Source organism: Streptomyces sp. NPDC059398, assembly GCF_042751845.1.
GTDB lineage: Bacteria > Actinomycetota > Actinomycetes > Streptomycetales > Streptomycetaceae > Streptomyces.
This window is the reverse complement of record NZ_JBHYWP010000012.1, coordinates 1-55,723: the sequence shown is the minus strand read 5'-3', so window position 1 is coordinate 55,723 and position 55,723 is coordinate 1. Positions and strand designations below refer to the sequence as shown.

General features: G+C 70.5%; 54 protein-coding genes and 1 pseudogene. 27 read left to right on the top strand and 28 right to left on the bottom strand.

All coding sequences use genetic code 11. From position 1 onward, the window contains the following. Positions 1-16 precede the first annotated feature (16 nt). Together ACFXBC_RS07045 and ACFXBC_RS07040 are read right to left on the bottom strand one after the other, a co-directional pair. Positions 17-913 (bottom strand): hypothetical protein, encoded by an 897-nt coding sequence (locus ACFXBC_RS07045; protein WP_385019569.1) that lies wholly within the window; start codon positions 911-913, stop codon positions 17-19. 281 nt (positions 914-1,194) lie between these two features. Then, positions 1,195-2,880 (bottom strand): protein kinase, encoded by a 1,686-nt coding sequence (locus ACFXBC_RS07040; RefSeq protein WP_385019567.1) that lies wholly within the window; start codon positions 2,878-2,880, stop codon positions 1,195-1,197. 447 nt (positions 2,881-3,327) lie between these two features. Here ACFXBC_RS07040 and ACFXBC_RS07035 point away from each other — a divergent pair, with 447 nt between their 5' ends. After that, positions 3,328-5,010 carry a protein kinase gene (locus ACFXBC_RS07035; protein WP_385019565.1) on the top strand — a complete coding sequence of 561 codons (1,683 nt, stop codon included), beginning with the start codon at positions 3,328-3,330 and terminating at the stop codon, positions 5,008-5,010. 147 nt (positions 5,011-5,157) lie between these two features. On the opposite strand, the gene ACFXBC_RS07030 is transcribed toward ACFXBC_RS07035, so the two are convergent. The 3 genes from ACFXBC_RS07030 to ACFXBC_RS07020 all read right to left on the bottom strand — a co-directional run bounded on the left by ACFXBC_RS07030 (position 5,158) and on the right by ACFXBC_RS07020 (position 7,454). After that, positions 5,158-6,162 (bottom strand): phosphotransferase, encoded by a 1,005-nt coding sequence (locus ACFXBC_RS07030; protein ID WP_385019563.1) that lies wholly within the window; start codon positions 6,160-6,162, stop codon positions 5,158-5,160. Between the two features lie 15 nt (positions 6,163-6,177). Then, on the bottom strand, positions 6,178-6,594 hold the full coding sequence (locus ACFXBC_RS07025; protein ID WP_385019561.1) for a pyridoxamine 5'-phosphate oxidase family protein: 417 nt from the start codon (positions 6,592-6,594) through the stop codon (positions 6,178-6,180). Between the two features lie 188 nt (positions 6,595-6,782). Next, positions 6,783-7,454 carry a response regulator gene (locus ACFXBC_RS07020; RefSeq protein ID WP_385019559.1) on the bottom strand — a complete coding sequence of 224 codons (672 nt, stop codon included), beginning with the start codon at positions 7,452-7,454 and terminating at the stop codon, positions 6,783-6,785. A gap of 328 nt (positions 7,455-7,782) precedes the next feature. Here ACFXBC_RS07020 and pdhA point away from each other — a divergent pair, with 328 nt between their 5' ends. From pdhA to ACFXBC_RS07000, 4 genes are all read left to right on the top strand, one after another. Further along, positions 7,783-8,946, top strand: a complete 1,164-nt coding sequence (gene pdhA, locus ACFXBC_RS07015) for a pyruvate dehydrogenase (acetyl-transferring) E1 component subunit alpha (protein WP_385019557.1) — start codon at positions 7,783-7,785, stop codon at positions 8,944-8,946. 2 nt (positions 8,947-8,948) lie between these two features. Then, complete coding sequence (locus ACFXBC_RS07010) at positions 8,949-9,929, top strand: alpha-ketoacid dehydrogenase subunit beta (RefSeq protein ID WP_385019555.1); 981 nt, start codon at positions 8,949-8,951, stop codon at positions 9,927-9,929. A gap of 14 nt (positions 9,930-9,943) precedes the next feature. After that, a complete protein-coding gene (locus ACFXBC_RS07005) occupies positions 9,944-11,398 on the top strand; it encodes a dihydrolipoamide acetyltransferase family protein (RefSeq protein WP_385019553.1) in 1,455 nt (484 codons plus the stop codon). A gap of 137 nt (positions 11,399-11,535) precedes the next feature. After that, positions 11,536-12,030, top strand: a complete 495-nt coding sequence (locus ACFXBC_RS07000) for an SRPBCC family protein (protein ID WP_385019551.1) — start codon at positions 11,536-11,538, stop codon at positions 12,028-12,030. A gap of 48 nt (positions 12,031-12,078) precedes the next feature. Here ACFXBC_RS07000 and ACFXBC_RS06995 read toward each other — a convergent pair whose 3' ends face one another. Then, positions 12,079-12,486: an ATP-binding protein gene (locus ACFXBC_RS06995; RefSeq protein WP_385019549.1), complete on the bottom strand. Its 408-nt coding sequence runs from the start codon at positions 12,484-12,486 to the stop codon at positions 12,079-12,081. A gap of 223 nt (positions 12,487-12,709) precedes the next feature. Here ACFXBC_RS06995 and ACFXBC_RS06990 point away from each other — a divergent pair, with 223 nt between their 5' ends. The 4 genes from ACFXBC_RS06990 (at position 12,710) to ACFXBC_RS06975 (ending at position 14,999) form a co-directional block, all read left to right on the top strand. Continuing rightward, positions 12,710-13,591 (top strand): helix-turn-helix domain-containing protein, encoded by an 882-nt coding sequence (locus ACFXBC_RS06990; RefSeq protein ID WP_385019547.1) that lies wholly within the window; start codon positions 12,710-12,712, stop codon positions 13,589-13,591. 3 nt (positions 13,592-13,594) lie between these two features. After that, on the top strand, positions 13,595-13,789 hold the full coding sequence (locus ACFXBC_RS06985) for a DUF397 domain-containing protein (RefSeq protein WP_385019545.1): 195 nt from the start codon (positions 13,595-13,597) through the stop codon (positions 13,787-13,789). Positions 13,790-13,911: 122 nt separating this feature from the next. Beyond that, positions 13,912-14,082, top strand: a complete 171-nt coding sequence (locus ACFXBC_RS06980) for a DUF397 domain-containing protein (protein ID WP_385019543.1) — start codon at positions 13,912-13,914, stop codon at positions 14,080-14,082. A gap of 179 nt (positions 14,083-14,261) precedes the next feature. Next, complete coding sequence (locus ACFXBC_RS06975) at positions 14,262-14,999, top strand: S1 family peptidase (RefSeq protein ID WP_385019541.1); 738 nt, start codon at positions 14,262-14,264, stop codon at positions 14,997-14,999. A gap of 51 nt (positions 15,000-15,050) precedes the next feature. On the opposite strand, the gene ACFXBC_RS06970 is transcribed toward ACFXBC_RS06975, so the two are convergent. Further along, entirely contained in the window at positions 15,051-15,824 is a 774-nt protein-coding gene (locus tag ACFXBC_RS06970; protein WP_385019539.1) for a hypothetical protein, read from the bottom strand. A 169-nt stretch (positions 15,825-15,993) separates the two neighbouring features. After that, entirely contained in the window at positions 15,994-16,467 is a 474-nt protein-coding gene (locus tag ACFXBC_RS06965) for a carboxymuconolactone decarboxylase family protein (RefSeq protein ID WP_385019537.1), read from the bottom strand. Between the two features lie 187 nt (positions 16,468-16,654). Here ACFXBC_RS06965 and ACFXBC_RS06960 point away from each other — a divergent pair, with 187 nt between their 5' ends. Beyond that, positions 16,655-17,062, top strand: a complete 408-nt coding sequence (locus ACFXBC_RS06960; RefSeq protein WP_385019535.1) for a TIGR03618 family F420-dependent PPOX class oxidoreductase — start codon at positions 16,655-16,657, stop codon at positions 17,060-17,062. A gap of 144 nt (positions 17,063-17,206) precedes the next feature. After that, on the top strand, positions 17,207-17,584 hold the full coding sequence (locus ACFXBC_RS06955; RefSeq protein ID WP_385019533.1) for a hypothetical protein: 378 nt from the start codon (positions 17,207-17,209) through the stop codon (positions 17,582-17,584). A 7-nt stretch (positions 17,585-17,591) separates the two neighbouring features. Here the strand turns inward: ACFXBC_RS06955 and ACFXBC_RS06950 are convergent, their stop codons facing one another. After that, positions 17,592-18,710, bottom strand: a complete 1,119-nt coding sequence (locus ACFXBC_RS06950; protein WP_385019531.1) for an FAD-dependent oxidoreductase — start codon at positions 18,708-18,710, stop codon at positions 17,592-17,594. A gap of 139 nt (positions 18,711-18,849) precedes the next feature. On the opposite strand from ACFXBC_RS06950, the gene ACFXBC_RS06945 reads away from it, so the two are divergent. The 3 genes from ACFXBC_RS06945 (at position 18,850) to ACFXBC_RS06935 (ending at position 21,750) form a co-directional block, all read left to right on the top strand. After that, a complete protein-coding gene (locus ACFXBC_RS06945; protein ID WP_385019529.1) occupies positions 18,850-19,674 on the top strand; it encodes a TetR family transcriptional regulator in 825 nt (274 codons plus the stop codon). Between the two features lie 133 nt (positions 19,675-19,807). Beyond that, positions 19,808-20,461 (top strand): GntR family transcriptional regulator, encoded by a 654-nt coding sequence (locus tag ACFXBC_RS06940; protein WP_385019528.1) that lies wholly within the window; start codon positions 19,808-19,810, stop codon positions 20,459-20,461. Beyond that, a complete protein-coding gene (locus ACFXBC_RS06935; protein ID WP_385019526.1) occupies positions 20,458-21,750 on the top strand; it encodes a nitrate/nitrite transporter in 1,293 nt (430 codons plus the stop codon). The genes ACFXBC_RS06940 and ACFXBC_RS06935 overlap by 4 nt, the downstream gene beginning before the upstream one ends. Before the next feature lie 105 nt (positions 21,751-21,855). Here ACFXBC_RS06935 and ACFXBC_RS06930 read toward each other — a convergent pair whose 3' ends face one another. After that, complete coding sequence (locus ACFXBC_RS06930; RefSeq protein WP_385019524.1) at positions 21,856-22,680, bottom strand: maleylpyruvate isomerase family mycothiol-dependent enzyme; 825 nt, start codon at positions 22,678-22,680, stop codon at positions 21,856-21,858. Between the two features lie 185 nt (positions 22,681-22,865). Here ACFXBC_RS06930 and ACFXBC_RS06925 point away from each other — a divergent pair, with 185 nt between their 5' ends. After that, complete coding sequence (locus ACFXBC_RS06925) at positions 22,866-23,669, top strand: carbon-nitrogen family hydrolase (protein ID WP_385019522.1); 804 nt, start codon at positions 22,866-22,868, stop codon at positions 23,667-23,669. 135 nt (positions 23,670-23,804) lie between these two features. Continuing rightward, entirely contained in the window at positions 23,805-24,470 is a 666-nt protein-coding gene (locus ACFXBC_RS06920; RefSeq protein WP_385019520.1) for a class I SAM-dependent DNA methyltransferase, read from the top strand. A gap of 90 nt (positions 24,471-24,560) precedes the next feature. On the opposite strand, the gene ACFXBC_RS06915 is transcribed toward ACFXBC_RS06920, so the two are convergent. Beyond that, complete coding sequence (locus ACFXBC_RS06915; protein ID WP_385019518.1) at positions 24,561-25,094, bottom strand: VOC family protein; 534 nt, start codon at positions 25,092-25,094, stop codon at positions 24,561-24,563. Positions 25,095-25,507: 413 nt separating this feature from the next. Between ACFXBC_RS06915 and ACFXBC_RS06910 the strand changes: the two genes are divergently transcribed. The 3 genes from ACFXBC_RS06910 (at position 25,508) to ACFXBC_RS06900 (ending at position 27,923) form a co-directional block, all read left to right on the top strand. Beyond that, on the top strand, positions 25,508-25,906 hold the full coding sequence (locus ACFXBC_RS06910) for a GntR family transcriptional regulator (protein ID WP_385019516.1): 399 nt from the start codon (positions 25,508-25,510) through the stop codon (positions 25,904-25,906). Next, positions 25,903-26,859 carry an ABC transporter ATP-binding protein gene (locus ACFXBC_RS06905; RefSeq protein WP_385019514.1) on the top strand — a complete coding sequence of 319 codons (957 nt, stop codon included), beginning with the start codon at positions 25,903-25,905 and terminating at the stop codon, positions 26,857-26,859. The genes ACFXBC_RS06910 and ACFXBC_RS06905 overlap by 4 nt, the downstream gene beginning before the upstream one ends. 101 nt (positions 26,860-26,960) lie before the next feature. Further along, positions 26,961-27,923, top strand: coding sequence for a hypothetical protein (locus ACFXBC_RS06900; RefSeq protein ID WP_385019512.1), 963 nt, complete (start codon positions 26,961-26,963; stop codon positions 27,921-27,923). 6 nt (positions 27,924-27,929) lie between these two features. On the opposite strand, the gene ACFXBC_RS06895 is transcribed toward ACFXBC_RS06900, so the two are convergent. Together ACFXBC_RS06895 and ACFXBC_RS06890 are read right to left on the bottom strand one after the other, a co-directional pair. After that, positions 27,930-29,726, bottom strand: a complete 1,797-nt coding sequence (locus ACFXBC_RS06895; protein ID WP_385019510.1) for a thiamine pyrophosphate-binding protein — start codon at positions 29,724-29,726, stop codon at positions 27,930-27,932. Positions 29,727-29,730: 4 nt separating this feature from the next. Continuing rightward, positions 29,731-31,308, bottom strand: a complete 1,578-nt coding sequence (locus ACFXBC_RS06890) for an FAD-dependent oxidoreductase (RefSeq protein ID WP_385019508.1) — start codon at positions 31,306-31,308, stop codon at positions 29,731-29,733. A 318-nt stretch (positions 31,309-31,626) separates the two neighbouring features. Between ACFXBC_RS06890 and ACFXBC_RS06885 the strand changes: the two genes are divergently transcribed. After that, positions 31,627-32,679: a LacI family DNA-binding transcriptional regulator gene (locus ACFXBC_RS06885; RefSeq protein ID WP_385019506.1), complete on the top strand. Its 1,053-nt coding sequence runs from the start codon at positions 31,627-31,629 to the stop codon at positions 32,677-32,679. 17 nt (positions 32,680-32,696) lie between these two features. Here ACFXBC_RS06885 and hisD read toward each other — a convergent pair whose 3' ends face one another. From hisD to ACFXBC_RS06870, 3 genes are all read right to left on the bottom strand, one after another. Beyond that, entirely contained in the window at positions 32,697-34,025 is a 1,329-nt protein-coding gene (gene hisD / locus ACFXBC_RS06880; protein ID WP_385019504.1) for a histidinol dehydrogenase, read from the bottom strand. Positions 34,026-34,154: 129 nt separating this feature from the next. Then, positions 34,155-35,648, bottom strand: a complete 1,494-nt coding sequence (locus ACFXBC_RS06875; protein WP_385019502.1) for a CoA-acylating methylmalonate-semialdehyde dehydrogenase — start codon at positions 35,646-35,648, stop codon at positions 34,155-34,157. A gap of 47 nt (positions 35,649-35,695) precedes the next feature. Beyond that, positions 35,696-36,796, bottom strand: a complete 1,101-nt coding sequence (locus ACFXBC_RS06870) for a zinc-binding dehydrogenase (RefSeq protein ID WP_385019500.1) — start codon at positions 36,794-36,796, stop codon at positions 35,696-35,698. A gap of 399 nt (positions 36,797-37,195) precedes the next feature. Between ACFXBC_RS06870 and ACFXBC_RS06865 the strand changes: the two genes are divergently transcribed. Next, positions 37,196-38,809, top strand: a complete 1,614-nt coding sequence (locus tag ACFXBC_RS06865; protein WP_385019498.1) for a PucR family transcriptional regulator — start codon at positions 37,196-37,198, stop codon at positions 38,807-38,809. Positions 38,810-38,845: 36 nt separating this feature from the next. On the opposite strand, the gene ACFXBC_RS06860 is transcribed toward ACFXBC_RS06865, so the two are convergent. From ACFXBC_RS06860 to ACFXBC_RS06830, 7 genes are all read right to left on the bottom strand, one after another. After that, a complete protein-coding gene (locus ACFXBC_RS06860; RefSeq protein WP_385019496.1) occupies positions 38,846-39,508 on the bottom strand; it encodes a ThuA domain-containing protein in 663 nt (220 codons plus the stop codon). 77 nt (positions 39,509-39,585) lie between these two features. Beyond that, entirely contained in the window at positions 39,586-41,022 is a 1,437-nt protein-coding gene (locus ACFXBC_RS06855) for an APC family permease (protein WP_385019494.1), read from the bottom strand. Positions 41,023-41,649: 627 nt separating this feature from the next. Then, on the bottom strand, positions 41,650-42,153 hold the full coding sequence (locus ACFXBC_RS06850; RefSeq protein ID WP_385019492.1) for an LURP-one-related/scramblase family protein: 504 nt from the start codon (positions 42,151-42,153) through the stop codon (positions 41,650-41,652). 62 nt (positions 42,154-42,215) lie between these two features. Further along, positions 42,216-42,611, bottom strand: coding sequence for a PIN domain-containing protein (locus ACFXBC_RS06845; RefSeq protein WP_385019490.1), 396 nt, complete (start codon positions 42,609-42,611; stop codon positions 42,216-42,218). Continuing rightward, the gene (locus tag ACFXBC_RS06840; RefSeq protein WP_385019488.1) at positions 42,608-42,901 is read right to left on the bottom strand and encodes a hypothetical protein; all 294 of its coding nucleotides are present in this window, start codon (positions 42,899-42,901) and stop codon (positions 42,608-42,610) included. Before ACFXBC_RS06840 ends, ACFXBC_RS06845 begins: the two co-directional genes overlap by 4 nt. 233 nt (positions 42,902-43,134) lie before the next feature. Then, the gene (locus tag ACFXBC_RS06835) at positions 43,135-43,605 is read right to left on the bottom strand and encodes an NUDIX hydrolase (protein ID WP_385019486.1); all 471 of its coding nucleotides are present in this window, start codon (positions 43,603-43,605) and stop codon (positions 43,135-43,137) included. 4 nt (positions 43,606-43,609) lie between these two features. Then, positions 43,610-44,350 carry a helix-turn-helix domain-containing protein gene (locus tag ACFXBC_RS06830; protein ID WP_385019484.1) on the bottom strand — a complete coding sequence of 247 codons (741 nt, stop codon included), beginning with the start codon at positions 44,348-44,350 and terminating at the stop codon, positions 43,610-43,612. A gap of 597 nt (positions 44,351-44,947) precedes the next feature. On the opposite strand from ACFXBC_RS06830, the gene ACFXBC_RS06825 reads away from it, so the two are divergent. Continuing rightward, entirely contained in the window at positions 44,948-46,756 is a 1,809-nt protein-coding gene (locus ACFXBC_RS06825; protein ID WP_385019482.1) for an NHL domain-containing thioredoxin family protein, read from the top strand. Positions 46,757-46,784: 28 nt separating this feature from the next. Here ACFXBC_RS06825 and ACFXBC_RS06820 read toward each other — a convergent pair whose 3' ends face one another. Together ACFXBC_RS06820 and ACFXBC_RS06815 are read right to left on the bottom strand one after the other, a co-directional pair. After that, a complete protein-coding gene (locus ACFXBC_RS06820; protein WP_385019480.1) occupies positions 46,785-47,006 on the bottom strand; it encodes a DUF6458 family protein in 222 nt (73 codons plus the stop codon). A 146-nt stretch (positions 47,007-47,152) separates the two neighbouring features. Then, a complete protein-coding gene (locus tag ACFXBC_RS06815) occupies positions 47,153-48,475 on the bottom strand; it encodes a M18 family aminopeptidase (protein WP_385019478.1) in 1,323 nt (440 codons plus the stop codon). A gap of 128 nt (positions 48,476-48,603) precedes the next feature. Here ACFXBC_RS06815 and ACFXBC_RS06810 point away from each other — a divergent pair, with 128 nt between their 5' ends. Beyond that, positions 48,604-48,783: a hypothetical protein gene (locus ACFXBC_RS06810; protein WP_385019476.1), complete on the top strand. Its 180-nt coding sequence runs from the start codon at positions 48,604-48,606 to the stop codon at positions 48,781-48,783. Positions 48,784-48,908: 125 nt separating this feature from the next. On the opposite strand, the gene ACFXBC_RS06805 is transcribed toward ACFXBC_RS06810, so the two are convergent. Further along, positions 48,909-50,735 carry an acyl-CoA dehydrogenase gene (locus ACFXBC_RS06805; RefSeq protein ID WP_385019647.1) on the bottom strand — a complete coding sequence of 609 codons (1,827 nt, stop codon included), beginning with the start codon at positions 50,733-50,735 and terminating at the stop codon, positions 48,909-48,911. Positions 50,736-50,887: 152 nt separating this feature from the next. Here ACFXBC_RS06805 and ACFXBC_RS06800 point away from each other — a divergent pair, with 152 nt between their 5' ends. Together ACFXBC_RS06800 and ACFXBC_RS06795 are read left to right on the top strand one after the other, a co-directional pair. Next, on the top strand, positions 50,888-51,337 hold the full coding sequence (locus tag ACFXBC_RS06800; RefSeq protein ID WP_385019474.1) for an SseB family protein: 450 nt from the start codon (positions 50,888-50,890) through the stop codon (positions 51,335-51,337). Positions 51,338-51,545: 208 nt separating this feature from the next. Beyond that, positions 51,546-52,517 carry a pirin family protein gene (locus ACFXBC_RS06795; protein WP_385019472.1) on the top strand — a complete coding sequence of 324 codons (972 nt, stop codon included), beginning with the start codon at positions 51,546-51,548 and terminating at the stop codon, positions 52,515-52,517. Positions 52,518-52,539: 22 nt separating this feature from the next. On the opposite strand, the gene ACFXBC_RS06790 is transcribed toward ACFXBC_RS06795, so the two are convergent. After that, on the bottom strand, positions 52,540-53,193 hold the full coding sequence (locus ACFXBC_RS06790; protein ID WP_385019470.1) for a TetR family transcriptional regulator: 654 nt from the start codon (positions 53,191-53,193) through the stop codon (positions 52,540-52,542). 99 nt (positions 53,194-53,292) lie between these two features. Between ACFXBC_RS06790 and ACFXBC_RS06785 the strand changes: the two genes are divergently transcribed. Together ACFXBC_RS06785 and ACFXBC_RS06780 are read left to right on the top strand one after the other, a co-directional pair. Further along, positions 53,293-54,105 carry an SDR family oxidoreductase gene (locus tag ACFXBC_RS06785; RefSeq protein WP_385019468.1) on the top strand — a complete coding sequence of 271 codons (813 nt, stop codon included), beginning with the start codon at positions 53,293-53,295 and terminating at the stop codon, positions 54,103-54,105. A gap of 91 nt (positions 54,106-54,196) precedes the next feature. After that, positions 54,197-55,357 (top strand): AI-2E family transporter, encoded by a 1,161-nt coding sequence (locus tag ACFXBC_RS06780; RefSeq protein WP_385019466.1) that lies wholly within the window; start codon positions 54,197-54,199, stop codon positions 55,355-55,357. Here ACFXBC_RS06780 and ACFXBC_RS06775 read toward each other — a convergent pair. Next, a pseudogene (locus ACFXBC_RS06775) lies at positions 55,303-55,723 on the bottom strand (hypothetical protein); the annotation flags it as partial. The gene ACFXBC_RS06780 and the pseudogene ACFXBC_RS06775 sit on opposite strands and share 55 nt — an antisense overlap.

Here is a 55,723-nt window from a genome sequence, read left to right as displayed (position 1 = left end):
AGCCGGACGCGGCCTCCTACGGCCGGCGCAGTCGCAGCCCCAGGAAGCCCAGACCGAGGCCGACCAGGGCGAGTCCGGCGCCCAGGGCCCCCACGTGCAGCGCGAGAGCGGAGGTGTCCGAAGCGGTCTGCTGGGTGGCGCGGTCGGCCGCCGCCTCCATGTTCTTGGCGGTGGGATCCGTGGGATCCGTGGTGTCCGTGTGGGCTGTCGGGGCGGTGCTGTCCGCCCGCGCCGTGTGCTCCCGTACCTGCCCGTTGTCGTCGTGGCCCCGCGTCATCGGGTGCCGGCCGGTCGGGCGGTGGACCGGTACGGAGAGGTGGCCGGCCCGTGCCGTGGCGCTCGGGTGGGCGGCGGGGTCCGGTCCGCCGGAAGGGGAGGGTGAGGCGCCCGGTTCCCTGCCGGGCCGTGGACGGCCCTGCCCGGCGGGGGCACCCGCCAGTGAGGGGTGTGCCGAGGGGTCCTTGGGGGCGCCCGCCGCGCCGCTGCCCGAAGTGATGGTGCCCGGGGTGGCGGTGCCGGGCACGGTGCCGGACGGTTCGGGTCCGCCCGTCCCGGGGGGCGTGCCCCAGGGGCCTCCGGGCCCCCTGCCGGTGCCCCCGCCCGCGCCCGGAGCGCTGCCCGCCTGGGCCCCCTTGCCCGGGGAGCCGTCGGTTTCGGTGGGCCCGGTCCCCGCCCCGTCCGCCGCACCCGCGATGCCGGCGGGGTCGGCGGCCGGGTCCCCGGTCGTGTTCCCCGCGATGACCCCCGCGTCGGCACCCGCCGCGGTTCCCGGTGGGGGTGCGAGCGCCGCACCGCTCACGGCGGCCCTGGGGGACGCGCTCTGGGTGACCACCGCGCCGGCTGCCGGTGGCGGCGCCGCCGAGTCCGTGGATACCGGGGACAGCATCACCGCAAGCGCCACCAGACCGATCACCGGGTGCCCCTTCTTTCCTGCCGGAGCGCCCGGCAGCAGAAAGCAAAAGAATGACGAATAGATCGTCACATCTCAGCACGATTCCGGCATCCCGGGCATAGCGAAAGGCCCGGCACACGCCGTACGTGTACCGGGCCTCTGGCCAGATGGGCCTACGCCTGAGAAAGCCTGCGAACAGGTCGGCCCGCACCCGAGGAGCCCGCACCCCCGAGGGGCCCGCACCCGAGGGGCCTTCGACCGAGGGGCCCGCACCCGAGGGCGCCGCCTCAGTTCGCGCCGCCTCAGTTCGCGTCGCCCGTCGAGACCCCGAGCGTGATGGTGAGGTCCTTGGGGCTGACGTTGGTGTGGGCCAGCGGGTACTGGTCCAGGACGACGTCCTGGCCCCACTGACCGCTGGCCTCCTTCTTCGTCGTGATGTGCCAGCCGGCCGCCTGGGCGCACGCCTTCACCGACAGGATGTCCTTGAAGGTGAAGTCGGGCAGCTCGATCTTGTCCGGGTCCGTGACACCCGCCGGCGGGTCGGAGCACTCCGTGGTCTCCATCGTCCGGTCCCGCTCGGGCCCCTTGTGCCCGGCCTTCACCGACGTACTGGAGTCCTTCTTGCCGTCAGCGGCGGCCTTGTCGTCCGAGCCGCCGTAGTGGACCGCCGCGATCACCCCGCCGACCGCCAGCAGCGCCACCACGACGGCGCCCACCAGCATCGGCGTCCGCCGCCCCCCGGAGCCGCCCGGCCCGGCGGGCGACGACGGGGCCGGAACACCGTACGGCGGCGGGGTCTGCATCCCGGCCCCCTGGACCCCGGACCCCTGCATCCCGGACCCCTGCACCCCGTACTGCTGCGCGCCGTACGGAGTGGCGGGCGACTGGTAGCCGTGCTGCGGCGGCGGGGTCTGGTATCCGCCCTGCTGGGGGTAGCCGTACGAGGACGCGGGGGACGGGGTCCCGTACGGTCCGGGCTGGTAGGGCGTCTGGACCTGGCCGCTCTGCGGCAGCGACGAGTCCACCGGCGGGAAGACCGCCGAGCCGACACCCGAGCCGCTGTTCGGCGCGGCGGCGCCTCCGACGACCATCGGGGCGGCGCCGGTGTGGCCCGACGTCATGACCCGTAGACACTCGTCCCGCATGGACTCCGCCGAGGGGAACCGCTCGTTCGGGTTCTTCTTCAGCGCGCGGGCGACCAGCGCGTCGACGGCCGGTGTGAGGGAGCGGTTGAGCGAGGAAGGAGCGACCGGCTCCTCCTGGACGTGTGCGTACGCGATCGCCAGCGGCGAGTCCGCGTCGAACGGCAGCCGTCCCGTCAGCAGCTGGAAGAGCATGATGCCGACCGAGTAGAGGTCGGAGCGCGCGTCGACGCCGCGGCCGAGCGCCTGCTCCGGCGAGAGGTACTGCGGGGTGCCGACGACCATGCCGGTCTGGGTCATCGACGTGACGCCCGACTGCATGGCGCGGGCGATGCCGAAGTCCATGACCTTCACGACGCCGCGCTTGGTCATCATCACGTTGCCCGGCTTGATGTCCCGGTGGACCAGGCCCATCTCATGGCTGGTGTCCAGCGCGGCCAGCACATCGGCGGTGATCTTCAGCGCCTTGTCGGCCGGCATCGCGCCGTACTGGGCGATGTCCGCCTGGAGTACGGAGCCGAGCGGCTGCCCCTCCACGTACTCCATGACGATGTACGGCATCAGCGCTTCGCCGAGGGTGTCCTCGCCGGTGTCGAAGACCGAGACGATGTTGGTGTGCGAGAGCTTGGCGACCGCCTGTGCCTCGCGCCGGAACCGCTCGCGGAACGACTGCTCGCGTCCCAGCTCCGTGTGGAGGGTCTTGATGGCGACCTGCCGGTCGAGCGCCTGGTCGTACGCCAGGTACACCGACGCCATACCGCCCTCGCCGAGCAGGTCACGGAGCTGATAGCGCCCTCCGGCGACCGAATCTCCCGCGTAGCGGCCCTGCGCGCCGTCCTGGCTCATGGCGTGGCTCCCCCTGTGGCGCACCGCTGGGGTGCGCTGCGTACCGATGTGGCGCTCGCCTGCCGTCCGTGTGGACCCGAGCCCCTTGACCTCTTACCCGCGACCTCTGATGACCCGCGACCTCTGCACTGCGGACTGCCTGCGGGTCCCGGCCACACCGGCCCCCGCCCGGGGCCTTCCGGAAAGCCCCGGGGAAAGTCTGCCCGAGGCCACCGACACGTCAAGCCGGGTGCCCGTTCCGTGACCGTACGCGTACCAAGCGTCTCGTAAGCGTTACCGGAAGGACGCAGGATTTGCATGGGTGACGCCCTTCCGGGTTTGATGGCCGGTCATCGCCGGACCGGGCCCTCCTCTGGAGCCTGTAGCGTGGCGAAGCACTGGGCCGCGAGGACCACCGAGCACCCGCGTACCACCGCTGACGCGGACCGAACACGACGGCGAGGACTGATGGCACCCGAATCCGATGCAGGCGGCGGCGGGGTGTCGGACGTGCCGGAGTCGTGGGGCGTCGGCGGACTCGTCGGCGACGGCCGTTACCGGCTGACCCACCGTCTCGGCCGCGGCGGCATGGCCGAGGTGTTCGCGGCCGAGGACGTCCGGCTCGGCCGCACCGTCGCCGTGAAGCTGCTCAGGTCGGATCTGGCCGAGGACCCGGTCTCCAAGGCCCGGTTCACCCGCGAGGCACAGTCCGTCGCGGGCCTCAACCACCACGCCGTGGTCGCCGTGTACGACTCGGGCGAGGACCACTGGGGCGGCAACACCGTCCCCTACATCGTGATGGAGCTGGTCGAGGGCCGCACCATCCGCGATCTGCTGATCAACGCCGAGGCCCCGCCGCCCGAGCAGGCGCTGATCATCGTCTCCGGTGTGCTGGAGGCGCTCGCCTACTCGCACCAGCACGGCATCGTGCACCGGGACATCAAGCCGGCCAACGTGATCATCACGGACGGCGGCGCGGTCAAGGTGATGGACTTCGGCATCGCCCGCGCCCTGCACGGCGCGCAGTCGACGATGACCCAGACCGGCATGGTCATGGGCACGCCCCAGTACCTCTCCCCGGAGCAGGCGCTCGGCAAGGCCGTCGACCACCGCTCCGACCTGTACGCGACCGGGTGTCTGCTGTACGAACTGCTCGCGATGCGGCCGCCGTTCACCGGCGAGACCCCGCTCTCGGTGGTCTACCAGCACGTCCAGGACGCGCCGGTCCCGCCGTCGCAGGTGGCCGGAGCGGTGCCGCCGGAGCTGGACGGGCTGGTGATGCGCTCCCTCGCGAAGGACCCGGACGACCGGTTCCAGAGCGCCGAGGAGATGCGGGCGCTGGTCGCGTACTCGCTGCAGATGCTCCAGCAGCAGGGCGGCCACACGGGTACGTGGAACACCGGCCCGGTCGCGATGCACGAGGGCGGCGCCACCCCCGCGATGGGCATGGCGGCCACCACGGCGATCGGCCACCCGCAGCACGGCGACACCTCGCAGGGCCCGATCCTGCCGCCGATGAACCCGGACGACGGTTCGTACGACGGCGAGGGCCGGAGCCGGGGCGGCCGTGGCTGGATCTGGGTGGTGGCCGTGCTCGCGGTGGTCGCCATCGCGGCGGGCATCGTCTTCGCGAACGGCGGGCTCGGCAGCAAGGGCTCCGGCGGTACGACCACCGACAAGTCGCCCACGTCCACGCACTCCAAGACCGACGAGCCGAGCGACACCCCGACGGACGACTCGTCCCCGGACACCAGCACCGACCCCGGCTCGTCCAGCGGCGGCCAGTACACCGACCAGCCTCCGTACACCCCGTCGGACACCCCGTCGCACAACAGGCCGTCGACGCCTCCGCCGAGCCCGTCGTCCTCGGGCGGCGGTACGTCGTCCAGCGGCGGGTCCTCGTCCTCGGGCGGCAAGACCAACGGCGGCTCCGACAACGGCGGTACGTCGTCGGACGGCGGCTCCTCGTCGACGGGCGGCAAGACGAACGGCGGCGGGTCGTCGGACGGCGGCAGCGGCGGCTCGTCGGACGGCTCGACGACGAACGGCGGCAACCAGGACGGCGGCTCCACCACGGACGGCGCGAGCACGGCCGGCACCGCCGCGGGGAGCACAGCGGGCGACGCGTCGACGGGCGTCACGGGCGGCTGACTCCGGGACGGCGGACGGCTGACTCCGGGACGGCTGACGTCGGGGCGGCCACCGCAGCCCCGGACGGAGCACGGAGCGGGTTTGGAGCCCGCGTGCGGGCAGCACCGCTCGGAGCGGCCCTCGCGGCCCCGCAGTCCGCCCCCCTTCTCACCCCGAGAACGCCTCGCGCACCGCGTCGTACTCGCGGGTCCACCACACCACCAGGGCCGATGCCGCCGGGAACAGCGGGTCGGCCCTGCGGTCGTGCAGCTGGTAGCGCCAGCGCAGCGTCCAGAAGTCGTTGAGCCGCTCCCACCACACCCGGTGGACCGCGGCGGCCAGCTCCGCCGGGGCCGCCGACGCGGCCCGCCGGTAGGCGCGCGCATAGGCCCGTACCTTCGTCAGCTCCAGCTCGCCGGTGGGCTGCACGAAGAAGATCACCGCCGCTCTGACCGCCTCCTCGGCGCGCGGCTTCACGCCCAGCCGGTCCCAGTCGATGATCGCGGCCGGTTCGGCGCCCCGGTAGAGCAGGTTCAGCGGATGGAAGTCGCCGTGCACCCAGCCGCCCGCGGCGCCCGGCGGCGGGCGGCGGTGCGCATGGCGCTCCAGGAGCCCCCGGCGCTCGCGGAGCCGGTGCTCGGCGAGCTCGTCGAAGGCGTCCCGGCCCGAGCGCCTGCGGGCCAGCCGGGAGAGCAGCTCCTCGATGACCGCGAAGGTGTCGGCGGGGTCGGCGCTCTCGTGCGCGGGCGGCGCGGACTCGGCCTCCATCACCCGTTCGAGACCGGTGTGGACCCGTCCGAGCAGGGCGCCGAGCCGCCGGGAGCAGGCCGTGCCGAGCTGGGCGCCCTCCCGGTGCCGCCCGTCGATCCAGGGGTGCAGCGCGTAGCAGCGCCCGCCGATCACCGTGACGGTGTCGCCGTCCGTGTCGGCCAGCGGCGGCGCGACGGGGACCCCGAGCACCTGGAGGCGCTGGGTGGCGCGGTGCTGGCGGCTGATCGCGGCGGGGTCGCCGTCGAGGTGGTGCTTGAGGAAGTAGTCGCCCTGGGTGGTGGCCAGCCGGTAGCCGCGGTTGAGCAGACCCTGGGCGACGGGCTCGCAGGAGAGCGCGTCACCGGGGGACCGGTAGCGGCGCAGTACCTCCCCGACAGGCGGTGTTGCATATGAGCGCGGCACTCGCCAGATGTTAGATCACTGAGAGGCTCCGGCTGTTTCCGGAGCGTTGTACTCCATCCGGTCCAGCGTGGCGAACTGCGGCCTGATGCGCAGATAGACCGCGTCGTACGGTTCGCCGTTGACCTGGACGGGGGCGGTCTCGAACCGGGAGATCTCCTCGGCGTCCGGTGCGGTCAGCTCGGCGGTTCCGGTGAACTGGACCGACCAGATGTGCGCGTCACCGGAGGCCAGGTTGTCGGCCGCGTAGGCGACGACGCTGCCCGCGCACGCCTCGTGGTGCCCGTGGCCCGCGTGCATCCGCAGGACCACGCAGCCGTCCGAGACGATGTGCCGGGCGATGGCCAGGAAGGGGAGCGCGCGCATACTGGCGGCGACTCGGCCGTACGACACGCGGCTGAGCAGGGCGATGGCGCGCTGTTCCTCGATGGGCATGGCTTCCACTGTCCGCGCCGTGGGCCGCCCCGGTAAGAGGACAGCAGCCCCATGATTGAGGACGTAAGTCCCGAATAAGGCCGGACAGGACGATTCAGAAAGATTTCAAACCATTCCGGGCCGACAGAATCCGGTTTCCCGGCCCCGGCCATCGGCCCTGGTCCTCGACCCCGCTCATCGGCCCCGGTTCAGCTGTCGTCCCGCTCCTGTCCCGCCTGGATCCGGGCCACGTATGCCGCCGCCTGCGAGCGCCGCTCCATGCCCAGTTTGGCGAGCAGGCTGGAGACATAGTTCTTGATCGTCTTCTCGGCGAGATGCAGCCGTTCGCCGATGACACGGTTGGTCAGACCCTCGCCGATCAGGTCGAGAATCTTCCGTTCCTGATCGGTGAGGCTCGCCAGCCGGGCGTCGCGTTTGCTGGTGCCACCGTCGCGCAGCCGCTCCAGGACCCGCGCCGTGGCCACCGGGTCGAGCAGTGATTTGCCGGCCGCGACATCCCGTACGGCCGACAGCAGCTCGCTGCCGCGGATCGCCTTCAGTACGTAGCCGGACGCGCCGGCCATGATCGCGTCGAAGAGCGCCTCGTCGTCGGAGAACGAGGTGAGCATGAGGCATTTGATGTTCTCGTCGGCGGAGCGGATCTCCCGGCAGACCTCCACCCCGCTGCCGTCCGGCAGCCGTACGTCCAGGACCGCGACATCGGGCCGGGTGGCGGGGATCCTGGCCAGGGCGTCGGCGGCGGTGCCCGCCTCGCCGACGATCTCGATGTCGTCCTCCATCGCCAGAAGCTCATGAACACCGCGTCGTACTACTTCATGGTCGTCAACAAGAAAAACACTGATTTTTCCATCTTCAGGCACGTTTTCAGTTTCCCACAAGAACTCTTCCCGTGCCCGGGGTGCCCGGTATAACGTGCCTCTGTTCCGGCGGCCTGCAAGGCTGTGACCAGTGATTGTTCGCCCATTTCTCGATTTACTTGGAAATCCAAGCAAAATCGCAGGTCAAGTGGGGTTTCGCAGTTCCGCGAAGCACTGGGTAACGTGCCTTTGAGAGGGTGCTCGCCGGGGCACCTGTCACGCCTGTTCCCGGTTCGCATCGCACCCACCCCGTGCGGGGGATCCGGATTCGGGCGAGCCGCACTGGCCTTACCGGCAACCCCGGGGGCCGGACCGACGGAGGAGCACGCACGTGACCGTGGAGAGCACTGCCGCGCCGCGCAAGCCGCGACGCAGCAGCAAGCGAGCCGGCGCAGCCAAGACGCCGCAGGCGCCTGACGAGCCCCAGCTCGTACAGCTGCTGACGCCCGATGGCGAGCGCATCGAGCACCCCGAGTACGAAGTGGATCTCACGCCCGAAGAGCTGCGCGGCCTGTACCGGGACATGGTCCTGACGCGCCGCTTCGACGCGGAGGCCACCGCACTCCAGCGCCAGGGCGAGCTGGGCCTCTGGGCCTCGCTGCTCGGCCAGGAGGCCGCCCAGATCGGATCGGGCCGGGCCCTGCGGGACGACGACTACGTCTTCCCGACCTACCGGGAGCACGGTGTGGCCTGGTGCCGCGGCGTCGACCCGACCAATCTGCTGGGCATGTTCCGCGGTGTGAACCACGGCGGCTGGGACCCCAACAGCAACAACTTCCACCTGTACACCATCGTCATCGGCTCGCAGACGCTGCACGCGACCGGCTACGCGATGGGCATCGTCAAGGACGGCGCGGACTCCGCGGTCGTCGCCTACTTCGGCGACGGCGCCTCCAGCCAGGGCGACGTGGCCGAGGCGTTCACCTTCTCGGCGGTCTACAACGCCCCGGTGGTCTTCTTCTGCCAGAACAACCAGTGGGCGATCTCCGAGCCCACCGAGAAGCAGATGCGGGTGCCGCTCTACCAGCGCGCCCAGGGCTTCGGCTTCCCCGGCGTCCGGGTCGACGGCAACGACGTACTCGCCTGTCTGGCCGTCACCAGGTCGGCCCTGGAGCGGGCCCGCCGGGGCGAGGGCCCCACGCTGGTCGAGGCGTACACCTACCGGATGGGCGCGCACACCACGTCCGACGACCCCACCAAGTACCGCACGGACGACGAGCGGCAGGCGTGGGAGGCCAAGGACCCGATCCAGCGGCTGAGGGCGTATCTGGAGAAGCAGAAGTTCGCCGACGAGGCGTTCTTCACCGGCCTGGAGAGCGAGAGCGAGGCGCTCGGCAAGCGGGTGCGGGAGGTCGTACGGGCGATGCCCGACCCCGACCCGCTGGCCATGTTCGAGAACACCCACGTCGACGGCCACGCGCTCGTCGACGAGGAGCGCGCGCAGTTCGCCGCCTATCAGGCGTCCTTCGCGGACTCCGCCGAGGAGGGCAACTGATCATGGCTGCGAAAAGCATGAGCATCGCGAAGGCGCTCAACGAGTCGCTGCGTACGGCGCTGGAGACCGATCCGAAGGTCCTCATCATGGGTGAGGACGTCGGGAAGCTGGGTGGTGTCTTCCGTATCACCGACGGGCTGCACAAGGACTTCGGTGAGGACCGGGTCATCGACACCCCGCTCGCCGAGTCCGGCATCGTCGGTACCGCGGTCGGTCTGGCCCTGCGTGGTTACCGGCCGGTCGTGGAGATCCAGTTCGACGGTTTCGTCTTTCCCGCGTACGACCAGATCGTCACGCAGCTGGCGAAGATGTACGCGCGGGCGCTCGGCAAGATCAAGCTGCCGGTCGTCGTCCGTATCCCGTACGGCGGCGGCATCGGCGCGGTCGAGCACCACAGCGAGTCGCCCGAGGCGCTCTTCGCGCATGTGGCGGGGCTGAAGGTCGTCTCGCCGTCCAACGCCTCGGACGCGTACTGGATGATGCAGCAGGCCATCCAGAGCGACGACCCGGTCATCTTCTTCGAGCCGAAGCGGCGGTACTGGGACAAGGGCGAGGTCGACACCGACGCGATCCCGCACCCGCTGCACAAGGCGAAGGTGGCCCGTGAGGGTTCGGACCTGACACTCGCCGCGTACGGGCCGATGGTGAAGGTCTGCTTGGAGGCGGCGGCTGCCGCGGCCGATGAGGGCAAGTCGGTCGAGGTGGTGGATCTGCGGTCGATGTCCCCGATCGACTTCGACACCGTGCAGACCTCGGTGGAGAAGACGCGCAGGCTGGTCGTGGTGCACGAGGCCCCGGTCTTCCTCGGCGCGGGCGCGGAGATCGCCGCCCGGATCACCGAGCGGAGCTTCTACCACCTGGAGGCCCCGGTGCTGCGGGTCGGCGGGTACCACGTGCCGTATCCGCCGGCGCGCCTGGAGGACGAGTACCTGCCGGGCCTGGACCGGGTGCTCGACGCCGTCGACCGCTCGCTTGCGTACTGAGGAGCGCCGTGACCATGACTGATATCGCGACTCCGGTCCGTGAGTTCAAGATGCCCGACGTGGGCGAGGGACTCACCGAGGCGGAGATCCTCAAGTGGTACGTCGCACCCGGCGACACCGTCACCGACGGCCAGGTCGTCTGCGAGGTCGAGACCGCGAAGGCAGCGGTCGAGCTGCCCATCCCCTACGACGGTGTGGTGGGTGAGCTGCGCTTCCCGGAGGGCACCACGGTCGACGTCGGCCAGGTGATCATCACGATCGGCGGGGGCGCCGGGGCCGCCCAGGCCGCCGCCCCGCAGCAGATCGAGCAGCCCGCCGAGCAGGAGCAGTCGGCGGAGCAGGTGGAGTCCGCGCGGGATTCCGGGGAGGCCGCCCAGGAGGCGAAGCCCGCGGCCCGTCAGCCGGTGCTCGTCGGGTACGGGGTCTCCGAGTCGTCCACCAAGCGCCGGGCCCGCAAGAGCGCGGCGCCGGAGCCGGAGGCCGCACCGGAGGGCACGTACGACGCGCCGCCCGCCGCCGCCCCGGTCGCGCCCGCAGCGCCCGCCGCGCCGGTCAACGGGCACACCGTCTCCCGCCCGCTGGCCAAGCCGCCGGTCCGCAAGCTCGCCAAGGACCTCGGCATCGACCTGGCCACGGTCACGCCGTCCGGCCCGGACGGGATCATCACCCGCGACGACGTGCACGCGGCCGCGGCCCCGGCCGCGCAGCAGCCCACGGTTGCCGCAGCCGCTCCGCCCGCTGCCGCCGAGGTGCTCACCGCGCCGGACGCCCGGGAGACCCGTATCCCGGTCAAGGGCGTACGGAAGGCCACCGCGCAGGCGATGGTCGGCAGCGCCTTCACGGCCCCGCACGTCACCGAGTTCGTCACGGTCGACGTCACCCGCACGATGAAGCTCGTCGCCGAGCTGAAGACCGACCGGGCCTTCGAGGGACTGCGGGCCAACCCGCTGCTCCTCATCGCCAAGGCGCTGCTGGTCGCGATCAAGCGGAACCCGGAGGTCAACTCCGCCTGGGACGAGGAGACCCAGGAGATCGTCCAGAAGCACTACGTCAACCTGGGCATCGCCGCGGCCACCCCGCGCGGTCTGCTCGTCCCGAACATCAAGGACGCCCACACCAAGACACTGCCCGAACTGGCCGGCGCACTCGGCGAACTGGTCTCCACCGCCCGCGAGGGCAAGACCTCCCCCGCCGCGATGCAGGGCGGCACGGTGACCATCACCAACGTCGGCGTCTTCGGCGTCGACACCGGCACCCCGATCCTCAACCCGGGCGAGTCCGCGATCCTCGCGGTCGGCGCGATCAAGCTCCAGCCCTGGGTCCACAAGGGCAGGGTCAAGCCCCGCCAGGTCACCACACTGGCGCTCTCCTTCGACCACCGCCTGGTCGACGGCGAACTCGGCTCCAAGGTGCTCGCCGACATCGCGGCGATCCTGGAGCGGCCGAAGCGGCTGATCACCTGGGCTTAGCGGGCGGGCACTGCTGCCTGAACGGCCCCCGGAATCCGCCATCGGCGTCCGGGGGCCTTCCGCTGTCCGCCCCGACTACGCTGACCGGCAACCCAGTTGAGAGAGGTTGAGCGATGCGTCTTGCCGATGGTCCCCATGTGGAGTGTGAGATAGAGATCGCCGTGGCACCGGATCGGGTGTGGGAGTTGGTCTCGGACATCAGCACATCCGCCCGTTACAGCCCCGAGCTCCAGGCGGTGGAGTGGCTCGACGGGGCCGAAGGGCCGGTCGTCGGGGCGTGCTTCGCCGGGCACAACCGCAACGAAGGTCTTGGCGAGTGGAGGACCGTGAGCCGGATCGCGGAGCTGGAACAGCACCGCACCTTCCGGTGGGAGGTCGTCTACGACAAGGAGCGGAGCGGCGCCCCCCTGGCCAGCTGGACCTACACGCTGGAGCCGCTCGCGGACGGCGCCCGCACCCGCGTCCGGCACGGCATGCGGCTCGGCACCGCCGAGGGCCCGCTCCAGGCGTTCATCGCCAAGCACCCCGACCAGGAGGAGCAGATCATCGACGGCCGGCTGGCCCTGCTGCGTACCGGCATCGAGTCGACGCTGGCCGGTGTGAAGGCCGACGCGGAGGGCGCGACGGCCTGAGCGGTCGTACGGAACGGGCCCCGGACGCGGTGTGCGTCCGGGGCCGCGCTATGTCCGTACGAGGGCGGGGGCAACGTCGAGTTCGGCCCAGACCGCCTTTCCCACGGTCAGGGTCTGTACGTCCCAACGGGCCGCGACCGTCTCCACGATGAGCAGCCCGCGCCCGAACTGGTCGTCCGGATCGGCCTTGCGCGGCACGGGCAGCCGCTCCCCGCGCGGATCGGTCACCGCGATCCGTACGGCCCTGCCGTCCAGGCTGACCTCGACCCGGAACAGCCGGTCCCGCAGACAGCCGTGCAGCACGGCGTTGCCGCACAGCTCCCCGGCCACGAGTGCGGCGTCGCCCGCGAGTTCGGGGTGCCCCCACTCGGCGACGAGCGAGGCGACACGTCTGCGGGCCAGGGGCACGCTGCGCGGGTACGGGGGGTAGTTGACCTTGTCGTGCCGTACGGCCATGACACGTGCCTCCTCGTGCGAGTGCGGCGGTGGCAGTACCGCACCGGGCAGGCCGGAGCGGTGCACTTCCGCCAACTGGCGCCGCTGTGCGAGCGGTTGCGTACTGACCGTAGCGGTGTGACTTGCTGGGCAGCAAGTTATTCGGGCAGAAAATTCTCTGCCCTTGTTGTGTTGCGCCTGGGACGACAGCAGACTGAAGCGAATTGCGGGGAAGGGACGGCACATGGCAGGTACGAGTCCGGACCGGGGCAGGGCGGTCTCCACCGTCCTGGGACGGCGTCTGGGGAGCGAACTGCTACGTATGCGTGAGGCGAGTGACCTTCGCCAGTCGCACGCGGCTGAAGCGCTGACAGCGTCCGTCGCCAAGGTCGCGAAGATAGAGCGCGGACTTGTGCCGGTTCGCGATCCGGACGTCCGGGCGTTGTGCCATCTGTACGGCAATGATGATCCCGAGGCCGTCAACCGGCTGCTGGCTCTTGCCAGGGCGGACCGGGAGAGGCGCAAGGCCCACGGGTGGTGGAATCAGTACCCGCAGCTCCAGGCGATGGGCGAGTACGTGGCGCTGGAAGACATCGCGACCCTTGTGCGTACCTGGCAGCTTGCTGTCATCCCGGGCCTGCTCCAGACCGCCGACTACGCCCGCGCCCTGGCGGTGGGCAACGGTTCGTGGTCCGACCTCGACGAGATCGACCCGTTCGTCGAGTCCCGCATGGCGCGCAAGGCGCGGCTGGTGGGAGAACATCCGCTGGAGCTGTGGGCCGTCGTCGGTGAGGGCTGTCTGCGGCAACTCGTCGGAGGCCGGGAAGTCATGCGCGAACAGCTCGGTCATTTGCTGGAAATGACACGACAGCCCCACGTGAAGTTGCAGGTGGTGCCTTACCTCGCCGGTGCTCATCCGGGGATGACCAGCGCGTTCACGATCGTCTCGTTCGCCGAACCGGGTGCGCTCGATGTGGTGCACATGGATACCACGTCGACCACGCTGTGGTTGGAGGGCGATACTGATTCCGCGCATCACGGCCAACTGTTCGAGCGGATTACTCGGTTGGGCCTGGCTCAGCGCAATTCGATCAGGCTGGTAGAGAGCATCCTCAAGGAGCTGTAGCGCGTGACCCCGTTCGAGTTCGCCAAGTCCAGCTTCAGCGGGGGCAACGCCGGACAGGAGTGCGTGGAGGTCGCTGTGAACGTGCCCGGCACGGTGGCCGTGCGGGACTCGAAGGACGCGGCGGGGCCTCTGATCTGCGTCGGTCCCGGTGCGTGGGATTCGTTCCGGCGTCACGTCGTGGAGGGTCCGACCCTCTGACCGTGAAGCCGTGACGGGCTGTCCACACTGGGTTTAGCCGCCGCTATGACCCGGGAATTCCTGGGAGAGTGTCGTCCAGCACTGTCCCAGAAGGGAACGATCCTGTGCGGTCCTTCCGGTTCATGAAGTCCAGTTACAGCGCCGGTTCCGCTGACTGCGTGGAGGTGGCCCGCAATGTCCCCGGAGCGGTGGCCGTACGCGACTCCAAAGACCCGGCGAGTCCGCTGATCCGCGTCCGGCCCGCCGCCTGGGACGCGTTCCGCGTCCACCTGGTCGGCGGCTCGAATCCCTGACCCGGTGAGCCGCGCTCCGCGCCCGTCCTGTCTCGGTTCGGTGTCAGCTTCGAGTGCATCCGGGCGAATCGGCTCCGCGACGCGTCTTACGGGTCAAGGTCGTCCGTCGTGAGACGGCTGGAGCGAGGGCCCGCGTCGCTGGAGCCGTGGGTCCCTCAGAGAGAGGGGAGTTGCTTCGGATGGTGCACCGTCTGCGTGTTCTTCTGCTGGCCGTCTCGCTGCTGATCGCAGGCGGACTGGTGTCAGCCGCACCGGCCTCCGCCGTCATCGGCGGGTCGGTGAGTACCTACGCCCCCTGGGCCGTACGGATGGTGGTCGACGGCAAGCAGGAGTGCACCGGGACCGCGGTCTCGTCGCAGTGGATCATCAGCGCCTCGCACTGCTTCTTCGAGCAGGCGCAGCCGGTCGCCGACTCCCGGATCTCGTTCCGCGTCGGCAACCTGGACGAGCGCAAGGGCGCCACGGTTCATCCCGTACGGGGTAGCCGGGTGGGCAGCGCGAAGGCCGACATGATGCTGATCAAGGTGCAGCCGATGAAGGTCCGGGCGGCGAAGCTCGCCACGGTCGCGGCGCGCCCCGGGCAGCTCGTGCAGCAGTACGGGTGGGGCGCCACCTGCACGGGGGACGAGAACAAATGTCAGTCCCCCGTGGTCAAGCAGTCGAAGCTGCGCGTTCTGCGGTCGGACGACCCGCACTGCGAGGGGTTCGCCGTACCGGGCGGGACGGACTTCTGCGCGCAGAAGGTCTCCGGGATCCCTGCCGGTGGTGACTCCGGAGGCCCGGTGATGACGATCGGCCCGCGCGGCAGCGAGAAGCTCATCGGGGTCTTCTTCGGCTCCGACCGGGCGAAGTACGCGGGGGCCGCCGAGGTCTCCCAGCAGCTCAAGTGGATCCGCTCCGTCATCACCCGGCACTGAGTCCGGCGGGGGAGCTCCAGGGCCGCCCGGACCGGGTCCGGGCGGCTCGCCTCACGGCGAGGTGAAGCCGCTCTCGCCCGGCTTGCGGCAGCTGACGATGTTGGACATCGGGATGTCCCCGAAATAGTCCATCTCCTGGGTCGGGCCGATCGGTCCCATGACCACCACGGTCGCCGACTCCAGCGTCGTGCTGTTGGCGTAGAGGGTCGGCTTGGCCAGGAGCTTGCTCCGCGCGGGCGGTCCGTCGAACCTGTTCAGGCCGGAGACCGAGATCTTGTAGATGTGCCGGTCCGCACTGGCGTAGCCGCCGCACTCCTCGTTGTTCGCCATGGACACCAGCTCCCGCTTGGGGCTCCTGACGTGGGCCTGGGAGTATCCGACCGGGTCGGCGAGGAACGCGCTCAGCTCGCTCTTGGCGTTCGAAGGGCGCCACGCCCGCATGCCGCCCGACTTCCGGAGGGCGTCGGGCGAGCGCGAGTCGGCGCGGAAGAACTCCATGGTGCCCGCCGCCGAGGTGAGCGTGTATCCGTGCGCGGGGGCGGCGGGCTGCGCGGGCCCGGCTTCCTGGTCGTCCCCGGTCCCGGTCCTGTTGCCCGTCAGGCGGGCCGGCTTGGGCGGCACCTCCGGCGCGGGCATCCGCTGCACCGACGGGGCGTGGCCGCAGCCGGCGCCGTGGGTGTGCCGCTCCTCCATGGCGCGGACCACGGCCGCGTTCCCCGCCGAGCGCTGCAGGGCAAGCAGCCCGCCGGGCGCGCCCGGCCTGGTGGTACGCCGCACCGCTCCACGGCTGCTGGCGTTGTCATTCCGTTGTTCCTGCGCGCGCAAGGCGGTTCCTTCCATGGCCGACACCACAGCATTACCGGTACGGACCCTCCCGGAGGAAGGGCCTTGAGGGCACATCCCGGGTCGGTCCGGACCGGACCCGGGGGCATCGCGGGGTGCCCCCGGTCCGGGAGCACCCCGGCCGCACCGCCCCCGGGCCGGGCGTACGTCGTCAGCCGAGCTGTCCTGGACGGTAGTCGCCGCCGGGCTGCCGGATGATGACGTTCCCCCGGTTGAAGGCGTTGATGATGGCGATCAGGCCGACCAGCGCGGCGAGCTGGTCCTCGTCGTAGTGCTTGGCGGCGTTGGCCCAGACTTCGTCCGTGACGCCACCGGCCGCGTCGGCGAGACGGGTGCCCTGCTCGGTCAGCTCCAGCGCCGCCCGCTCGGCCTCGGTGAAGACCGTGGACTCCCGCCAGGCGGCGACGAGATGGAGGCGTACGGCGCTCTCACCGGCCGCGGCGGCGTCCTTGGTGTGCATGTCGAGGCAGCCTCCGCATCCGTTGATCTGGCTCGCGCGGATCTTGACCAGCTCCTGGGTGGCGGCCGGCAGCGACGAGTCCGCGACCGCCTTGTTCGCGGCGATGATGTGCTTCCAGACCTTCGCCGCGACCGGGTTGTCGAACATGTTCATACGGGCCGTCATGGCGCGCTCCTCTGTCGTTGTCTCTGCCGTTGTCGATACCTGCACCGATACGACGGATCAGGCCGGCGCGATGTGACATCGGCGCGGAACACGGGTGCGGGACACCGCAGGACGTACGCCGAAAGTCCGGTTCGACCGGGGCCCCGGACCGAAGCGGGGCGGGGGCTGGGCGGGCTGGGATGGGCGGATGAGCATTCTCACGCGGCATCCGGCCGACCCCGCTGTCCTGGACCGACTGGCCACCGAGCGCACTGTCTGGCTGTGCGGTGTCCGACCCGACGGCTCACCCCATGTGACGCCGGTCTGGTTCGTCTTTCTCCGGGACAGCTGGTGGATCGGCGTGGACAGCGGCTCGGTCAAGGTACGCAATCTCCGGGAGGACCCGCGGGTATCCCTGGCGCTGGAGGACGGCCGGTTCCCCGTCGTGGCGGAGGGCGTTGCCCACCTGCGCCACGACGGGTTCCCCGCCGAGGTGACGGCCGCGTTCGCCGCGAAGTACGCCTGGGACGTCACAGCTCCCCAACGCCCGGACGGGCGACGCGTACTGCTGCATGTCCAGGTCCGGCGCTGGCTGCTGCTCGGCGTCGCGCAGTGATGGCGGAGGCCGAGCGAGGACATCCCAGCACCTGGGGCCTGCGCCGCACGACAGCCTCCCGGGGCCGCCGGTATTGACCGGGCTGGCCAAGTGTGGCGATATTGTGCCCAGTTGAGTGAGACCGGCAGGCATCTGGGGGATTGCGTGAAGACAAATACTGTGTCACGGGGCGCCGCGGTCGCACTCGCGGCGGCGATGGTGCTGTTCGGCGGGGTGGCGGCCCGTGCGGACGACCCCGGCACCGACCCGGCCGGGCCCGGTCCGACCTGCCCGGAGCTGTCCGTCTGCTTCATCAAGGACGGGGCGATCGTGGCCGAGTACCACGAGGTGACGCCCTGGGAGTCGCTGCCGGCCCCGCTGGCCGGCCCCCTCCAGGTGGTCAACAACCGGCCCTGGACGGCCTGGATCGGTGACACCAAGGGCGGCGCGGAGTGCCTTCGGCCCGACTCGGTCAACGACATCTATCTGACCACGATCGACTCCGTACGGGTCACCGAGTCGGACGGGTGCGCAATCGTCTGAGCCGGGGCTACTCGTCCCCGCTGAACATGCTGATCAGGCTCTGCGGTGTCGCGTCACCGAAGAGGATCCCGTGCAGTTCGGTGCCGTCCGCGGCGGCCGCCGCGCTGCGCGGGAACATGGCCTGCTCGTACGAGGTGAGCGCGGCCTCGATGTCGTCGGGGTGCGCGGCGATGGCCTCGCCGAGGTCGGCGCCGTCCAGCATGGCCAGATTGGCGCCCTCGCCGTTCGGCGCCGCGAGGTGGGCGGCGTCGCCGAGCAGGGTCACCCCGGGCACCCGCTCCCACCGGTGCTCCACGGGCAGAGCGTTGAGGGGGCGCAGCACCGGCGCGGACTCGCCGTCGGTGATCAGCGCGGTGATCTCGGGCGCCCAGCCGGTGAACTCCTCGGCGACCCGTGCGGCGGCCGCGGCGGAGTCGGTGAAGTCGATGGCGGCGAACCACTCCTGCGGCTTGGTGAGCGCCACATAGGTGTGGAGGGTCCCGCCGCTCTCGCGGTGCGCCGTGATGCCCTTCCCGGGTGCGAGCACGGACAGCGATCCGGCGCCGACCGTCTTCGCGGTGACCGGGTGGCGGTTGTCGGCGTCGTGGAGATAGGTCTCGACGTACGACATGCCGATGTACTCGGGGGTGGTGGCCGAGAGCAGCGGCCGGACCCGGGACCAGGCGCCGTCCGCGCCGACCAGCAGGTCGGTGACGGTGGTGGTGCCGTCGGCGAACCTCACCTCGTGGCGGCCGTCGCCGAGGGCGCGTACGCCGCTGACCTTGTGGCCCCACCGGACGGTGCCGTCCGGGAGCGATTCGAGCAGGATCCGCCGCAGCTCGCCGCGGAGCACCTCGGGGCGCCCGCGTTCGGTGTCGTCGTCGTACAGGACGGTCCCGTCCGTGGCGAGGATCCGGGTCGCCTCGCGGCCCTCCAGGATGAGGCCCCGGAACTCGTCCGTCAGTTCCGCCGCCCGGAGTGCGGGCTGGCCGTTGTCCTCGTGGATGTCGAGCATGCCGCCCTGGGTGCGTGAGGTGGCGGAGGCCTCCGCCTCGTAGACCGTGGGCCGGATGCCGTGGACGTGCAGGACGCGGGCCAGGGTGAGTCCGCCGAGGCCGGCGCCGATGATCGTGACGTGGCTGGTCATGGGGGTGTCCTTCCGTGGTGCGGGGCGCCGGGCCGGTGTCCCGGTGGCCCTCTGGAATGCTGTTCCACAAATAGCCTGGAACGTCGTTCCAGGGTTGTCAAGCTGGAACGGGGTTCCAGACGTATGTCAGGATGTGTGCATGGCAACGAGGACACGTCGTACGGAGCGACGCGAGGAACCGCTCTCCCGGGAGCGCATCGTCGAGGCCGCGGTCGGGCTCCTCGACTCCGCGGGCGAGGGCGGCCTCACCTTCCGCGCGCTGGCCGAGCACCTGTCCACCGGGCCGGGCGCGATCTACTGGCATGTCACGGGCAAGGGGGAGCTGCTCGACGCGGCCACGGCCGCCGTCCTCGATGCGGCGATGGCCGCTGCGGCGGCCGGTCTCGGTGCCGCGGCTGATCCGGGCGCCGAGGCTGGTCCCGGTGAGGCCGCTGATCCGGGCGCCTCGACTGGTCCCGGTGAGGCCGCCGGCGGTCCCGCTGGGGTCGCCGCCGCTCCCGCCACCGTCGCCGGGGCGACCCCGCAGGAGGCGATCCGCGCCCTCGCCCTCGGTGTGTTCGACGCGATCGATGTCCACCCGTGGGTCGGCACCCAGCTCTCCCGCGCCCCCGGGCAGTCCCCGATGCTGCGGGTCCTGGAGCACATCGGACGCCAGGTCCAGGCGCTGGGCGTGCCGCATGCCGCCCAGTTCACCGCCGCCTCCGCGCTGCTGAACTACATCACCGGAGTGGCCGGGCAGAACGCGGCCAACGCCCGTGCCCACCAGGCGCGTCGGCCGAGTCCGGGCCGTGCCGAGTTCCTCGGTGCGGCGGCGGACGCCTGGGCCGCACTCGACCCCGTCGAGTACCCCTTCACGCGGGGTGTCGCGGACCAGCTGCGCGACCACGACGACCGGGCGGAGTTCCTCGCGGGGATCGACCTGGTCATCGCCGGTATCACCGCGGTGCACCCCCTCCCGGAGTAGCCGCACCCCCACTCGCGGAGTAGCCGCACCCGGAATCCCCCTTCCGTCCGGGCGTCGCCCCCGTACGGGCAGCGGCGTCCCGCCATCCGGACGCCTCTCCCCGACGCATCCCTGTTGTATCTATGCTGTGCGCATGCCCGTCGCCCCGCTGAGACAGCCCCCCGCAGCCGACCGCGTCTACACCCACGTCAAACAGGCCGTGCTCGACCGCCGCTACGAGGGCGGGACGCTCCTCACCGAGGGCGAGCTCGCCGACGCCGTGGGCGTCTCCCGGACGCCCGTACGGGAGGCGCTGCTCAAGCTGGAGGTCGAAGGGCTCATCAAGCTCTACCCCAAGAAGGGCGCCCTGGTCCTCGCCGTCTCCGCGCAGGAGATCCACGACGTGGTCGAGACCCGGCTGCTGGTCGAGGAGTTCGCCGCGCGGAAGGCCGTGCCCGCGCCGCCCCGGCTCATCGAGCGGCTGGCGGAGCTGCTCGACGAGCAGACCGCGCAGGTGGCGGCAGGCGATCTGGCCGCGGCCGCCGTCAGCGACCGCTGCTTCCACGCGGAGATCGTCCGCAGCGCGGGGAACGAGATCCTCTCCCGCCTCTACGACCAGCTGCGCGACCGGCAGCTGCGGATGGGCGTCGCCGTGCTCCACGCGCACCCCGACCGCACCGCCACCACCCTCGCCGAGCACGGCGAGATCCTCGAAGCGCTGCGCGGCGGGAACGCCGACGCCGCCGTCGTGGTCGTCCGCCGGCATGTCACCCGGGTCCGGCACCTGGCCCGGGGGGAGGACCGATGAGCGCGGTGCTGCCCGGCGATCCGCCGGGAGGCAGGCGTGCGGTCACCGTCTGGTGCATCGGCGTCGCCGTCTACTTCGTGGCGATCGTCTTCCGTACCAGCCTGGGCGTGGCCGGTCTGGACGCCGCCGCCCGCTTCCACATCAACGCCTCCGCCCTCTCCACCTTCTCCATCCTCCAACTGCTCGTCTACGCGGGGATGCAGATACCCGTCGGCCTGCTCGTGGACCGGTTCGGCACCAGGAAGGTGCTGACCCTCGGGGTGGTGCTGTTCACGCTGGGCCAGCTCGGCTTCGCGTTCTCGCCCTCGTACTCCACCGCCCTCGCCTCCCGCGCGCTGCTCGGCTGTGGTGACGCCATGACCTTCATCAGCGTGCTGCGGCTCGGCAGCCGCTGGTTCCCCGCCCGGCGCGGCCCGATGATCGCGCAGCTGGCGGGCCTGGTCGGGATGGCCGGGAATCTCGTCTCGACGGTCGTCATCTCCCGTACGCTGCACGGCCTCGGCTGGACCGCCACCTTCGCGGGCAGCTCGCTCGCCGGGGTGCTGGTGCTCGTGGTGATGCTGCTGTTCCTGAAGGACCACCCCGAGGGCTTCGAACCGCCGCCGTCCCCGCACCGGGGAGCCGCGTCCGTGCGCCGGCAGATCGCCGCCGCCTGGCGGGAGCCCGGCACCCGGCTCGGGATGTGGGTGCACTTCACCACGCAGTTCCCGGCGATGTTCTTCCTGCTGCTGTGGGGGATGCCGTTCCTCGTCGAGGCGCAGGGCCTGTCCCGTGCCACCGCGGGCGAGCTGCTCACCCTGATCGTGCTCTCGAACATGGTCGTCGGCCTGGTCTACGGGCAGATCATCGCCCGGCACCAGGGCGCCCGCGCCCCCATCGCGCTCTCCACGGTCGGCGCCACCGCGCTGCTCTGGGCGTCCACCCTCGCCTACCCGGGCTACCACGCGCCGATGTGGCTGCTGCTGACGCTGTGCACGGTGCTCGGCGCCTGCGGCCCGGCCTCGATGATCGGCTTCGACTTCGCACGCCCCGCCAACCCCCCGGAGCGCCAGGGCACCGCGTCCGGCATCGTCAACATGGGCGGATTCATCGCGTCGATGACGACGCTCCTCGCGGTCGGGGTCCTGCTGGACGCGACGGGCGACAACTACCGGATCGCCTTCTGCTCCGTGTTCGTCCTGGAGGCGCTGGGCGCCAGCCAGATCCTCCGGCTGCGGCGGCGGAGCGCACGCCGTGAGAGCGAGCGGCTGGTGACCAGCCGGGTGGAGGCCGTGCACGTCCCGGCGTAACCACGTCGCCGCGTGGCCCCGGGCGTGCGGCCGGTCAGGGCGGGCCGGTCACGGCGGGTCGGCCGCAGCGGGCCGGTCAGGGGGTCACCGGCGCACGACCGCCGGTCAGGGCGTCACCGCGAACGACCCCAGGATCGCCGCGCCCAGCTCCTCGTCGCCCTCGGTCTTGATCTGGTCCATGACCGACGCCGGCCTGACCCGCCCGCAGGCCAGCCGGAAGTACGTCTCCCAGTCCATCGCGATCGTCACGGCGGGCCCCAGCGACGGCGATCCGTCGACCGAGCCCTGCCCTTCGGCGTTCACCCGGACCGTCCGCATGAACTCGACGGCGCCGGTGATGTCGAAGACCACCGCGGTGTTCGGCGGCGCACCCGCCCCTTCCGTGACGACCTTCGGCAGCGCCTCCACGAGGGTGTCCCGCGCCACATAGGCACCCGGCGAGTCCAGATTCCCCGGCCTGCCCAGGGTGGTGCGCAGATCCTGCTCATGCACCCAGACGTCGAACGCACGCATCTGGAGAGCCAGTTCCAGCGTCTGCTCCGCACCGAGCGGCGCGCGGACCAGGGTGTCCGGCTTCCGGGTCTCGTTCCGCAGCTGCCGCGAGCGCCGGATGATCGTGTACTCCAGGTCCGCGAGCATCTCCGGCGATGTGTGGTGGCGCCGCACGTCGACCTGCATCTCCATGTACCGCTCGTGCTCCGTCTTCACATGGAAGAGGTCGCGGGGCAGGGTGTGGATCGGCCGCGGGTCCCCGAGCTGTTCGTTCTCCATGCCGATGATGTGGGAGATGATGTCGCGCACCGACCAGTTGGGGCAGGGCGTCCCGCGGTTCCACTCGCCCTCGACGAGCGGCTTCACCAGCTCGGTTATCGCTTCTGCGGAGTGGGTCCAGGCGTCGGCATAGGTCTGAAGGCTTGGATGGACTGTCACGGGACCCCTCGGAGCGGTGTTCTGCGGTACGGCGGGCGTAGACCTGCTGGTTTTCGAGGCGCTGCTGGGGGTCTGGGGGCATCCCCCGGAAAGGCACAGTACGCTGCCCAGTGGCACCCCGGCAGTGCTTTCGTGTGACGATCGTAGGCCCGCGTTGAAGGCCCGAATGCCAGGACGGTGGTACTGTGCGCGCCTCTCTCCTCCAGATCGCAGTGAATCCTGCGGAATCGCCCGCTTCACGCCGTTTGCGCGTGGCGGATCTCGTACGGGAACAGTCCGGTGCGGACCTCGTCGTCCTGCCCGAACTCTGGTCCGTAGGCGCCTTCGCGTACCAGTCCTTCGAGTCCGAGGCCGAACCGCTGGACGGGCCCACGTACCGGGCAATGGCCCAGGCCGCCCGTGACGCCGGGGTCTGGCTGCACGCGGGCTCGATCGTGGAGCGGGGCCCCGGGGACGCGCTCTACAACACCTCGCTGGTGCTCACCCCCGAGGGCGAACGGGCCGCCGCCTACCGGAAGATCCACCGCTTCGGCTTCGACAAGGGCGAGGCGGTCATGATGGCCGCGGGCGGCGAACTGGTGACGGTGGACCTGCCCGAGACCACGCTCGGCCTGGCCACCTGCTACGACCTCCGCTTCCCCGAACTCTTCCGCGGCCTGACCGACGCGGGCGCCCGCCTCCTGGTCGTCCCCGCGGGCTGGCCGGAGCGCCGCCGCTCGCACTGGACGCTGCTCGCGCAGGCGCGCGCGGTGGAGAACCAGGCGTACGTCCTGGCCTGCGGGTCCGCCGGTACGCACGCGGGCGTGGAGCAGGCGGGCCACAGCATCGTGGTCGACCCCTGGGGCGAGGTGCTCGCCCAGGCGGGCGCGGGCGAGGAGGTCCTCACGGCCGAGATCGACCCGGGACTCGTCGCCACGGTCCGCGAGCAGTTCCCGGCCCTGAAGGACCGGCGGCTGGGGCTCGCCCCGCCTGCGGTCCCGCCGCGCTGACGTCCGGGCCGGGCGGCGGCCTGGGTCCGCCCCCCGGCTGATCCACGGGGCCGGTCCCGCCGTGCGGCCCCGGGCCCCGGCCCCGCCCCGCCCGGGTGGGCAGGGCCCGCCACCCACGACGTACGGAGCGCCGCCATGACCGAACCCGGACCCCGGCCCGAACCCGGCTACCTGCGCACCATCCGCGCGTCCTACGACACCGCCGCGGTCTCCTACGAGGAGATCGTCCGTGACCATCTCGCGAACAGCCCCTACGACCGGGCGATGCTCACCGCCTTCGCCGACCAGGTGCGCACCGACGGCGGTGGCCCGGTGGCCGACATCGGCTGCGGTCCCGGCCGGGTGACGGCGTATCTGGACGCCCTGGGCGTGGACGCGTTCGGTATCGATCTCTCGCCGGGGATGGTCGATGTGGCCCGCCGGGCCTGTCCGGGGCTGCGGTTCGACGTCGGGTCGATGACCGCCCTCGACCTGCCGGACGGCTCGCTCGGCGGCCTGGTCGCCTGGTACTCGATCATCCACCTCCCGCCGGATGTGCTGCCCTCGGTGTTCGCCGGGTTCCACCGGGTGCTCGCGCCTGGCGGCCGGCTGCTGCTCGCCTTCAAGGCCGGTGACGAGGTCCGCCATCTCGGCCGCGGCTACGGCCACGACCTCTCGCTCGACGTCCACTGGCTGCCGCCGGCCCGGGTCGCCGGATGGCTGGCCGATGCCGGGTTCGAGGTCCGCGCCCAGCTGGTACGCGAACCGGACCCGCAGGAGAAGCAGCCGCAGGCGTACCTCCAGGCGACCCGGGGCCGCTGACCGACGAGACGCTCCATGGAGGCCGGGTCCGGTCAAGGCCGCACGGTTGACTCCCTGGGGCCAGGTCCGGCCAAGGCCGCACGGTTGCGGTCAGTGCCAGTTGTTGTTGCTGGTGTGGTCGCCTGCGAGCCAGCGGGCGAGGTCGGCGTGTGCCGTGGCGCGCCGCTCGGCGTCGATCTTCTCCACATCGGGGTGGTCGACCGCGAACTCCAGGATCAGCCCGTTGGGGTCCGTGATGTACAGCGAGACGCAGAAGCCATGGTCGATCACGTGGGCGTTCGCCTCCGGAATCCCGGCCGCGTCGATGCGCTCGCGCATGGCTTCCTGGGTCTCGGCCTCGACCTTGAAGGCGATGTGGCGCAGTGGGGTCGCATTGATGCTGGTCCTGAACTCCTTCTGGTCCTCGGGGTCGGCGAACTGGAAGAAGGCCAGTGCGCTGCCGTCAGCCAGACCGTAGAGGGCATGGCTGTAGACGCGCTCGGCCCCGGACAGCACCTCGCGCTCGGTCCACGTGGCCACCAGGGGCAGGCCGATCACGTCCTCGTAGAAGCGCCGGTTGGCTTCCTGGTCGTCGGTGATCCAGGCGTGGTGGTGGAGGCGGAGGGGCAGGGCGGCCTGTGTCATGTCGGGTCATCTCCGTTGGTCAGGTGGGGTGTCGGGCCGGACCTCCGGGTGGTTGCCGGCTCGTTGACCAGCATGCCGCCAAATCATGTTGAACGTTAAATCAATTTGGGCCATGTTCGTGGACGGGGATGCCGGCTGCCCGATCACCGACCCAACGGGGAGGGATGGGGCGGTCCGCGCCCGCCGAACCGGACCCCCGCCCTTGCCCCCGCCGTGCGGGTCCGCTCCGGGCTGCCGCGCGATCCGTCCGCGCCCGCGCCGGCCGCGTACGCCCTGAGCTGCGCGGGCTGAGCTGCGCGCGTGGGGTCGCCCGGTCCGGGCCCGGGTGGAGCGCCCGGGATATCGCGGACTTGACGTCTCTCCCGTCCCCGTGCGAAGTTTCACTAGTCAATTAGTGAAAGAGGGTGCGCCTGGTGGCCGACCACCATGTCGAATACCGCATCGACCGCCACAGCGGCATCCCCGCCTATCTCCAGATCGTCCAGCAGACCCAGCAGGCGCTGCGCCTGCGCCTCCTCGAACCGGGGGACAAGCTCCCCACGGCGCGTGAGGTCGTCGAGATCACGGCCATCAACCCGAACACCGTGCTCAAGGCCTACCGCGAGCTGGAGCGCTCGGGCCTGGTCGAGGCGCGGCGGGGTGTGGGCACGTTCGTGCGCGGCACGCTCGACGGCACCGGCGCCGACTCGGCCTTCCGCGCGGAGCTGGACGGCTGGGCCCAGCGGGCCCGCGCCGCCGGTGTCGGCCGGGAGAGCGCCGCCGCGCTTCTCACTTCGGTACTGGACGAGCACTTCCCGAAGGGGGATCAGTGAGCACCACCAGCAGTTCCCCGGCCGCGATCGCGGCGACCGGCCTCACGCTGCGCCGCGGGCGCGGCCGACGTGCGGCACTCGCCCTGGAGGACTGCTCCTTCCGGGTCCCCGCGGGCAGCGTCTGCGCGCTGGTAGGTCCCAACGGCGCGGGCAAGTCCACGCTCCTGCACGTACTCGCCGGCCTGATCAGGCCGGACGGCGGCCCCGCAACCGGAACCCTCCCGGACGCCGCCTCCGGAGCGGGCCCCGTCACCGTGCTGGGCGCCGCGCCCGGCGTCCACCGCGACAGGGTCGGCTACCTGGACCAGGAGCAGCCGCTCTACGGCCACCTCTCGGTCGCCGACACCCTCGCGCTGGGCGCCCGTCTCAACGCGGGCCGCTGGGATGCCACTTATGCCGACCGGATCGTCGAACAGGGCAGCATCGACCCGCGGCGCAAGGTCCGCGGACTCTCCGGCGGCCAGCGCACCCGGGTGGCACTCGCCCTCACCCTGGGGAAGCGGCCCGACCTCCTGCTGCTGGACGAACCGATGGCCGAGCTGGACCCGCCGGCCCGTCAGCAGCTGATGGGGCTGCTGCTGGCCGACGCCGCCGAGAACGGCACCAGCATCCTGTTCTCCTCGCACATCGTCTCCGAACTCTCCTACTCCTGCGACCACTTGCTGCTCCTCGACGGCGGACATGTCCGCCTGGGCGGATCCGTCGAAGCGCTGCTCGCCGCACACACCCTGGTCACCGGCCGGGACACCGGCCTGGCCCCGCACACGGTGGTGGAGTCCCGCCCCACCGGCCGCGGCCTCACCGCGCTGATCCGCCCCCGCGGCCCGCTCGCGGGCACCTGGCAGACCCAGAAACCCACCCTGGAAGAGCTGCTGCTGGCCCATCTCCGTACACCGTCGGCCCCGGCGCTCCTCACCCCGGACATGCGGGGGGACACCACGGCCGCCGCCTGACCGCACCGGTCCCGCCGACCGCACGCCTCCGGTACCCCGTCACCCAAGTCAGCTCCCCCCCCCACACACCACCGTCCCACCGCAGCTCACAAGGACTCCTCATGACCACCGCTCCCGTGGACCAACACGCCCCCACGCCCTCGCTCCGACCGTCCGCCCTCGACCTGCTCCGGGCCGAACTGCGGCTGCACCGGGCAGCGCTGTGGTGCTGGGCGGCCTTCGTGGTCGTCACCGCCGGGCTGCTGCTCTGGCTGTGCGGCCCCGGCGCGAACGCCACCCAGAAGATGTTCGACAGGTTCGGCTACGCCGGGGTGCAGGAAGACGCCTGGAAGGGCGCGTTCCACAGCGCCGTCCCGTTCTTCTCGGGCACGTACAACGACCTCTTCTACGATCCGGCCACCCTGATCAGCATCGCCACCTTCTGCGTGGCCGTCTTCGCGGCCGGCCCGCTGATCGGCCGCGAACTGGAGAGCGGCACCACCAGGCTTGCCTGGTCCCAGTCCGTATCCCCGGCCCGCTGGCTCGCCGCCAAGCTCGCCGTCCCCGCTCTGGTGACCACCGTGAGCACCGGTCTGCTGATCCTGCTCTACCGGCTGCTGTGGTCCTCCCACAGCGACCTGCTGCGGGCCGGATACGACCCCCGCCACCTGTACTTCTCCATCGGCCCTTCCACAGTCCTCGCCCCGCTCCTCGCCCTCGCGATCGGCGCGCTCTGCGGGATGCTGCTGCGCCGTATGCTGCCCGCCATGGCTGTCGCGGCCGTCGTCCAGTACGCGGTGACAGCCGTCCGCAGCGGTCTGTGGCCCTTCCAGCGTGCGTGGCAGGTGCCCGACCTCTCCGTGGACAGCCGGGCGATCACCTCCACCGGCGCCCGGATCACCGACCCCGAGTGCTACGACAACGCGCGGTGCCTCGCCCAGCACCACGTGACCGGCTTCACCCGCACCTATCTCCCGTCAGCCGACTTCTGGCCCCGCCAGCTGATGGAGTGCGGCGTCCTCGTCATCCTGGCCGCGCTCGCGGTCGCCGTCGCTTTCCGGGTACTGAAGCGCCGTACGGCCTGAGCCACGTCAGAAGCCGCGCCGGGACACGTAGTCGTCGCGGGTCTCACCGTGGTAGGCGGGCACGGTGATGTCCCACCAGCCGGTGGGGTGCATCTCCGTCCAGGGCAGTTCATGGGCGCTCATCGCCTCGATGACGACCGGGCCCCGAGTCCCGAAGGCACGGCGCACGGCGTCCGCGAGCTCGGCCGGGTCCTCGACGCGCTCGGCCGTACAACCCAGGGACCGCGCGAACTCGGTGATATCGGCGAAGTACGGCTTGCCGTCCTTGGTGGTCCAGCCGCTCACGATCTGGCGCTCCTGGCCGAAGAGGCTGATCTGGAGGTCCTTGATGGCCTCCCAGCCGCCGTTGTTGAGCACGACCACGACGAGCGGCAGATCGAGCATGACAGCGGTGGCCAGTTCGGTGCCGGTCTGCAGGAAGCTGCCGTCACCGACGAGGGCCAGGACGGGCCGGTCGCCCACGGCGACCTGGGCGCCGACCGCGGCGGGCAGGCCGAATCCGATGCCGGACATGCCGCCCGCCACGATGTTGGTGCGCGGCCCGTGGACGGGGAACTCGTTGAAGGCCTGGTTGGCGGGGTTGCTGGAGTCGGTGACCAGGATGCCCTCGCGCGGGAGCGCCTCGCGGATCTCCACCATGGCCCGCGAGTTGGTCATCGGCAGGTGGTCGGTTGTCCGCATCGGCCGCAGGTGCTCCTCCCACTGGGCCTTGAGGTCCCGCAGTTCGGCGAAGTAGGCGGAGGAGCGCCAGTCCGGGGCCTCGCCCAGCTGGTTCAGCTCGCCGAGCAGCGAGGTGAGGCAGGCCCTGGCATCACCCACGATCCCGACCTCGGCGGGATAGTTGCGGCCGATCTCGAAGCCGTCGATGTCGATCTGGACGAGCTTGGTGTCCGGGATGTTGAAGGTGACGCCCGGCTTGTACGAGGAGGTGATGCGGTCGCTGAAGCGGCAGCCGACCGCGAGGATCACGTCGGCGGTGCGTGTGACGCCGTTGCCGGAGATCGACCCCATGTCGCCACAGGGCCAGGCGTACAGGTCGTGGTCGGCGGGGAAAGCGCCCTTGCCCATGAAGGAGTGGGTGACCGGGGCCCCCAGACGTTCGGCGACGGCGAGCAGTTCGGCGGTGGCCTCCGCCGCGATGACACCGCCGCCGGCCAGGATGACCGGGCGCTCGGCGGCGGCCAGGAGCGCGGCGGCCTCGGCGATGCGCTCGGGGTCGCCGGCGGTGCGGCCGTGCGCGCGGCGCATCCGGGGCTGCCCGGGTTCGTAGTCGCCGTACTCGGCCTGCAGGTCCTGGGGGATGTCGAGCAGGACGGGGCCGCGGCGGCCTTCGTACATGGTGTTGAAGGCCTGGGCCAGCACGGTGGGGAGCTGGTCGACGCGGCTGGGCTGCCACCACCGCTTGACGACGGGCTCGGCCATACGGGGAAAGTTGTTGCCGTGCGGGCGGTCGATCTCCTGCAGGACGCCGTGGTTCTCCATGTAGGTGTGCACGGCGCCGGTGATCAGCAGGAACGGCTGCGAGTCGGCGAACGCGGTCGTCAGCCCGGTGAGGGTGTTGGTCGCCCCCGGGCCGATGGACGTACAGCAGGCGGCGATCCTGCCGGTGGCCCGGTAGTGGCCGTCGGCCATGTGGGCGGCGCCCTGTTCGTGCATGGCCGGGATGACTTCGATCTCGTCCTTGCGGTCGACGAAGGCGTCGATGAGGGCGGTGTTGCCGTGCCCGGGGACGGCGAAGACCTTCTCGACGCCTTCGCGGATCAGGTAATCGACGACGATCTGGCCGCCGGTGAGCCTGGACATGTCTCTACCTCTTGGTCGGGTGCTGGGCGGGGGCTGCTTGCTGGGTGGTTCCGGTGATGCGGTCGGCGACGCGCAGTGCGTTCGCGGCGATGGTCAGCGCCGGATTCATCACCGGCAGCGACGGGAAGAAGGACGAGTCGACGACGTAGAGGTTCTCGACGTCGTGGGAACGGCAGTCGGCATCCAGGGCGGAGTCGGCCGCGTCGGCGCCGGAGCGGACGGTGCCCGCCTGGTGCGAGTTCACTTCGATGCCGGTGCCCTGACTGAAGACCAGCGGGTACCCCATGCGGCGCAGGATCTTCTTCGTCTCCCGGACCAGGACCTCGTGCGCGCGGACGTTGTTGGGCTTCCAGGCGACCTGGATGCCGCCCTCGGGCGTCAGGGTGATGCGGTTCCGCGGATCGGGCAGGTCCTCGGTGAACAGCCACCAGTCGAGACTGCGGTGGGCGGCGTAGCCGAGCGCCCACTGGGGGATGCCGGGGCGCTGGCCGGCCAGCATCTCCGCCTGGAGCTTGCCGATGAGCTGGACGTGTCCGAGCGGGTAGGGGTGGTCGTCCGTTCCCCTGGTGTAGAAGTCGTTGAAGTAGAGGGTCTTCTGGAACTCGACGTTGTTCTTCCGGGTGGGGTGGACGGCGACCATGACGGTGTTGTTGTGCACCATGTAGTGGCGTCCGACCGTGCCGGAGGAGTTGGCGAGGCCGTCGGGGTGCCGCTCGTTGGCCGAACGGAGCAGCAGGGCGGCCGAGTTGACAGCGCCGGCGGACACGACGACGGTGTCGGCGCCGACGCTGACCGACGCCCCGTTGTGCGTCAGCTCGACGCCGGTCGCCCGTCGGCCGGAGTCGTCGGTGCGGACGCGGGTGACGTGGGCGTTGGTGACCAGCTCCACGGAGCCGGACGCCAGGGCGGGGCGGACGAAGGTGACGTCGGCGTCGGACTTGGCCAGGACGCGGCAGGGGAAACCGTCGCAGAAGGCGCAGCGGATGCAGCGTCCGCCGTCGCGCAGGTCGATGCCGATCGGGAGGTTCGACGGGGTGAGCCCCATCCGGGTCAGGGCGTCGGCGGCTTCCTGGACCGTGCCCTCGTGCCCGAGCGGCGGGTAGGGGAAGGGCTCGGACCGCTTCAGCGTGGGGTCGTCGTGCTGGTCGCCGTGGACCCGCAGCAGCTCCTCGGCGCGCAGGTAGTAGGGCTGCAGGTCCTCGTACCGGAAGAGCCACTCCGGCGACGTGCCGTCGGCGTGCTCGGTGGCCTTGAAGTCCTCGCGGCGGAAGCGGACCAGTGAGGAGCCGTAGAGCTTGGTGTTTCCGCCGACGTAGTAGTAGTTGCCGGGCGTGAAGGCCCTGCCGTCGACGCCGTACCACTGCTCCGCGTTCTGATAGCGCTTGCGCCGGAAGACGGCTCCGGCGTCCCAGTTCTGCTTCTCCTGCGGCAGGAAGTCGCCGCGTTCGACGAGCAGCACGCTGGCCCCGGTGTCCTTGAGCGCGTACGCCATGGCGCCGCCGCCCATGCCGGAGCCGACGATCACGAAGTCGTAGCGCGTCCTGGTGGGGCCGCCGTCGGGGGGAGTTCGTTTTCCACTCATGGGAGTTCATCCCTCGCTGGAGATCTGGAGTGTGCGGAGGACCTGCTGCAGAACAGGGGGAGGGCGTCGGCCGAGGTGCGGAAGCCGTTGCTCCGACGTCACCGGGAGGGGTGTCCGCCGACCGGAGGGGCGGCGCGACCACCCTTTGGTTATTCGATTAACTACTTTGGTTATTCGATTAACTAGAGGCGAGGTTAACACCGCGACCTGCGCTGTCAACCGCTGCGCGGGCCCGGACCGATGCCCTGTGAACAGGGGTGCCTCGGTAAGGTTGACCGTGCGCCGGGCGAGCGAGGGGAAGCGGGGACCGTGGTCACGATGCGAGATGTCGCCCAGGCGGCAGGCGTCTCCCAGGCGGCGATCTCGTACGCCTACAACCGGCCGGAGAAGCTCTCGGCCGCCCAGCGGGAGCGCATCCTCCAGGTCGCTGACCGGCTCGGCTACGTCGGTCCCCATTCGGCAGGCCGGACCCTGCGCACGGGGCAGGTCGGCGCCATCGGCCTGATGATCACCGACTCGCTGCCGTACGCCTTCGACGACCCCGCCACCAGCGCCCTCCTCAAGGGGATCTCCGAGGCGGGAGAAGTGGCGGAGACCGCGCTCACCCTGCTGCCGTGCCCGCTGGAGTCGGACCAGCCGGCGCAGCGCTCGGGGGTGGTGCTGCGGGGTCTGGTCGACGGCTTCCTGGCCTATGCGATGCCGGAGGGCCACCCCGCGGTGGAGACCGTGCTGCGCAGGAAGCTGCCGGTGGTGGTCATCGACGGGCCGAACCCGGGCGGGCTGGCGTGGATCGGCGTCCGGGACCGGGAGGCCGCCCGCTCGGCCGCCGCCCACGTGCTCGCCCTGGGGCACCGGTCGGTCGGGATTCTCGTCGACCGGCTGGTGCCCGACGGGCACCGCGGTCCGGTGTCCCCCGCCAGGCGCCGCCAGGCACGCGACCGGGTCATGCGGGAGCGGCTGGCGGGTTTCGCCGCAGCCTTCCGTGCGGCCGGTGTGCCCTGGGCGTCGGCCACCGTGATCGAGGCAGGCGGCTTCAACGAAGCCGCCTCCGTTTCGGCCGCCGAAGCCCTGCTCGACGCCGGGCCGGTGACGGCCGTGCTCGCCGCCACGGATGTCCTCGCTCTGGCCACGATGGGCGTGGCGCGCGGCCGCGGCCTGAGCATTCCCGGGGACCTCTCGGTGACCGGCTTCGACGATCTTCCTGCGGCGGCCGGGGCCCGACTGACCACGGTGCGACAGCCGTTGGTCGACAAGGGACGTCAGGCCGCCCGGTTGCTGCTCGATGTCATCGAGGGCGGAGAGCCGCAGGAGATCTTCCTGCCGACCGAACTGGTCGTGCGCGGTACGACAGCTCCGCCCGGACATCGCTGAGACCTCGGCGGACACGGCTACCGCCGGGTTCCGCCGGGACGGACGTCCCGGTCGGTCCACGACAGGGGAGTCCCACCGTGGCGCGCGGCCCGCAGATCGCCCGAGCGGGCGTGCCCCTCGAAGTTCTCCAGCCGCGAGGCGCGGCCGCAGATCTCCCCCAGCAGCGCGCTGCTGGCCTTGTCCCTGACCTCCTGGTAGGTGACGGTCTTGAGGTACTTGCCGACCCACAGGCCGCCGGTGTAGCGGGCGGCGCCCATGGTCGGCAGGACATGGTTGGTGCCGATCACCTTGTCGCCGTAGGGCACGCAGGTGTCCTGGCCCAGGAAGAGCGCACCGTAGTCACGCATGCCGGTGAGGGCGTCGCGGGGCTCGGCGGTGAAGATCTGTACGTGCTCGCTGGCGTAGGTGTCGGCCAGGGCGAAGGCCTCTTCCTGGCTCTCGACGAGGATGACCTCGCCGTGGTCACGCCATGCGGCACCGGCGACCTTTCCGGTGGGCAGTCCCGGCAGCAGTTCCTCGACGTACTCAAGGGTGCGCCGGCCGACCTCGGGGGAAGTGGTGATGAGCACCGCGGGGGAGTCGGGGCCGTGCTCCGCCTGGCTGAGCAGGTCGACGGCGACCGTGAAGGGGTCGGCGGTCTCGTCGGCGACGATGAGGACCTCGGTGGGGCCCGCGAACAGGTCGATGCCGACCTCGCCGTACAACTGCCGCTTCGCCTCGGCGACATAGGCGTTCCCGGGACCGGCCAGCATGTTGACCGGGGCGATCGTCTCGGTGCCCAGGGCGAGCGCGGCCACCGCCTGGACCCCGCCGAGCACGTAGATCTCCTCGGCGCCGGCCAGATGCATCGCGGCAACGCTGACGGGCGGCGGCGTGCCCTGGTTGGGCGGGGTGGTGGCGGCCACGCGCGCCACGCCCGCGACCTTCGCCGTCACGATCGTCATGTGGGCCGAGGCCGTCAGCGGGTAGCGTCCGCCGGGCACATAGGCCCCCGCCGCGGTGACGGGTATGTTGCGCTGCCCCAGGAACACACCGGGCAGGGGCTCGGTCTCGAAGTCGTGGAGCGAGTCACGCTGCGCCTGGGCGAAGTTCTGCACCTGCTGCTGTACGAAACGCAGGTCGTCCAGGACGGAGGTGGGCACTGTGGAGACGATGGAGTGGATCTCCTGCGGGCTGAGCCGATAGGAGTCCCGGGCCCAGGAGTCGAACTTGGCGGAGTACCGGCGGACGGCGTCGTCGCCGTCGGCCCGCACATCGGCGATGACCTCGGCCACGGTGTCGACGACATCCGGGCGGCTGGCGCGGACCGTGTTCTTGGCCGGCGCGGACTTGAGAACGACAGGCACGGCTGCGTCTCCTCGTGTTTCGGAGCGGACAAGCCACAGGGCTCGGCCGGAGGGCGGGAAGGGGGCGGAGTCAGCGCCGTCCACGGATCAGCGGCCGGCGATGCGGCCCGGCTGACGGACGTGCCTGTCTCAGGCGTTCTGCGGGAAGCCGAGGTTGATGCCGCCATGGCTGGGGTCGAGCCAGCGGGACGTGATCACCTTGCCCCGGGTGAAGAAGTGGACGCCGTCGGTGCCGTGAGCGTGGCTGTCGCCGAACAGCGAGTGCTTCCACCCGCCGAAGGAGTAGTAGGCCATCGGGACCGGAATCGGCACGTTGATGCCGACCATGCCGACCTTGATCTCCTGGGAGAACCGCCGTGCGGCGCCACCGTCGTTGGTGAAGACCGCGGTCCCGTTGCCGTACGGGCCGGCGTTGACGAGCCGCACGGCCTCGTCGTACGAGTCGACCCTGACCACCGAGAGCACCGGGCCGAAGATCTCGTCGGTGTAGATGCTCATGCCGGTGGTGACATGGTCGAAGAGCGTGGGGCCGACGAAGAAGCCCTCGCCCTCCGCGTCGGGCCGGACGGTGCGGCCGTCCACGACGACCGAGGCGCCCGCCTTCTCCCCGGCGTCGATGTAGCCGGAGACGCGCTGCCGGGCCTGGGCGGTGATCAGCGGGCCCATGTCGCAGCCGCGGGTGCCGTCGCCGGTGCGCAGCTTCGACGTGCGCTCCTTGATCTTCGCGACCAGTTCGTCGGCGATACCGCCGACCGCGACCACCGCGGAGATGGCCATGCAGCGTTCGCCGGCCGAGCCGAAGCCGGCGTTGATCGCCTGGTCGGCTGCCAGGCCGAGGTCCGCGTCGGGCAGGACGATCATGTGGTTCTTGGCGCCGCCCAGCGCCTGGACACGCTTGCCGTGCGCGGCGGCCGTCCCGTACACGTACCGGGCGATGGGAGTGGACCCCACGAACGAGATGGAGTCCACGTCCGGGTGCGTGAGCAGACCGTCCACGGCGGTCTTGTCACCGTTCAGGACGTTGAACACGCCGTCGGGCAGCCCGGCCTCCTTCCACAGCTCCGCCAGCCACAGGGCGGCGCTCGGCACCCTCTCGCTGGGCTTGAGTACGACGGTGTTCCCGGCCGCGATGGCGATCGGGAAGAACCACAGGGGGACCATGGCCGGGAAGTTGAAGGGCGTGATGATGCCGACGACGCCCAGCGGCTGGCGCACGGAGTGGACGTCGACGCGAGTGGAGGCGTTCTCGGTGAACCCGCCCTTGAGGAGGTGTGCGATGCCGCACGCGAACTCGACGACCTCCTGGCCGCGGCTGACCTCGCCGAGTGCGTCGGAGAGCACCTTGCCGTGCTCCGACGTGATGATCTCGGCGAGCTCGGGCTTGCGCTCGTTCAGCAGTTCGCGGAAGCGGAAGAGGACGCGGGTGCGCGCCGCCAGCGAGGTGTCACGCCAGGCCGGGAAGGCCGCGGCGGCGGCGCCGATGATCTCGTTGACGTCGCTCTCGTCGGCGAGGGCGAGGCGGGCAGTGGTCTCGCCTGTCGCGGGGTTGGTGACGTCGGCGAAACGGTCGGCGGCGCCTTCGTGGACGCTGCCGTTTCGCCAGTGGTGCAGGGTGAGTGCCATGTTCTGAGTCCCTTGCTGGTACGGGTGGGAGCGGGGCCGGACACGGCCTAGACCTGGACCTCGATGAGGGCGCGGCCGACGATCTTTCCTTCGCTGAGCAGGCGGTAGGCCTCGTCGGCGCGTTCCAGCGGGAAGCGCCGGCTGATGAGCGCCCCGGGGTCGAGCCGGCCGTCGGCCACGAGTTGTCCCAGGTGGGCCAGGTCGCTGCGGGGCCTTCCGCCGAAGGAGCCGCAGATCTGGATCTTGCGGCGGACGATCCGCGTGATCTCGACCTCGGCGGTGCGGCCGGCGGGCGCGATCCCGATCACCACGCACCGGCCGCCGTCGGCGGCCATCTCGGTGGCCTGCCGGAAGGTGGCGGGCTGCCCAATGGCCTCAAGGACGAGGCTGGATCCTCCGCCCGTGATGTCGCGGACCGCTTCGACCGCGTCGGTCGTGGAGGCGTTGACCACTTCCGTCGCTCCCAGACGCAGGGCGGCGCCGAGCCGGTCGTCGGCGATGTCGACGGCGACGATCCGGCCGGCTCCCAGCGCCTTGGCCACCGCCACCGCGCTGAGACCGACGCCTCCGGCGCCGATGATCACGACTGGAGCGCCCTGGCGGAGTTCTCCCACGTGGACCAGCGCGCCGTAGGCGGTGAGAAACGCACAGCCGAGGATCGCCGAGTCCTTGAGGTGGCTGCCGGAGGGGAGCGGGGCCGCACCGAGCGCGGGCAGTACGGCGTACTCGGCCAGTCCGGCCATCGAGTACATCCAGACGGGGTCGCCATTCGCGTCGAACAAGCGCGTAGTGCCGTCGTAGAGCGTGCCCTTGAGTCGGTTGTGCGCGAAGAAGGGCTCGCACAGCTCTTCGCGTCCCGACGTACACATGGCGCAGGCTCCGCACGGCATGATGAAGGCGCCGACGACGCTCTGGCCTTCGCCGAGGTGCTCGACGCCGGCTCCCACCTCGGCCACCGTGCCGGAGATCTCATGGCCGAAAACCGCGGGAAAGGGGAAGGCGACAGAGCCGTCCTGGACATGGAGATCCGTGTGGCAGACGCCGCAGGCCGCGACCCGCACCAAGATCTCTCCCGGCCCGGGGCGGGGGGTGCGCAGGTCGGCCATGTCGAATGATCCGGACGGTCGGGAGACAACAGCGGCTCTCATGGGTCCTCCTGGAAGGGGCTCTCACGCTGCGTGTTCGCGTGTGGGGCACCATGTGCGTGACGGCTGCAGGGAGCTGTTGGTCGTCCGCCGGGCGGGTGTCGTCACGTGGTGGCTGCACACCAGCATGGGAGCGCACACAGAGCCACGGCAGACACAGCGTGTGCAAGAATTGCTCGATACGCTGCATCATTCGTGCAAGGGCTGTTCGGTGGCCCTTCGGTGCAGGATGGTGCCGGGTTGGCGTGAATCCGTTGGTTGTGAACATGCTGTCGACGCGCCAGTGGCGCCCCCCCCCCCGCGAGTGGGAGAAGCCCCTCTCGTTCTCCGGTCGTCCTGTCCTCAGGCCCCGGGGGCCCGCCGTTACCCGTCGAACAATCGCCGGTCTGAAGAGGTCCTGTCATGGCTCTGTCTGTTGCGGCTGCCCTGCAGCTGGAGGTCTTCAGCCGTACGACCGTGCAGGTCCACGCCGGTGAGGACCAGCTCCACCGCACCGTCCGCTGGGTGCACCCCGTGGAGATTCCGGACATCGGTCAGTTCCTGACGGGCGGGGAACTCCTCCTGACGGCGGGACTCGGCGTGGGGCGCAGCGCAGGCGATCAGCGGCGTTACCTCCGTGAAGTCAGCGAGTCCGGAGCGGCGGCCCTCATCCTGGAGCTCGGCGGCCGAGTGTTCACCTCCATGCCCCCCGCCCTCATCGACGAAGCGAAGCAACTGGACTTCCCCTTGATCGGCCTGGCGGACGAGCTGCCGTTCGTCGAGGTGTCGGCCCAGGTGCATGAGCTGGTCACCGATGAGAGGAATTCCGATCTCCTCTCGTTCCAGCGGCTCAACGACGACTTCATCCAGCTGCTGCTGGCCAGCCGGAGCCATGTGTCGTTCACCGAAGCGCTGGCCCACCATGTGGGCTCTCCCGTGGTCCTGGAGGACACGGATCACCAGGTCATGGCCTATGCGGGCGGAACGGCAGGCACCGACCGGCTGATGAAGAACTGGGGGCTGCACGCCCGGATGGCACACCGGGGCGACACCCCCGGCGGGCACAGTCGCTCGCACATGGTCCAGTCCCATGACGAGCCCGGCTGCACCCGGCGGATGGTCGTCCTGCGGGGCGAGGCGTGGGGGTGGATCCATGTCTTCCACGGCGACGGTCCGTTGGTGGATGTCCATGCCTACGCACTCGATCGCGCCGCCGACACGATCGCCATCGCCCTGCTCGGTGACCGGGAAAGCGGCGCACGCGCCTCCCACCGGCAGAGTTCGCTGATCAACCGGCTGCTTCTGGGCGACCTCACCGGCGAACAGTTCGTCGACCGCGCGCTCAAGGTGGGGCGGGATCTGCGGGACCGCCCCCTGGCCGTAGCCGTGCTGAGCAAGGACCCCGGCGCCGAGGGCTCGGCCGGTCTGCTCCTGGACTCGGTGCTCAAGGACCTGAAGCTGCCGGCCGTCGTCGCGGACACCGGCGACCATGTCGTTGCGATCACCGGGCTGACGAAGCAGTTGTCCGTACAGCAATTCGCCGCTCGGCTCGACACCTGCGGGGCACGGGGCGGGGTGAGCCGCAGCGGCCCGCCCGCCCTGCTCACCGACGCCGTACGGCAGGCCCGCACGGCCGCCTCGGTCGCCGAGACCCGCTCCAGTCCGGCCACCCTGCACTTCGACCGCCTGGGTGTCCTGCGCCTGCTGGTCGCGTTGGCGGACGGGCCCGAGCTGCGGCGGTACGTCGATGACGAACTCGGCCCGCTGCTCACTCATGACGGATCCGAGACGAATCCGCTCCTGCCCACCTTGAAGGCGTACCTCGCCGCGGACGGCAACAAGTCCCGTGCCGCCGAGGCGCTCTACATCCAGCGGCGCACGCTCTACTACCGCATTGAGCGCCTCAACGGCCTTCTGGGCAGATCCGTCGACGATCCTGAGGTGCGCGCAGGTCTGTCCCTGGCGCTGCGCGCGCTCGACCTTCTCGGCACCTCGTCCCGGATGCCCGCATCCCCGTATCCCGGGGCGAATCCGTAGGCCGTGTCCGGCGGCCGGGCGGCGGGCACGGGCGAGTCAGCGGTTCCTGCTGGCCCAGGCGATCCCCTGGCGCATGAGGCGCTCCACAGGCTCCGCGGTCAGGTCGTCGAGGTAGTGGCCCAACGCGCTGTAGAAGACGCGGCCCGCGCCCCATTCCTTGGTCCAGGCCTGCGGCATGCGCTGTCCTTCGAGCCAGGGCATGTGCTGACCGTCGAACACGGTCTCCAGGAGCACATGATTCCGCGGGTCGACGTTCATGTAGTACTGCTCGCTCGCCGCCCGGAAGTCTTCCACCCCCTGGGTGACCGGGTGGTTCCTGTCGACGACGAGGAGGGGGTACGGGTGGCGTACTCCTTCTCCGGCCGGGTGATGGAAGACATCGGCACCGAGCATCATGTGATACATCACGCTGCCCCGGAACGCGGCTCCCCCGCCGTGCCAGGAGACGAACCCGGTTCCGGCTTCGACAGCTCCGAGCAGAGCGGATTCCTGTGAGGCGGTCAGCGTCTCGCTGAGGAGTGCGTTGTTCCAGTTGTTGAGGATGACGTCATAGCGAGTGAGGTCCTGGTCGAGGACGAAGATGTCGTTCGATTCTTCGACCTCGAATCCGAGTCCGTCGAGCAGAGCGCGTGTCCATTCCGCGACGCCGTAGGGGTTGTGCCCCGGCCATCCTCCGTAGAGATAGAGGGCGCGAGTCATTGGTTCTCCCTGTTCGTGATCGTGGACGTGAGCGTATGCCCGACGCGACGCCGGGCCGACCGAGGCCCTGAGGTTTCTCACGTCCTCCGGCCGGACGTCTTCCGGCCGGACGTCTCCGCTCCGGACGTCTCCGCTTCGCTGCGTCCGATGCTCAGGTATACGTCGGGGCGGGTCTTCCGCCACCGCATCCCGAGGAGAGCACCGACGATGAGGATGGCCACCAGCAGCAACTGCTGGCCATAGGCGAGCCATTGTGGCGCCTCGATCGACATCGCGTAGTGGACCGAGGTCAGGGCCAGGAGCAGCAGAAGGCCGGCCAGGGCCAGTATCGGTGCGAACAACGTGTTCCAGACCTGCTCGCGATGCTCGATGACGCGGAAATACCGCAGTACGGAAAGCGTGGTGAGCGTGAACAGCATCAGCAGCGCGAACGTACCCAGGGCGAACATGGAGGAGTACATCTTCACTGCGTCGATGCCCCCGAGAAGGAAGGGCAGAGTGCAGACGACCGCCAGTAGCGTGGAGATGGCGGAGGCGTTGGCCGGGGACCCGTGCCGGCCGTGTGCGCGTCCGAGAAAGCCCGGAAGGATGCGGTCGCGGCCCAGGGAGTAGAGGTAGCGCGAAAGAGAGTTGTGGGTGGAGAGCGCGCCCGCGAAGACGCTGGTGACGACCAGGGCGGTCATGGCCTGTGCGACGGTGCCGCCCATGTAGTGGCGGAAGCCGCCGTTGAACAGGGACGTCGGATTGTCCGCCCCGGCCGCCGCGACCCGGTCCGGGCTCCAGAACGTCACGAGCGCCCAGGACGTGAGGATGTAGAAGCCCGCGAGTCCGCCGATCGCGAGGTAGGTCGCCCGGGGAATCGTCCGCTCGGGCTGCTTGACCTCGTCCCGGTAGATGGCCGATGACTCGAACCCCATGAAACACGAGATGGCGAAGAGTGTGGCGACCCCGAGATCTCCCCCGAATATGTGGGTCGGTTCGAAGGACTGGATTTGGTAGCCGTGCGGCCCGCCGCTGAAGAGCACGGGCACGTTGAACATCATGACCAGTGCGACTTCGATGACCATGAAAAATGCGAGGACTTTACCCGAGAGTTCCACATTGAAGTGCCCCAGGGCTGTGATGATGCCGCAACATATCGCGCCCCAGATCCACCAGGGGGCGGTGGGGAGATCGAAGGCTTTGAGTACGTTCTCGACCGAGACGCCGAAGAACGCATAGGTCCCCACCATGTACACGAGATAGGTGAAGGCGGCCAGGAATCCCGATCCGAGGCCCACGGTCTTCGAGAGTCCTGCGGTGATGTACGTGTAGAAAGCGCCTGGCTTGGTCAGGTTGCGGGTCATCGTGGTGAATCCGACTGCGAAGAGCAGAAAGATGAGACCGACGAAGGCATAGATCATCGGAGTTCCAATGCCATTACCTCTTGTGATTCCAAGGGGCAGTACTCCGGTGACATTGCCAATGGGCGCCGACATGGCAAGCACGGTCAGTGCCAGCTGCAGCGTTCCCATCGTGCCTCGCAAGGCGCCTCTGCCCTCCGGCAGCGCAGCTCCTTCTCCGGCAAGGGCTTCGTCCCGAGGGCGGGCTTCTATGCTTTCGGCGCTCATGGGGTCCTTTCTGGGCCGCACCCCGTACGTCTGCCTCCAGGAGAGTCGTGCCTGGCGGTGGAGGGGGGCGGGGCCCTGCTGCCATCTGCGTCCTCAGCGGACTGCGCTGCATCCGCGGGAGCGACCTCGCACATGGCGGGAAGTCGGGCGGCGAAGGCAGGCGGAACTCTGCGTTAACGGCAGAATGGGCGATCCCGGCCAATGGCCGAAAGACACACACCGTGCAGCGATAGCCACCACGCTGCACAGTCCGGGAAGTCGCGCGTGGGGGGCGGGGGTGCGGCAGCCCGCTCGCACGGCCTTCGTCGTGGTCCCGTGCACCTCGGCCGGAGCACGGGATCAGACGAAGGCCGCCCCTGCGTCGGTGAATCCCCGGGTGAGCGAATCCCCGGGTGAGCGAATCCCCGGGTGAGCGAATCCCAGGGCGAGCGACCCCCGTTCAAGTCACGCTGCGAAGATGCAGGACAGAAAAGAAAGCTCAGACCGGCAGCTTTCAGACCTCGCGCCCTCCTCGGGCCCAGCCCTCAGTCCTCAGTCCTGGTGCTCCTTCTCGTGTTCCTTCTCGTGCATGTGGATCACGGAGACCGCGATGGCGATCATCAGCGCCGGGTCGGAGTCCTCGCGGACCACGTTCACCGCGTACGCGTCACGGACGCTGAACCACTTCTTCGAGATGTCGGCCAGCAGCTCGTTCTCGTACTCGACCGCGAACTCGCGGTCCAGGATGTTCCCGCTGACCTCCAGCTCGGTGCCGTCGACCAGCTTCACGCGGTAGTGGTCGTGCAGCAGGGTGAGCTTCTTCTTCCTGACGGTGGCCAGCTCCTCGCCGTCCCGCTTCAGGGTCATCGTGTCGCTGATGGCGATCAGCTTCTCCTTGAGCGTGATCAGCACCCGCCCGTCGAGATCCTTCAGCTCAAGGGTGTCGCGGATGCGCATCACCTTGCCGTCGACGAGATACGCCTTGTGGCCGTTCTCGTCCTCGATCCAGTAGTCGTCGCCGATGTCGAAAATACGGTCCCGCACCAGGAATTTCATGCGGATGACGTTACCGCCGGGCGCCGCACCGGGGCAGGGCCGGGCCAACTCGGCGCGGAGAGTCAGACCTTGAGCACGGTGACGCTCCTGCCGCACAGAGGCGCCAGGCCGTCCACATCGGACGTCAGGACGGTGACGGGCCCGGAGGCGGCCCGCGCGGTGGCGGCGACGATCGCGTCCAGCGCGTACTCGTGGCCGCCGCCGAGCCCTGCCTCGCGGAGGAGGCGGACGGCGCCGGCGGCTGTCTCCTTACTCACCGGCTCCACCGTCAGCCGCGACAGCGCCCAGTCCATGCGGCCCCGGTGTGCCCCCTGTGGGTCGGCCTCGACGAGCGTGACCGCGCTGGTCACCACCCGTACGTCGTGGCGCAGGGCCGCCGCCAGCCTCGCCGTCATGGCGCGGTCCGCGCCGAGGTAGAGCGACAGGGCCTGACTGTCCAGCACCCAGGTACCGCTCACGCGGCCCGCTCGGCGCCCGGCCGCGTGGAGCCGAACATCTCCCGCTCGGCCGCCTCGATCTCCTCGGGCGTCAGCGGGCCGTGGAGCTCCTCGTTCGCTGCGATCAGCTCCGCGAGGCTGTCGCGTTCGATCTGGCGCTGGATGGCGGCCTCGACATAGGGGGAGACCCCGCGCTTGCCGACGCGGGCCCGGACGGCCGAGATGGTGCCCTCATGTACGGAGACGGAGACGGACATCGTGGGGCCCTCGCCCGGGGGGTAGACCGTTTCGCTTCCGCTCGCTTCGCCCATACCGGAACTCTAACAAAACTTCTATGAGAGGGGCCGCCGGACGTCGCCGCCCCCGTGCTGCCTGGTCGGCGGGCCATATGCCGCAGGTCACACCGGCCCGGGTGGCACCCTTGACCCCATGAACGATGTGACTCCCCCTCCCGCACCCCGTCGCGCATGCGGGAGGGCGACACCCTGTGCGTGTGGAAGCTGGACCGGTCGGGACGTCCGTACAGATTGACTGCCGACCGCGGCTATCCCAGGTAGGGCGTCGGCCGGTTCTCCAGGAAGTGTTGGATGCGCAGCCGCTGGGTGTGGTGCATGGGCAGTTCACTCACCTCGCCCGGGTCCACGAATCGGAGTTCCGTGCTCTCCTCAGAGATGGCCAACGTCCCACCGACGACGCGGCCGCGAAAGCACACGTTGAACTGCCGCCGTACCTCCCCATCCGTGTACGCGATGATGTGGCGCGGGTCTGTGTAGGTGCCGACGAGCCCCGTGATCTCCACGTCGAGACCCGTCTCTTCCTTGACCTCGCGCACGGCCGCACCGGGCAGGGAGTCGTCCATGTCCATGCCGCCGCCCGGCAGCGCCCACAGATCGTTGTCCCGGCGTCGTTGAAGCAGGATGCGGCCCCGCTCGTCGGTGACGACGGCGGAGGCCGCTACGACCAAGCTGTTGGGGTGGGGGGCGTTGGGATCGTCGTAATACTCGGTGCGTGCCACCGGCTCACCCTTCCACGGTCCGCGCTGTCTCCCACACGGCGTTGAAGCTGTTCGCGTAGGCGTCGAACACGCCCCCGTCGCCACTGCGCCGAAGGTGCCACACGGGCGCACCGTACGCGTTCACGCCCCACACGTGGGCATTGACCAACACCTGATCGTCCGCGCGGTACAGGCTGTTGTAGAGCGTTGTTCCGTGCATCCGCAGTTCAATGCCCGGTACCCGGAGAAGCGGCTGGTAGTGCATCAGTGCCAGACGGCACCGGCTCTCGATCCCGTGACCGAACTGCTCCTCCTGGCCCCGCTGTCGCACGTTCTCCGCGTCCGCGTCCCCAAGGGCGATCCGGATCGCGCATCCCCCGGCGGCCCGCTCCCGGAGAAGGCCGTTCAGGCGCGGGTACGCCTCATGCAGGAACACCCCCGCGTAGACCAGTACGTCAATGTGCTCCCGCGCTTGGGCGAACAGCTCCACGTACGTGGAAACGGGCACGTCCGCCCGCTGGTCGTACAACGCCACAAGTTCCGGGCTGACGGCCCGCGCGGCGCGTGCCTGTCTCAGCATCGGCCAGAGCGCGTGTACGTCCTCACCCAGGGTCTCGGCAGCTTGCAGGGCTGTCGCGCGCCGTGGTGTGCGGCCAAGGTTGACCCACCGTTCCACGGATTTGGGATCTACTCCCACCGACTCGGCCAGGCTCCCGTGCGTCCATCCTCCGGACGCCATGGCGGCCCGGAGACGCTCGTTCGGCATGGCGATCTCCCTTGTACGCGGACGCTCCAGGGACGTTCTACCTGCTGTGGGACGTCCCGAAGTGGGAAACGTACGAGGTTCCCCCGTCTCGGCGACGGCTGGAAGATCGCCTCATGAGCGAGCCCAGGACGTATCCCAGTGCACCGGTAGAACTACCGTTGTGGCCAACGGCCTTGGAGCCGACACCCGTGGACGGATGTGCCGGTTGCATGGAGTTGGCCAACGTGCGTGACCGTGCCCGTGCGGGGGCGACATGACCACGGTGTCCGACTGCAACGTCTACATGCGACGCCACGGAGGGGCACCAATGAGTACACGAACGGTGTACCGGTTCGTATCCCACACGATCCGGAACGCTCCGGAGGGTGGAGTCGTCCACGAGGCGTTCTGTACCGCTGCTGACTGCGGGGCCGACTCCGGTCCCCAGCATGACCAGGAAGCCGCACAGGACTGGGCTCTCCGGCACGCGGGGCGCACCGGTCACGATCTTTTCCGGCGCGTGGTCACCGATCATGGGCGGGTGACCCGCGCCGGGTAGCAGGGGTCAGGGCTGGGTGAGCCGCAGGAGAGAGCACCAGGAGTGGCACCCTTGACCCCATGAACGATGTGACTCCCCCTCCCGCACCCCGTCGTGCCCGTGTCCGCGCCCCCGAGCTGGTCGGCAAGGGTGGCTGGCTCAATACGGGCGGGCAGCAGTACACCCTCGCCGATCTGCGGGGGCGCATCGTCATTCTGGATTTCTGGACCTTCTGCTGCATCAACTGCCTGCACGTCCTCGACGAGCTGCGCGAGCTGGAGCAGCAGCACAGCGACACCGTCGTGATCATCGGGGTGCACTCCCCGAAGTTCGTGCACGAGGCCGAGCACCAGGCCGTGGTCGACGCCGTCGAGCGGTACGGCGTGCACCACCCCGTCCTGGACGATCCCGAGCTGGCCACCTGGAAGCAGTACGCGGTCCGGGCCTGGCCGACGCTCGTGGTGATCGATCCCGAGGGGTATGTCGTCGCCCAGCACGCCGGTGAGGGGCATGCGCACGCCATCGAGACGCTGGTCGGTGAGCTGGAGGCCGAGCACGCGGCCAAGGGGACGCTGCGGCGCGGCGACGGTCCCTATGTGGCGCCGGAGCCGGTCGCCACCGATCTGCGCTTCCCGGGCAAGGCGATCGCGCTGCCGAACGGCCATCTGCTGGTGTCGGACACCACCCGTCACCAGTTGGTCGAGCTGGAGCCGGACGGCGAGACCGTCGTACGGCGGATCGGCGGCGAGGGCGTGTTCAACGAGCCGCAGGGGCTGGCGCTGCTGCCCGGCGGGAAGGTCGCGGTCGCCGACACCGTCCACCACGCGATCCGTACGTACGACCCGGAGAGCGGCGAGATCGCGCTCGTCGCCGGGACCGGCAAGCAGTGGTGGCAGGGTTCGCCGACCAGCGGGCCCGCGCTCGGTGTGGCGCTCTCGTCGCCCTGGGACCTCGCCTGGTTCGACGGGCGGCTGTGGATCGCCATGGCCGGTGTCCACCAGCTGTGGACCTACGACCCGGAGAACGGCACCGTCGAGGTGGCGGCCGGGACCACCAACGAGGGGCTGGTCGACGGGTCTGCCGCCGACGCGTGGTTCGCGCAGCCGTCCGGGCTCGCGGCCGCCGGGGAGCGGCTGTGGATCGCCGACTCCGAGACGTCCGCGCTGCGCTGGATCGACCGGGACGCCACCGGGGGCGCCGTGGTGCACACCGCCGTCGGCACCGGGCTCTTCGACTTCGGCCACCGGGACGGCGACGCGGAACAGGCGCTGCTCCAGCACCCGTTGGGGGTCACCGCGCTACCGGATGGTTCGGTCGCGGTGTCCGACACGTACAACCACGCGCTGCGCCGCTATGACCCGGCGACCGGCGAAGTGACCACGCTGGCAACGGACTTGCGGGAGCCGAGCGACGCGGTGCTGGTCGGGGACGACATCGTCGTGGTGGAGTCCGCGCGCCACCGGCTGACCCGGCTGCGCCTGCCCGACGAGGCGGTACGGGTGGAGAGCGTCGCCCACCGCACCCAGCGGGCCGCGACCGATGTGGCGCCGGGCAGGCTCCGTATCGATGTCGTCTTCCAGGCCCCCGCGGGCCAGAAGCTTGACCTCCGGTACGGGCCCTCCACCCGGCTGCTGGTCTCCGCGACCCCGCCCGAGCTGCTCACCGGCGGGGACGGCTCCGGTACGGATCTCTTCCGGGACGTGGAGCTGAACCCTTCGGTCACCGAGGGCGTGCTCCATGTGTCGGCGATGGCCGCGTCCTGCGACGACGACCCGGCCAACCAGTACCCGGCCTGCCATGTGCACCAGCAGGACTGGGGCGTCCCGGTCCGTGTGACGGACGAGGGGGTGGCCCGGCTGCCGCTGGTGCTGGCGGGGATGGACGGCTGACCGGCGCGATACCGGGGTGGACCGGCCGTCAGCCCAGGTGGTGGTGGTCGTCCTCGACGACCGTGGTCGCGGTGGGCATCGTCGGCCGGCGACGGCGCAGGACGCTGGTGTAGACGGCGATGCCGATGACACCGACGAGCATCATGATGATGCCGACCAGGTCGAGGTTGACCCCGTTCATGTGCCAGTCGGTCGCGAAGGTGAGGATGCCCCCCACCACGAGAAGAATGATGCAGCCGCCAAGGCCCATCGGTGTTCGCCTCCGAAGTCGTTGTGGCTGTTCGGTCCGTACAAGGCGCGTACCCGGGGCCGGAACGGTCAATCAACATGCTTTCGGATCGGTGGAGTTCGGGGCCGGCGGCCCGTGCCGGTCCCCGGCCGGGGACCGGCCCCCGGTCAGCCCTCCAGGAAGGCGGCCAGGGAGTTGGCGAGCAGGTACGGGTCGTCGGCCCCGCACAGTTCACGGGCGCTGTGCATGGAGAGGATCGCGACGCCGATGTCCACGGTGCTGATGCCGTGCCTGGCCGCTGTGATGGGGCCGATGGTGGTGCCGCACGGCATGGAGTTGTTCGACACGAAGTGCTGCAGGGGCACCCCGGCCTTCTCGCACGCGGCGGTGAACACCGCCCGCCCGCTGCCGTCGGTGGCGTACCGCATGTTCACGTTGACCTTGAGGATCGGTCCGCCGTTGGCGCGCGGGTGGTGGGTCGGGTCGTGGCGCTCGCTGTAGTTGGGGTGCACGGCGTGGCCGGTGTCGGACGAGAGGCAGACCGACCCGGCGAAGGCGCGGGCGCGGTCCTCGAAGGTGCCGCCGCGGGAGAGGACGGAGCGCTCCAGGACGGTGCCGAGCAGCGGCCCGTCGGCGCCGGTGTCGGACTGGGAGCCGTTCTCCTCGTGGTCGAAGGCGGCCATCACCGGGATGTGTGACGGCTCGTCATCCGTCGCGGAACCGGAACCGGAGGCGGATTCCGTCGCGACGGCGGCCAGTGCCGCGGTGGCGGCGTGCACCGAGAGGAGGTTGTCCATCCGGGGCCCGGCGAGGAGTTCCCGGTCGCGGCCCAGGTAGGAGGGTGCCTCGACGGGGCTCACCATGAGGTCCCAGCCGGTCACGTCGTCGGCGGCGACCCCGGCCTCGTCGGCGACGAACCGCAGCAGGTCGCCCTCCCGGACCTCGCCGAGGCCCCAGACCGGCTGCATATGGCGCTGCTTGTCGAGCTTGAGTCCGTCGGTGTGGACCGAGCGGTCCAGGTGGATGGCGAGCTGCGGTACGCGCAGCAGCGCCCGGTCCACGTTGACCAGCCGGTGGCTGCCGTCGCGCAGCGTGAGCCGCCCGGCGAGGCCCAGGTCCCGGTCGAGCCAGGTGTTGAGCAGGGTGCCGCCGTAGACCTCGACCGCCACCTGGCGCCAGCCGTCGCTGCCGCTGTCCGGGAGGGGCTTCACCCGCAGGTTGGGGGAGTCGGTGTGGGCGCCGACGATCCGGAACGGGGTGTGCGGCGACGCGTTCTCCGGGACGTACCAGGCGATGACGGCGCCGCCCCGCAGCACGTATTTGCCGCCCGTCGACCCGTCCCAGGCGTCGGTCTCCGACACCTGCCTGAAGCCTGCCTTCTCCAGCCGCCCGGCGGCGTTCGCCACGGCGTGGTACGGCGAGGGGCTGGCCGTGAGGAAGCTCATCAGGTCGTCGGTGTGGCCGCGGTCGAAGCGGACGGAGGTGCTCATGGCAGCCACCATAACGACCGCGGCTGCGGCCCCGCCCGCCGGAAGGGAACGGGGCCGCGGGGCCGGTGGGCGCATGGGACATGTGGGACGGATCGGCCACTGTCAGTGGCGGGTGCCACTATCGGCGCATGGTCGAATACGGTGCCGACACCAGGGAGCCCGTGCTGCTGGGCGAGGTCCTGGCGCATGTGCTCAACGCCGCAACCGCCCGCGCCCGCAGGCCCCCGCGCCCGGAGAGGGCGCCCGTGAGAGCGCACGGCGGCGGTGCGCCCCGGGAGACCGGGGCCGCGCCGCCGCCGTGCGGATGACCGCGGCTCCGCGGAGCCGCTGCGAGGTTCCGCCGGGGTACGGGGTTCCGCCGGGGTACTGCGAGATCCGGCGCCGGCCCCGCGTGACTCCGCGGGGCCGACGTGGACCGGCTGCCGGCTGCCGGCTAGAACGCCGCCTCGTCCAGGTCCATCAGCGAGGTCTCGACGGTCTCGGCGAGGGCGCGCTGCGTGCTCACGCCGGGCAGGATCTCGGTGGCGAAGAACTTCGCGGCCGCGATCTTGCCCTGGTAGAACGCGACATCCTTGGCGGAGGCGTTCGGCAGCTTCTCGGCGGCCACCGACGCACTCCTGAGCAGCAGGTACGCGACGACGACATCGCCCGAAGCCAGCAGCAGGCGGGTGGTGTTGAGCCCCACCTTGTAGATGTTCCTGACGTCGTCGCCGGTCGAGGTCAGGTCGGTGATCATCGCGCCGACGATCGCCTCCAGGTCCACTGCGGCCTTGGCCAGCTGCTCACGGGCGCCGGTCAGCTCCTCGCCGCCGGGACCGGCCGCGAGGAACTTCTTGATCTCCTCGGAGAGGGTGTTCAGCGCGGTGCCCTGGTCGCGGACGATCTTCCGGAAGAAGAAGTCCTGGCCCTGGATGGCCGTCGTGCCCTCGTAGAGGGTGTCGATCTTGGCGTCCCGGATGTACTGCTCGACCGGGTACTCCTGGAGGTAGCCGGAGCCGCCGAAGGTCTGGAGCGACTGGGCCAGCTGCTCGTACGACTTCTCCGAGCCGTACCCCTTCACGATCGGCAGCAGCAGGTCGTTGAGGCCGTGCAGCGCCTTGGCGTCCTCGCCCGCGGCCTCCTTCTCCTGGATCGCGTCCTGGACGGAAGCCGTGTAGAGGACCAGGGTGCGCATGCCCTCGGCGTACGCCTTCTGCGTCATCAGCGAGCGGCGCACGTCGGGGTGGTGCGTGATGGTGACCTTGGGGGCGGTCTTGTCCATGAACTGCGCGAGGTCGGGGCCCTGCACGCGCTCCTTGGCGTACTCCAGGGCGTTCAGGTAGCCGGTCGAGAGCGTCGCGATGGCCTTGGTGCCGACCATCATCCGGGCGAACTCGATGATGCGGAACATCTGGCGGATGCCCTCGTGCTTGTCACCGATCAGCCAGCCCTTGGCGGGGTGGCGGTCGCCGAACGTCATCTCGCAGGTGTTGGACGCCTTGAGGCCCATCTTGTGCTCGACGTTCGTCGCGTACACGCCGTTGCGCTCGCCCAGTTCGCCGGTGGTCCAGTCGAACTCGAACTTCGGCACCATGAAGAGCGAGAGGCCCTTGGTGCCGGGGCCCGCGCCCTCGGGGCGGGCCAGCACATAGTGGATGATGTTGTCCGACATGTCGTGCTCGCCCGAGGTGATGAAGCGCTTCACGCCCTCGATGTGCCACGAGCCGTCGTCCTGCCGCACGGCCTTCGTGCGGCCCGCGCCCACGTCCGAGCCGGCGTCCGGCTCGGTGAGGACCATCGTGGAGCCCCACTGCTTCTCGACCGCGATCTCCGCGATCTTCTTCTGCTCGTCGGTGCCCTCCTCGAAGAGGATCCCGGCGAAGGCCGGACCCGAGGAGTACATCCAGATCGCCGGGTTGGCGCCGAGCAGCAGCTCCGCGTACGCCCAGATCAGGGAGCGCGGCGCGGTGGTGCCGCCGATCTCCTCGGGCAGGCCGAGCCGCCAGTACTCGGACTCCATGAAGGCCTGGTAGGACTTCTTGAAGGTGTCAGGCACGGGGGCGGTGTTGGTCTCCGGGTCGAAGACCGGCGGGTTGCGGTCGGCGTCGGCATAGGACTCGGCCAGCTCGTTCTCCGCGAGCCTGGCCACCTCGTCGAGGATGCTCCGCGCGGTGTCGACGTCCATCTCTGCGAACGGCCCGGCGCCGTACTGCTTGTCGCGGCCGAGGACCTCGAAGAGGTTGAACTCGATGTCGCGGAGATTCGACTTGTAGTGCCCCATGGCGACAGCCCTCTCGTAACGCATACCTGTAACGAATACCAGCAAGTAGCTATGATGATGCTACCCACGAGTAATAAGACGCAACCCCTTTCGGGCAAGTGTGACGAGACCGCCCCTGCGGCCGGACCCCTTTACTCAGTACTCTTGCGCGCATGTACGGCTACGACTCGAACCAGGGCGCCCAGCAGCAGTACGCCGCGCCGCAGCCCGGCTACGGGGATCAGCCGCTCTACCCCGAGCCGTCGCCGCCCTCGCTCGCCGACGGGGTGCGGGCCTTTACCACCGGCTCGATGGCCGCCGAGGACTTCCAGCAGATCTTCGCCACGTCGAAGGTCTACTGCCCGCGCGGCGACAACCCCGGATTCCTCGCCCTGCACAACACCCAGCAGCCGGTGATCCCGATGTTCACCTCGCTGAAGGAGCTGCGCAGGTACGCCGGGAAGGAGTCCAAGTACTTCGTGATCACCGGCGCCGAGGTGATCGACCTGCTGCCCACCGGGTACGGCTTCGTCCTCGACATGGAGGGCGAGCACCGGATGGTCTTCGACGCGAAGGCCGTGGAGCAGATGGTCGACTTCGCGATGCGGCGGATGTACGGCTGAGGCTCCCCGTACGCGGTTCGATCCGGCCATTTCCGGGCTGAAGCCGGAGCGGCCCGAACCGGCATGAACAGGTCTGCACTGTCCTGAACCACGGGGTCGGCCACGAGGTCGGCCACGGGATCGGAAGGATCCCGGGAATGGCCATGCCTTGCTAGATGTTCACCGTTCAACTACTTTGAATGCCGAGCATCCTGCCAGGAGGGCCGCCATGCCTGCCGTGACCGTCGAGAATCCACTGACCCTGCCGCGCGTCCACGCGCCGGACGGCGCCGTGCCGCGCCCCGTGCTCGCGGTCTCCACCGCGCCGGGGGGCTTCGAGGGCGAGGGGTTCCCGGTGCGCCGCGCGTTCGCCGGGATCAACTACCAGTACCTCGACCCGTTCATCATGATGGACCAGATGGGCGAGGTGGAGTACGCGCCCGGTGAGCCGAAGGGCACTCCCTGGCACCCGCACCGCGGCTTCGAGACCGTCACGTATCTGATTGACGGCACCTTCGTCCACCAGGACTCCAACGGCGGTGGCGGGACCATCAACGACGGCGACACCCAGTGGATGACGGCCGGTTCCGGCCTGCTGCACATCGAGGCGCCGCCGGAGTCGCTGGTGGTGAGCGGCGGGCTCTTCCACGGGCTCCAGCTCTGGGTGAACCTCCCGGCGAGCGACAAGATGATGGCCCCGCGCTACCAGGACATCGGCGGCGGCCAGGTCCAGCTGCTCACATCGGCCGACGGCGGCGCGCTGCTGCGGGTCATCGCGGGTGAACTGGACGGCCATGAGGGCCCCGGGATCACCCACACCCCGATCACGATGATCCACGCGACGGTACGGCCGGGCGCCGAGGTCACGCTGCCGTGGCGCGAGGACTTCAACGGCCTGGCGTACGTGATGGCCGGGCGCGGCTCGGTCGGTGCGGACCGCCGCCCGGTCCGCACCGGGCAGACCGCGGTGTTCGGGGCGGGCTCGTCGCTGACCGTCCGCGCGGACGAGAACCAGGACGCGAAGAGCCCGGACCTGGAGGTCGTCCTCCTCGGCGGGCGCCCGATACGGGAGCCGATGGCGCACTACGGGCCGTTCGTCATGAACAGCGAGGCCGAGCTGAAGCAGGCGTTCGAGGACTTCCAGCGCGGGCGGCTGGGCACGGTTCCGGCTGTGCACGGGATGTCTGAGGGCGGGCTGTAGGACGACTTGAGGCGGCGCCGCGTCAGGTCCCTCTGCGGCCGCCGGCCGCGGCCAGCGTGCGGGCGGCCTCGATGACGGCTGCGCGGCGGCGGTCCAGCGCGGCCGTGTCCGTCTCCTCGCCAAGGGTGACGCGGCATGTCCGCGGTACGGCGAAGTTCCATGAGATCAGGCTCATGACGGAGAACAGCAGGTCCTGGGCGTCGCGGAGCCGGACGTCCTCGGGTGCCCCCCGGTCGCCCGCGCGGGCGAGGCGCGCGGCCTTCGCGCGGAAGGCGTCCCGGAGCCCGGTCTCGGGGGCGTCCCCGTGCCCGCCCGCCGAGGCGCCCGCACTGTCCGGCCCCGTCGCCCCCGTTGATCCCGTCGACTCCAGCGCCTCCCACAGGAGCAGCCGGATCAGCTCGGGGTGTTCGCGGTGCCAGTCGAAGAGCTGGCCGACCGACTCGGCGACGTCGTCCGGGTCGATGGAGATCGCGGCCCCGACCTCGTCCAGCTTCGCGCGGACCACGGCGGCGAACAGCCGTTCCTTGTCGCCGAAGTAGCGGTAGATGGCCTGCTTGTTGGCCCGGGCGGAATCCGCGATCCGGTCCACTCGGGCGCCCGCCAGGCCCCGCTCGGCGAACTCGGCGGCGGCGGCCGCGAAGATCCGCCTTCTGGTGTCCTCGGCGTCGTAGGCCATGACCGTATTAAACCATCCGGTTGACTCGGGTCGTCGCGCGAGGCACCATCACGGCAAGAGGAAAACAACCAGATGGTTTATTGCTTGGAAGGGCTTCCCATGAGCACTGACGCCGCCGCGGTCACTCCCGCCCCCGCCCCCGTCACCACCGTTCCGCTGCCCGGGTCCCTCGCCGGCGCGACCATCGTGGTCGTCGGCGGCAGCTCCGGTATCGGGCTGGCAGCGGGCACGCTGCTGCGCACGGTCGGCGCCCGCTTGGTGCTGGTCGGCCGGGACCCGGACCGGCTGGCGTCCGCCGTCGACCACGTACGGAAGGCCGCCCCGGCGGGGGAGGACGACGCCGTCCTGAGCGTCGCGGGCGACGCCGGGGACGAGCGCACCATCGCCGCGGCCTTCGACGTCGCCGGCCGCGTCGACCACGTCTACGTCACTGCCGGCGGCCACGCGGCCCCGGGCCCCCTCGGCGGGCTGTCCGACGACGGGGTCCGCGCGGCGGCCGCCGACGGCATGGGGAGGACGTTCGCCCTCGCCCGTGCTGCGGCGGAGCGGCTGCCCGCGGGCGGATCGCTCACCCTCAGCTCGGGCGTCCTCCTGGCCCGCCCGCTGCCCGGTCTGTCCGTCACGCTGGCCGTCGGCGGCGCGGTGGAGGCGCTGACCAGGGCGCTCGCCATCGAACTCGCCCCGGCACGGCAGCGCGTGAACGCCGTCCGCTACGGCGCGATCGACACCCCGCTGATGCGCTCGCTGCCCGGCCTTGAGACGGACGAGGCCATCGCCGCCGCCGGAGCGTCCGTGCCGCTGGGCCGGTACGGGACGGCTGAGGAGGCGGCCGCTGTGGCGCTGTTCCTGATGTCGAACCCGTACGTCACCGGCCAGATCATCACCGTCGACGGCGGCCACGTCCTCGGCTGAGCCGAACCGGCCGCCGCGCCCGGAGCCCTCCCACCACCCGCCCGGCCCCGGCGAACGAGCCGTCGCCCGGCGCCCGTGATCGGCTGGGGGCGTGCATACCCAGAAGCCGCTGCTCCCCGTCCACGCCCGACGTCTGGCTGCCTGGTGTGCCGTCGCACTGCTCGTCACGGGCGTGGCGGCGGTGGGGGTCTGGCTCTGTGTCACGCTCAAGACCGCCGTCACCCCCGTGATGCTGGCCCTGCTCGGTACGGCGCTCCTCGGGCCGGTCCACCGGTGGCTGGTCCGGATGCGGCTGAACCGCTCCCTGGCGGCCGGACTCACCTGCGTCGCGCTCGTCGCCGTGGTCGGCGGGGCCGCGTACATCGTCGTCACCGCGCTGATCGACACCGGGGACCAGATCGTCGCCTCGCTCAAGGACGCCGGGAAGTGGATCGCCGACCACTTCGGGGTGGCCACCGGGGACGGCATCACCAACATCGCCGACAACGCCAAGAACCTGCTCGGCAAGTTCGGCGCGAACGCGGCCGGCGGGCTGCTCAACGGACTCAGCCTGATCGGCACGTTCATCGCGACCAGCGTGCTGGCGCTGCTGCTCACCTTCTTCTTCCTCCGCGACTCGGACCACGCCCGCGGACTCGCGTACGCCGTCGCACCGGGCCACGGAGCCACCATCGAGGCCATGGCCCGGCGGGCCTTCGAGGCGGTCGAGGGGTTCATGCGCGGCACCACGCTGATCGCGCTCATCGACGCCATCTGCATCACGGCCGGCCTGCTGATCCTGGGGGTGCCGGGCGCGCTGGGGCTCGGTGCGCTGGTCTTCGTCGGCGCCTACATCCCGTATCTCGGTGCGTTCATCTCAGGTGCGGTCGCCGTGCTGGTGGCCCTCGCCGACCGGGGGTTCGTGACCGCGCTCTGGGCGCTGGGCGTGGTCCTGCTGGTGCAGGTGCTTGAGGGGCATGTGCTCCAGCCGGTGATCCAGAGCCGTACGGTCCAGATGCACCCGGCGATGGTGATGATCTCGCTGACGGCCGGGGCGAGCGTCGCGGGGCTCCTGGGGATGCTGCTCGCCGTGCCGGTGGCGGCGGCGGCCTTCGGGGTGATCGGAGAGCTGCGGAAGCGCTACCCGCCGGAGCCCGGCCCGGAAGCGGGCGCCGGTTCCGGCCCGGAGCCCGGTCCGGGGTCCGGTCAGGAGCCGCGTCAGGAGCCGGGCCCGGCATCCGATCCGGCGTCCGGCCCGGACCGGGAGGCGTGAGCGGACCCGGGCTCGGGCTTCCCGGGCTCGGGCTGATCGGACTGATCCGGCTGCTCGGGCGCTGCTCCCCGCGAGCCGGCCGGCCGCCCGCGGTCTCCGTGCGAGCCGCTCTTGACCGCGTCACTCTTGTTCGCGTCGCTCTTGTCCGTGCCGCTCTTGACCGCGTCGCTCTTGGCCGTGCCGTTTCCGTTCGTGCCGTTTCCGTTCGCGCCGGGCCCCTCCGTCCCCTCCGTCTCCATCTCCAGCAGTTCGTCCGGTGCGAGGTCGGCCAGGAATTCGGAGAGGAGGTCCGACGACGGCCCCTCGGTGTCGTCGTGGCCCCGCCCCCCCGAACCCGCGCAGCCCGCCGCCCCCGGGGTCGCGTCG

Bases quoted from the DNA above. Each gene is read 5' to 3' on its own strand.
- ACFXBC_RS07040 (WP_385019567.1), bottom strand. From the start codon at position 2,880: ATGAGCCAGGACGGCGCGCAGGGCCGCTACGCGGGAGATTCGGTCGCC.
- ACFXBC_RS07035 (WP_385019565.1), top strand. From the start codon at position 3,328: ATGGCACCCGAATCCGATGCAGGCGGCGGCGGGGTGTCGGACGTGCCG.
- ACFXBC_RS07025 (WP_385019561.1), bottom strand. From the start codon at position 6,594: ATGCCCATCGAGGAACAGCGCGCCATCGCCCTGCTCAGCCGCGTGTCG.
- ACFXBC_RS07010 (WP_385019555.1), top strand. From the start codon at position 8,949: ATGGCTGCGAAAAGCATGAGCATCGCGAAGGCGCTCAACGAGTCGCTG.
- ACFXBC_RS07005 (WP_385019553.1), top strand. From the start codon at position 9,944: ATGACTGATATCGCGACTCCGGTCCGTGAGTTCAAGATGCCCGACGTG.
- ACFXBC_RS06995 (WP_385019549.1), bottom strand. From the start codon at position 12,486: ATGGCCGTACGGCACGACAAGGTCAACTACCCCCCGTACCCGCGCAGC.
- ACFXBC_RS06990 (WP_385019547.1), top strand. From the start codon at position 12,710: ATGGCAGGTACGAGTCCGGACCGGGGCAGGGCGGTCTCCACCGTCCTG.
- ACFXBC_RS06980 (WP_385019543.1), top strand. From the start codon at position 13,912: ATGAAGTCCAGTTACAGCGCCGGTTCCGCTGACTGCGTGGAGGTGGCC.
- ACFXBC_RS06975 (WP_385019541.1), top strand. From the start codon at position 14,262: ATGGTGCACCGTCTGCGTGTTCTTCTGCTGGCCGTCTCGCTGCTGATC.
- ACFXBC_RS06965 (WP_385019537.1), bottom strand. From the start codon at position 16,467: ATGACGGCCCGTATGAACATGTTCGACAACCCGGTCGCGGCGAAGGTC.
- ACFXBC_RS06960 (WP_385019535.1), top strand. From the start codon at position 16,655: ATGAGCATTCTCACGCGGCATCCGGCCGACCCCGCTGTCCTGGACCGA.
- ACFXBC_RS06950 (WP_385019531.1), bottom strand. From the start codon at position 18,710: ATGACCAGCCACGTCACGATCATCGGCGCCGGCCTCGGCGGACTCACC.
- ACFXBC_RS06945 (WP_385019529.1), top strand. From the start codon at position 18,850: ATGGCAACGAGGACACGTCGTACGGAGCGACGCGAGGAACCGCTCTCC.
- ACFXBC_RS06940 (WP_385019528.1), top strand. From the start codon at position 19,808: ATGCCCGTCGCCCCGCTGAGACAGCCCCCCGCAGCCGACCGCGTCTAC.
- ACFXBC_RS06935 (WP_385019526.1), top strand. From the start codon at position 20,458: ATGAGCGCGGTGCTGCCCGGCGATCCGCCGGGAGGCAGGCGTGCGGTC.
- ACFXBC_RS06920 (WP_385019520.1), top strand. From the start codon at position 23,805: ATGACCGAACCCGGACCCCGGCCCGAACCCGGCTACCTGCGCACCATC.
- ACFXBC_RS06915 (WP_385019518.1), bottom strand. From the start codon at position 25,094: ATGACACAGGCCGCCCTGCCCCTCCGCCTCCACCACCACGCCTGGATC.
- ACFXBC_RS06900 (WP_385019512.1), top strand. From the start codon at position 26,961: ATGACCACCGCTCCCGTGGACCAACACGCCCCCACGCCCTCGCTCCGA.
- ACFXBC_RS06895 (WP_385019510.1), bottom strand. From the start codon at position 29,726: ATGTCCAGGCTCACCGGCGGCCAGATCGTCGTCGATTACCTGATCCGC.
- ACFXBC_RS06890 (WP_385019508.1), bottom strand. From the start codon at position 31,308: ATGAGTGGAAAACGAACTCCCCCCGACGGCGGCCCCACCAGGACGCGC.
- ACFXBC_RS06885 (WP_385019506.1), top strand. From the start codon at position 31,627: ATGCGAGATGTCGCCCAGGCGGCAGGCGTCTCCCAGGCGGCGATCTCG.
- ACFXBC_RS06875 (WP_385019502.1), bottom strand. From the start codon at position 35,648: ATGGCACTCACCCTGCACCACTGGCGAAACGGCAGCGTCCACGAAGGC.
- ACFXBC_RS06870 (WP_385019500.1), bottom strand. From the start codon at position 36,796: ATGAGAGCCGCTGTTGTCTCCCGACCGTCCGGATCATTCGACATGGCC.
- ACFXBC_RS06865 (WP_385019498.1), top strand. From the start codon at position 37,196: ATGGCTCTGTCTGTTGCGGCTGCCCTGCAGCTGGAGGTCTTCAGCCGT.
- ACFXBC_RS06860 (WP_385019496.1), bottom strand. From the start codon at position 39,508: ATGACTCGCGCCCTCTATCTCTACGGAGGATGGCCGGGGCACAACCCC.
- ACFXBC_RS06855 (WP_385019494.1), bottom strand. From the start codon at position 41,022: ATGGGAACGCTGCAGCTGGCACTGACCGTGCTTGCCATGTCGGCGCCC.
- ACFXBC_RS06850 (WP_385019492.1), bottom strand. From the start codon at position 42,153: ATGAAATTCCTGGTGCGGGACCGTATTTTCGACATCGGCGACGACTAC.
- ACFXBC_RS06840 (WP_385019488.1), bottom strand. From the start codon at position 42,901: ATGGGCGAAGCGAGCGGAAGCGAAACGGTCTACCCCCCGGGCGAGGGC.
- ACFXBC_RS06830 (WP_385019484.1), bottom strand. From the start codon at position 44,350: ATGCCGAACGAGCGTCTCCGGGCCGCCATGGCGTCCGGAGGATGGACG.
- ACFXBC_RS06825 (WP_385019482.1), top strand. From the start codon at position 44,948: ATGAACGATGTGACTCCCCCTCCCGCACCCCGTCGTGCCCGTGTCCGC.
- ACFXBC_RS06820 (WP_385019480.1), bottom strand. From the start codon at position 47,006: ATGGGCCTTGGCGGCTGCATCATTCTTCTCGTGGTGGGGGGCATCCTC.
- ACFXBC_RS06815 (WP_385019478.1), bottom strand. From the start codon at position 48,475: ATGAGCACCTCCGTCCGCTTCGACCGCGGCCACACCGACGACCTGATG.
- ACFXBC_RS06810 (WP_385019476.1), top strand. From the start codon at position 48,604: ATGGTCGAATACGGTGCCGACACCAGGGAGCCCGTGCTGCTGGGCGAG.
- ACFXBC_RS06805 (WP_385019647.1), bottom strand. From the start codon at position 50,735: ATGGGGCACTACAAGTCGAATCTCCGCGACATCGAGTTCAACCTCTTC.
- ACFXBC_RS06800 (WP_385019474.1), top strand. From the start codon at position 50,888: ATGTACGGCTACGACTCGAACCAGGGCGCCCAGCAGCAGTACGCCGCG.
- ACFXBC_RS06795 (WP_385019472.1), top strand. From the start codon at position 51,546: ATGCCTGCCGTGACCGTCGAGAATCCACTGACCCTGCCGCGCGTCCAC.
- ACFXBC_RS06790 (WP_385019470.1), bottom strand. From the start codon at position 53,193: ATGGCCTACGACGCCGAGGACACCAGAAGGCGGATCTTCGCGGCCGCC.
- ACFXBC_RS06785 (WP_385019468.1), top strand. From the start codon at position 53,293: ATGAGCACTGACGCCGCCGCGGTCACTCCCGCCCCCGCCCCCGTCACC.